The following is a 57,671-nucleotide window of genomic DNA, read 5'->3' on the forward strand; positions in this document are numbered from 1 at the left end:
GAAAATTAAGAAAACGAAAAATGACAAAAAATAGCACTTTGAAAGCTAGAAAAAAACAGTATCAAAATTTTTAACTAAATTAGCAGAAACCTCTCTTAAATTTTGAGCGAAAAAGTTCATTTTTATTTGACTACATACATACTATAATTTTAGTGTGCTTGTAAATTACTCTATTAAAATCTCTAAAATTTTAATGGCAGCGTCGCTAATTTTGGTTCCAGGACCAAATACAGCAACTGCGCCAGCATCGAACAAATATTGGTAATCTTGTTTTGGTATTACACCACCAACAATAATCATAATATCTTCGCGACCATAGGCTTTTAGCGCTTCTATAACTTGTGGTACTAAGGTTTTGTGTCCTGCTGCTAAACTAGAGACACCAAGAATGTGCACATCGTTCTCTACAGCTTGTTTGGCTGCTTCTTGTGGTGTTTGAAACAGTGGACCAATATCGACATCAAAACCAACATCTGCATAGCCTGTTGCGACTACTTTTGCACCACGATCATGACCATCTTGTCCCATTTTGGCAATCATAATACGTGGTCTTCTACCATCTTGCTCTGCAAAAGCATCTGCTAATTGTTGTGCTTTTTTAAAGCTCGAATCGTCTTTTATTTCTTTACTATACACACCAGAAAATGATTTTATTTGTGCTTTATATCTGCCATAAACAGCTTCTAAGGCATCACTAATTTCGCCTAAAGTGGCACGTTCTCGTGCTGCTATTACTGCTAAATGTAGTAAATTATTTTCTGCACTCACAGCAGAATCTTTAGTTTCGTGAGATAATCGTGCTGCTGCTGTTAAATTATATAATGCTTGTGTTACTTTTTTAGTATCACGATTGGCTTTTGTTTTTTCTAAACCTTCTATTTGTTGTAAACGTACTGTTTGGTTATCTACTTCTAGCGTTGCAATGGCATCTTCTTGGTCTAGCACATAGTTGTTAACACCTACTATAATATCTTGTCCAGAGTCTATGCGTGCTTGTTTTCTTGCTGCAGCTTCTTCAATTCTAAGTTTAGGTATTCCTGCTTCTATGGCTTTGGTCATGCCTCCTAATGCTTCAACTTCTTCTATTAAAGTCCAAGCTTTTTGTGCGATGTCATGGGTTAGTTTTTCAACATAATAACTGCCTGCCCAAGGATCTACTGTTTTAGTGATATGAGTTTCTTCTTGTAGAAAAATTTGTGTGTTTCTTGCTATTCTTGCAGAAAAATCTGTTGGTAAAGCAATGGCTTCGTCTAAGGCATTGGTATGCAAAGATTGTGTGCCACCAAAGGCAGCAGCAGCAGCTTCTATAGTGGTTCTGGCAACGTTATTAAAAGGATCTTGCTCTGTTAAACTCCAACCAGAGGTTTGACAATGTGTACGCAGTGCCAGCGATTTTTCATTTTTAGGATTAAACTGTTTTACCAATTTTGCCCAAAGCATTCTTGCTGCACGCATTTTAGCAATTTCCATAAAATGGTTCATGCCAATGGCCCAAAAGAAGGAGAGTCTTGGTGCAAAAGTATCTATATCCATTCCTGCGGCAAGTCCTTTTCTTATGTACTCTAAACCATCGGCAAGTGTGTATGCCAACTCAATATCGCAAGTGGCTCCAGCTTCTTTCATGTGGTATCCAGAAATACTAATGCTATTAAATTTTGGCATGTTTTTACTGGTGTACTCAAAAATATCTGAGATGATTTGCATGGATGGTGTAGGAGGATAGATGTACGTGTTACGTACCATAAACTCTTTTAAAATATCGTTTTGTATGGTTCCTGCTAATTGTTCTGGTTGCACGCCTTGTTCTTCTGCTGCAACAATATAAAAGGCTAAGATTGGTAGTACTGCACCATTCATGGTCATAGACACACTCATTTTATCTAGCGGAATCTGGTCGAACAACACTTTCATGTCTTCTACAGTATCTATGGCAACACCAGCTTTACCTACATCGCCAACAACGCGTTCATGGTCTGAATCATAACCACGATGTGTTGCTAGATCGAAGGCAACAGATAAGCCTTTTTGTCCTGCAGCTAAATTACGTCTGTAAAAAGCGTTGCTTTCTTCGGCAGTAGAAAAACCTGCGTATTGCCTAATAGTCCATGGTCTACGAACATACATGGTAGCGTATGGTCCACGAAGGTTTGGTGCAATACCAGCTACAAAGTCTAGATGTTCTAAATCTTGTAAATCGGCTTTAGAATATTTAGATTTAAAAGCAATGTCTTCTGCAGTTAAAAAGGTGCTATCAGCTTTTTGTTGGCTGTTGGCTTGGGTTACTAAGTAAATATGTTGAAGGTTTTTTCTGCTCATTACATTACTAGTTTATTCAAATAATCGTCTACGCCATTTTCGTAAGGAGATTGTAATTGTATCCAAACTGTTTTTTTGTTTGCAGATATAACGTATGTAAAAATATAGCTAGATATGGCTGTACTACTATCTTCCATTTTAAATACGGCTTTAAATATTTGCGGACCTCTATCTGCATTGTATTTTGCAGTTACTTTAGTGTATGTTATGTCTGGATTAACATTATTGTTTTCGTAATTTAACCTAATCTGTCCTAACAAAAACTGTGCGTCTCTTTTGTAAATAGGTTGATATGGTAACGTATTTAGTGTAAATGTTGAACGGGTTTCTTCGTCAAAAAATATACTAAAATTACCATCTAACTCCTTAAGCTTTTCTAGTCTTCTGTCTTCTATTTTAAAGGCATTAGGTGTTATTATGGCTTTAATAATTGCCTTGTATTCTTCTGTTGTTTGTTTTTTAAACGGACTAGGTAAATATACTTTTATACCATCGTCTGCAAGAATATGGTATGCTCCTTGTACTTGTTCTATGCTTGTGGCTTCAATCCAGCTTTGCATGCCTTTTACACTTTCAATACAGGATTGAAACGCTAATACAATAGTTAATAATAGGATGTGTTTAAAGTAATTCATTACGTGTAATTGGGTCCTAGATAGGTGTATTAACTTTTTGCAGGAACTTCTACTTTGGGTGTGCTATTTGGGTTAAAACCATTAACAGAAGGTTTTGCTGGCTCAGGTTCTGGTTTTGGGTTAGGATTTTTTAAATCTTTTAATTCTAAATCTAATAATTGAGAATAGAAGAACTCGAAAGCCACATAAGATTTTAAACTACCATCTGCTTGAATGTATCTTGCGCTATTGCTTAAAAGAGGTAGAATGAGTTTAGGGTTTAAACTGTTTGTTGCTAAAAGTGCGTTGTAGGTTGTTTTAATATCTTTATCTTTTATGTTATTGGCAATACAATCTACCAATGGATGCGCTTTGTTTATAAGCATGAGTCCGTTATCGTTGGTCCATAAACTAGTTTCTTCTTTAAGTGCTTTTGCTATTTTTAAACTGTGTTCGCTGGCAACATCTTTTACTTTCATACTGCCTCTTAATCTAAAATTAATAAAACTAGAGTAGGCCTTTGATACATTTTTAAATTTGGGATCGTAGGTGTTTATAATATCATTTTCGAAGGCAAAAACGGCTTCTTTGTATAAATCACCACTAGAAAAATCGCAGGCTAAAGGATTTGGATTTTCTGCGTATTTATAATCTATTTTTTTTGAGTTGTCACAGCTTGAAAATGTAACTATAATTAATAAAGCTAAAAGGTTGAAAGTTGTTTTTTTCATGATTTTTAAATTTTTATTATTTGTATTTACGATTTTTTATTTATTCTGTTTTTAATCTGTTTTGTTCTAAGGTTTCGGCTAAACGTTGTTCTAAAATAGGTTGTAGCAATGTTTTTCTGCTATTCATTTTTAAAAAAGGATAGAGTTCTAAATCGTCTTTCATTCTATCGTTTACATTGGGATGCTTATTGGTGCCAAGTAAAGTAATACTGCCAGAATTGAAGGCTTCTTGCTCTTTAGTAGCACTTTCCTTTATTTTTTTCTGAATAAGTCCTTCTTTTAGTTGTTTAGCAAAGCCACCATTGTTTTCGATGTCTTTAAATAATACCAGAGCTTTTTCTGAAAGTTGTTGTGTTAAACTTTCTATGTAATAAGCACCATCTGAAGCATTTTCTACTGCATTAAAATAGCTTTCGTGTTTTAAAACCAAGAGCTGATTTCTAGAAATGCGTTCGCCAAATTCGTTGTCTTTATGGTAAATAGCATCGTAAGCAAGATTGCATATTGTATTTGCGCCACCAAGAATAGCACTCATACATTCTGTTGTAGTGCGTAACATATTAGTGTTGTAATCGTATAGTGTTTTGTTTCTTTTTGTTGGCATTGCAATAATGTGGCAAGTATCTGTAACACCATATTCTGCAGCTAAGGTTTTCCAGAGTATTCTTAAGGCACGAAGTTTTGCAATTTCGAAAAAATAATTTGTACCAACAGAGACTTTAAAAGTGATTTCTGATGTTAAATTTTGATTTAAATGATTTAAGTATTCATTAGCATGTGCTAATGCATAAGCTAGTTGCTGTACAATGGTAGCTCCAGCATTTTGATATAAACTTAAATCGACACTAAGCGTTTTGTTTTTTGCTGAAACAATACAATCTAATTGCTCATGATCACTTTGTAAAGTATTAAACCAGTTTCCAGAGCGTGCTAGATTGCCAATAATATCTGTTAAAATGGTAACACCAGAAATAGCAGATAATTGTTTAGTATAATCTGCATCTAAAAACTGTAACTCCACATATAATGGAGTTGAGGTGGCATCTATATTTTTAATTAATGTTGATATAGAAACCTCGTTGTTAGGTATAATAAAGATAATACTTTCTGCACCTCTTTTTATTGCATTTACTGCTTTTGAATTCGATTTTTCAACATCAAAAACAAATATAGACTGGCAAATAGACCAAGTGTTAGATGGTACTTCTGTATATTGTTTGCCTTCAAAATCATCTTTATGATAAAACGGTTTTACGTTGATACCTTCTGGAGAATTCCAGATTAATGTCTCGTTATAGTCTGCACCTTTTAAATCGACTTGAATTTTTTGTTTCCATGCTTTTGCAGAAACACTATCAAAATCTGTAAATAGTTTTTTACTCATTTTTGTTAACTTTTAAACTGTCTTGATATTCTATAATATAAATGTCTTCGTTATCACGTTTCATATAATACTCTTCTCGAGCAAATTTTTCGAGACCTTCTTCTTTTTTTAACTCCTTTATGGCTTTGTTGTCTTTAATAATTTCTTTTCTGTAGTATTCTTTTTCGTTCTCAAGTTTTTCGATATCGTTATTTAGCTCGTTATGAATTAACAAGGAGTTGCTATCCCAAAAAATCATAAATAAAGCAAATAGGATTAAGATAATAACATATATATTTTTAAAATACTTGAGCATTAGGTTAGTTTTTCGTTAATTATTGTGCGTACAATATCAACTGCAACAGTATTGTATTTATTGTTAGGTATAATTAAATCGGCATACTCTTTCATAGGCTCAATAAATTGTTGATGCATTGGTTTTAACGTGTTTTGGTAGCGCGTTAAGACTTCGTTTATATCTCTACCACGTTCTGCAATATCGCGTTTTACACGTCTTACCAAACGCTCGTCGCTATCTGCATGAACAAATATTTTAATATCGAACATGTCTCTAATTTTTGGCTTACTTAAAATAAGAATGCCCTCTACAATCATAACATGTTTAGGGTGTGTTGTTACAGTTTCTTTTGTTCTGTTATGCTCTACAAAAGAGTACACAGGCTGTTCTATGCTTTTTCCAGCTTTTAAAGCGGTTAAATGTTGCCTTAATAATTTGAAATCTATGGATTTTGGATGATCAAAATTAATTTTCACACGCTCGTCGTAAGTCATATCTGATGTATCCTTGTAGTAAGAATCTTGAGAAATTACACCAACTTCACCTTCTGGTAATTCATTCATTATTTGTTCTACTACAGTTGTTTTACCACAACCAGTACCACCAGCAATTCCTATTATAAGCATGTTTTAAAATTTAAAATAACTAAACAAATTTAGGAATTTGAAATAAAATATTAGCGTTCAACCTTCGAAACTTCTTCTTCAGTTATTAACGATGTGTTTTTGTTTCCCCAACTATTTGTAATGTAGTTCATTACCGCTGCAATTTCCTTGTTTGTTAAGCCTTGAGATGCCATTGCAGTATTGTATTTTTCGCCATTAACAGTAATTTCTCCAGAGAGGCCATATTTAATAGCTTTAATGCTTTCTATTCTATAGTTTTTAAGATAATCAGATTTCGCCAAAGGCGGAAACACTTTTGGTACACCTTTGCCATTTGCCATATGACATTGGATGCAAAAATCATTATAAATATCTTTTCCTTCTGAAAAGTCCTGACTTTTGGTATTAAAATTTTGAACTATTTTTCTGTCTGAAGAATTACAGGCAGAGACTAACAATACCAAAGTTAAAATGAAGCTTAAGTTTTTCATTTCTAAAGTCTTAACAATTTAACAATTCCTATGTTTTCTACACCTACATATATGTAACCGTAAGGTCCTTGCTCTATAGCGCGCACTCTGCCAATACCATCAAGAAGTCTTTCTTCTTTAACTACTTTTCCGTTTTTTATTTCACATCGATCTAAATAACTAAATTTTAGAGAACCAACAAGTAAGCTGCCTTTCCAATCTCCATATTTATCGCTAGAAATAAAAGCCATACCACTTGGTGCAATAGAGGGATCCCAATAGTGTAGTGGTTGCTCCATGCCTTTTTTTTCGGTCTGGTTTGTAATAGTAGTACCAGAATAATTTTTACCATAAGTAATTATTGGCCAACCGTAGTTTTTTCCTTTTCTAATAATATTTATTTCATCTCCACCTTTTGGACCATGCTCATGTGTCCAGATGTCTTTAGTTTCAGGATGTATTTCCATGCCTTGCGGATTGCGATGTCCATAAGACCAAATGGCTTTTTTTGCATCTTTAGAATCTACAAAAGGATTATCTTTAGGTATTGTACCATCATCATTTAATCTGTAAATTTTCCCACAATCTCGAGTAATATCTTGAGGGTTGATATCGCGTTCGCCACGTTCTCCTATACTAAAATAAAGGTAGCCTTCTCTATCAAAGACTATTCTTGATCCAAAGTGTTGTCCTTTAGTAGTATTAGGTTCTGCTTTGTATAATAATTCTTTTTCTATAAGTGTGTTGTTTTTTATTTTGGCTCTCATAATAGCCGTATTTCCACCTTTACCTTCTCCTTTTGGTGAAGCATAAGAAAAATAAATCCAGCCATTATTTTTGTAATTCGGATGGATACTAATATCTAAAAGGCCTCCTTGGCCACGAACATAAATTTCTGGTAAACCTTCTATTTCTGTTTTAGTATCATTTTTAAAATGAATTATTTTACCTTCTTTTTCTGTAATTAGTAAAGAGTTATCTGGCAGAAATACAAATCCCCAAGGATTAGTTAAATCAGACACTACAACTTCATGAGTATTCTTATTGTTTACAGAATTTTTGTCTTGTGCACAAGCAGTTAACGTTATCAAAAAAAGTAAAAAGTAAGTAAGTTTTTTAAGTCTCATTATAAAATATCTATCTTTTGTACAATTTACAATAAAAATAGTTTGTTATTTAAATAAGTAAAGTATATTTGCACTTCTAAAATTAATAGTTTTGGAATTCAGATAATCATTTTCGGGGTGTAGCGTAGCCCGGTTATCGCGCCACGTTTGGGACGTGGAGGCCGCAGGTTCGAATCCTGCCACCCCGACTTTTAAGCTTCAGCATTTGCTGAAGCTTTTTTTATGAAATAACATGAGATAAAGCTTCATTTTTTGTGCTTAACTCCTTGGTATAGAATTTGTTTGTAACATAATGGGTTTTATTTAGACCAATTAGTTAAAGATTAATAAACAAAAGAAAATTATGATTGTAAACAAAGGAACTGTAGCTTTAGGATTAATATTAGGATCTGCTGTAGGTGCTGCATTAGGCGTTTTATTTGCGCCAGATAAAGGCAGCAAAACCAGAGAATATATAAAAGATGAAAGTTTAAATATTGTAGATGTACTAAAAAAGGATACATCAGTTTTAAAAGAAGATCTTGCAAAATCAGCAAAAGCAGGCAAAGAAAAATTTAATGAAGAATTGAGTTTAGTGACTAAAAAGGCAAGTCATAAAGCAGATGATTTAATTGAATTGCTTGAAAAAGGACTTCGTGTTTTAAAGGAAAAGAATAAAAACTTTCAGAATTCTTAATTATTTTTTGTTAGTTAGAATTGTAAGCTTCAATTGTACTCTTTCTATGGTATAATTGAAGCTTATGCATTTATAATATCTGTTGATAACTTAACTGTAAGTTTTCTGCTAAAAAAACTACTTTTGTAGTATAAAATTAATGAAATGTCTGATACAATAGAGAAAGTAAAGTGCCTAATAATAGGATCTGGTCCAGCAGGATATACTGCTGCCATTTATGCTGCCAGAGCTAACATGAAACCTGTTTTATATCAAGGAAGTCAACCAGGTGGACAGTTAACAACAACAAACGAAGTTGAAAACTTCCCAGGTTATCCAGATGGAATTACAGGACCAGCAATGATGATGGAGCTTCAAGCGCAAGCAGAGCGTTTTGAAACAGATGTTAGATTTGGTTGGATTACTAAAGTTGATTTTTCTGGAGACGTCCATAAAGTTTGGGTAAACGATGAAAAAGAGATTCACTGTGATACTATTATTATTTCTACAGGAGCAAGTGCTAAATACTTAGGTTTAGAGTCTGAACAAAAATATTTAAAATTAGGTGGAGGTGTTTCTGCCTGTGCTGTATGTGATGGTTTCTTTTATAAAAATCAAGAAGTAGTTATTGTTGGAGCAGGAGATAGTGCTTGTGAAGAAGCACATTACTTATCTAAACTGTGTACAAAAGTGACCATGCTAGTAAGACGTGATGAGTTTAGAGCGTCTAAAATAATGGCTGAAAGAGTTAAAAATACTAAAAATATTGACATACTTTTTAACACAGAGACCGATGCTGTTTTAGGTGATGGACAGGTAGTTACTGGAGTTAGAGTTGTTAATAACCAAACTAACGAAAAACACGAAATTCCTGCTACTGGATTTTTTGTTGCTATTGGGCATAAACCTAATACAGATATTTTTAAAGATTATTTAGATTTAGATGAAACAGGTTATATTATTAATGCAAAACCAGGAACTTCTAAAACTAATGTAGATGGTGTTTTTGTTAGTGGTGATGCTGCAGATCATGTTTACAGACAAGCTATAACAGCTGCTGGAACAGGTTGTATGGCAGCTTTAGATGCAGAACGTTATTTAGCAGCTAAAGACTCTACGTTCGAAGTGAGTACTTCTACTTACAACTAGATCTTGATGTTTTATATTATAAACAAAAAGCCGAAGCAATGCTTCGGCTTTTTTTGTTACATTTTTTCTAGTCTACTTTTTTCTCAAAATAGCGTCGTCATCAAATTTGTTTATTTCTATTTTTGGGCTTCCATAAATATACGTTTCTGTCGTTCCAGAAGCTTCAATTACTATGTCTTTAGAGGCTTCAATATGAACGTCTGCTCGGCCTTCTGTAATTAAATTACATGTTTTGGTTATTAGCTTTTCAGCTTTTAAAATAGCGGAGTTGTCTACTTTAATTGTTAATTCGTTTGAGTCTCCTTCAAGTATTGCATTGGCACGTTGAAGCATATCTATTGTAATAGTTTCAGAATTAATTAAAGCTTCAATTTTAGAGTTATCACTTAAATCTAGAACCACTGTTTTGGCCGTAATATTAAGTTCGGCTTTGGTTTTTCCAGCAGCTATATAGTTAAAATTCTCTGCTTCTATAGTTAAATAGATTTTAGAAGATTCTTTTGTTCTAAGGACTAAGTCTTTTACTTTAATGGTACTTGTTGATGTTAACTGCGCATCTTCTTTTAATTCAATAATATTTAAAGAGTCTTTATAGACTACTGTAATTTCCATTGCTTTACTTGATGTAATTCGCTTATTGGTTTTAAAGCTTAAACTTCCTTCTTGTACATTAAATGTAATAACATCGTGTAAATTATCGTCTGTGTTAATTTCTACAGAAGGTAATTCTCCTTGTTTTATATTAATTTTAAAATTGTCGCTAATTACTAAGCGATTAAAAGCATCGATTTCTGTAATTTGAGTGGTCACGTTTCTGCTGCCTTTAATTTTTTATGTACTTTGGGAAAAGCTTAAAAATGTTACTAGATAGGTTAAAATAAGGAGATGTAATTTTGTTTTCATTAGTTATATTAATTGTTTAGCAAAGATATAACAAAAACCATCCCAAACTTTTAAAAAAAATGGGATGGTTTAAGGTTGGTTAAAAATGTGTTTGGTTTTACATTACTATACTTAGTATTAATGCGATTATAAATTTAGCGATGGTTATCATACTGTTCGTTTTTTGATTGATTGTTATTCCTTTTTATTGTCTGAAGTTATTTTAATACCATCCTCATCTATTTTTACTTCCACATTATCGGTTTTACTTTGTACACCATCCTCGTTAATTTGTATTGAATTAACATTAGTGGCTGCTTCAATACCTTCAGAGTTTATTTTAAGCTTTGCACCATCTTTATTAATGTTTACATCTATTTCAAAATCATTATCATCTTCATCAGGACAATCTATACATATTAACTTCCCATTTTCAACTTTTTGATAATATCCTTCTTTTGTTTTTGAGAGTAAATCTCTGCTAGTATGATACCTGTGAGTGTTCTCTTCTGGTAACAAAACACTTCCTATAGGTAAATAAAGCGTTATATTAATTTCTTGATCTCTTCTAGAATCATCGTTTGGAATGACAAAATGATTATCTAAGTATAAGGTGTTTCCAGATAATTCATAATTGTAAGTTATACGTTGTGCTCGCTCTTTTACATCTTCAAAAGAGCGTCCTCTCGCACTTTTAATGACTTTAATTTTAGCTACACTATCTCTAGTAGACTTAACGGTAAGGTTTACGTCTTGAGAATAAATTAGTCTTTCGCCATTTTCATTATGGCCTACTTTAAAACTATTAGATTTATTAAAATACTCTGCATAGTTATCATTATTTTTCATTGTTAATATTAGTGTGTCTTGCGCTGTAATGTTTGCAAATGTTTCATTTTGAATAATTGGCGCTTCTTCACTGTAAGATAAGCCTTGTTTTGCTCCAACAATGCAAATGCCAATTAGTGATAATAACCAGAGACCCAATAGTGTGAACTTTGCTGCACTACCAATAGATTTTAAATTATTAACTAAAATTTTAAGACCTAAATAGAATAACAATAAAAGCGGAATGCCAATTAAAAAATAGAGCATTAAACCCACTAGCCAAAACTGAGTGTTTGAGGCCTCTGCTAAAAATAATATGTCCGAATTTCCTAAATCTAAACGGTCTATAAAGTTTGCAGAAATAAAAGCAACTGTAGTTGCAATAAATCCAGCAGCTCCTGCCAGCATTAACATAATACCTATAATTTTTGCAAAGATTTTTATGAAGAACATAAAAATGTCTGCAATGGTATCAAAAAAAGTTTGTGAGCTAGATTTTATTCTATTGGTTTGCTTATTAACATCTATGTTTTTTACAGAGTTAGAAATGTTATCGCTAGCAGATTCAAAACCTTCCTTTAGTTTATCGCCTGCAGTTTGCAAATTTTGACCAACACTTTCTGAAACGGTACCAAAACCATCACGAATTTTTTTTTCGATGTTAGAAATGGTTACATTCTCTCCAGTCATTAGAATTTTTTCAGAAGTTGTTTTTGCTTCCGGAACCAAGATCCAAAGTAAAATGTAAATTAATATTCCTGTTCCAAAACCTAAGACTAGAATAATCCATAATATTCTTACCCAAATAGCATCTATTCCAAAATAATGTGCTAATCCAGACGATACGCCTCCTACATAAGAGGTTTCTGTGTCTCTGTATAGTTTTTTAGATCTTGCATTGGTATATGTTCTTTGTTGAGGTTCGTCTTCAAAAATCTCATCGTCTACAAGGTAATCTTCAGGTTGTCCCATAATAGAAATAATGGCTTCAACTTGCTTGTTTCCAATGACTTGTTTTTCATTTTGTATGCGTTCTGAAAATAACTCTGCAATACGTGCTTCTATATCTGAGATAATTTCAGAACGTCCTTGAGAATCTGTAAATGAACGTTTTATAGCCTCAAGATAGCGCTGTAATTTTAAGTATGCATCTTCATCTATATGAAAAAATATACCTGCTAAATTTATGTTGACTGTTTTATTCATTTTCTTTGGTTTTTGAAGGTGTTACAATGTTAACTGCTGTTTGTAATTCGTCCCAAGTAGTAGTTAGTTCTTTTAGAAAAAGTTGTCCTGTTTCTGTTAATCCATAATATTTTCTTGGTGGTCCAGATGTGCTTTCTTCCCAGCGGTAATTAAGAAGTCCTGCGTTTTTAAGTCGTGTTAGTAAAGGGTAAATTGTGCCTTCTACAACAAGTAACTTAGCGTCTTTTAGTGTACCTAAAATCTCGGCTACATACGCATCCTCGTCTTTTAAAACAGATAAGATGCAATATTCTAAAACACCTTTACGCATTTGTGCTTTTGTGTTTTCTATTTTCATGTGTTCGCTTTTATTTTATTAGAGTTCAAATGCAGTTCGCAATTGAAGATTCTAGATTGATTGATATTTTTCTCTAATGCTCGAGTCATAGTGTCCTGCGATTTAATGTTGTGAAACTGTTCATTTTTTGATTTATTAATTGATTATTGATGAAACTGAAATGTTTTCAGTATGGTTATTTTAAAAATTTAATACTAAGTGGATAATTGTATACCTCACCATCTCTTGCTCTTAAACTTGCTTTTATTATAAATACAATTTCTAGAATAAAGCCTATAACTGCTAAAAAACCTAAAGAACCACCTATATAGAATAGAGGCGATGGTTTACTAATATTAAGATGAATGCCATCGAAAAGATTAAAATCCATAAAATCGAATCCATTTAATATACTGAAGGCAAAAAACGGAATCGTGATTAAACCAATAACTAAAGAATAGATTAAAATGCTTATTTGGAAATTAAGTGCTTGTTTTCCATGCTCATCTATAAACTGAGATTTATCTTTATTAATTATCCATAAGACTAAAGGCCCTAAAAAATTTCCAAATGGTATTAGAAATCTGGAGAATATAGATAAATGAATAAAGGTTGCAATGTTGGTGTGGTTTTTCTCGCTCATTTTAAAAGTATATAATAGTTGCTTATACAAATATATGTCTAAAAAAAGGTATTATGTTACGCATAGTACTAAAAATTAACATAACTTTAACATATTGTAGTGTGGAATATTTTCAATAATTTTGAAGAAACAAATAATAGATGAAGCTCACACCAAGTAAAATAAATACTTTTAACTTATTTAAGCTACCCTCAGTTTTCTTTGCTGGCGTGCGTGTTAAATCTATAGATAATAACTCCTGTACTGTAACAGTTAAACACCGTTGGATTAATCAGAATCCGTTTAAATCTATGTTTTGGGCAGTACAAGGTATGGCAGCAGAACTTTCTACAGGAGCTTTAGTTCTCATGAAAATTAAACAAAGTGGTAAAAAAGTATCTATGTTGGTTACTAATAATAATGCTAGTTTTACAAAAAAAGCAACGGGTCGCATAACTTTTAGTTGTAGGGATGGCTATTTAATTGACGAGGCATTAAGCAAATCTATTAATACAGGAGAAGGCCAAGCTTTCTGGATGCAATCTATTGGTACAAATGAAGATGGAGTAGTGGTTTCTACTTTTAATTTTGAATGGTCTGTAAGAGTAAAAAGTAAATAGTGTAACATTTTAGAAATCTAATCTACATATAACTGTATAACCAAAAACACAAAAAATGACAGCACACGAAATAGATTACAGAATTTACGGAGAAGAAATGCAATATGTAGAGATAGAACTCGATCCTCAAGAAGGAGTAGTTGCAGAATCTGGAAGTTTTATGATGATGGACGATGGTATTAAAATGGAAACCATTTTTGGTGATGGTTCTAAAAAAGATGATAGTTTTCTGGGTAAAATTTTAGGAGCAGGTAAGCGTATTTTAACAGGAGAAAGTCTATTTATGACAGCTTTTTATAACAACTTAAACGGTAAACGAAACGTTTCTTTTGCCTCTCCTTATCCAGGGAAAATTATACCAATAGATTTAACAGCGTTTAATGGCAAGTTTATTTGCCAGAAAGATGCCTTTTTATGTGCAGCTAAAGGTGTTAGTGTAGGAATTGAGTTTAGTAAAAAATTAGGTAGAGGACTTTTTGGAGGCGAAGGTTTTATTATGCAAAAGCTTGAAGGTGATGGTATGGCATTTGTTCATGCAGGAGGTACAACAGCTAAAAAAATTCTTAAATCTGGTGAAACCTTAAGAGTAGATACTGGTTGTATTATTGGTTTTACTCAAACTATAAATTATGATATTGAGTTTGTAGGTGGTATTAAAAACACCATATTTGGTGGCGAAGGTTTATTTTTTGCAAAGTTAGAAGGTCCTGGAACAGTTTACATGCAGTCTTTACCATTTAGTAGATTAGCTGGACGTGTTCTAGCAAGTTTACCTAAAGGAGGAAAAAGTAAAGAAGAAGGTAGTGTTTTAGGGGGCTTAGGCGATTTGCTTGATGGTGACAATAGATTTTAGAATTGTTAATTGTGAATTTTTTAACTGTTAATTTATAGATTTAACAATTTTTGAATGGTTTTTTTTACTAAATTTAAATGAATTTAAAAACAAAAGCCTATAACTGAAAACTACTTTTTTATTTAACTAAATCTAGTAATTATTATGGCAAGAGCAATGTTCGAGTACACCAAAACGATACTCAATAAGGTTAGTTTTGATGCTAATTTGTTTTGTAAGGAGGTACAAAAAGCACTTCAAAGATTATTACCTTATGAAATTGAAGAGCTCAAGATTTTTATAGAATCTATAGTCAATAAAAATCCAGACTTAAACCAATGTTTAATCTATTTAAATGAATAAAAAAAAGCGACTTACGAGTCGCTTTTTTTTATTTTTACAATTTATTTATTTCGGTAACGGACTAACAATTTGTACATTTTGAAACGCTATAGCTCCTCTTGTTACACCAGATATAACTTCCTGTAAGGCCTCTATAATTTGCATTTTTAATTCACTTTTATGATAAATAATACTCACTTCTCGTGCAGGAGAAGGCGCGTCAAATTTTTTTAAATTTATTTTGGTTTTCTCGTTAATGTCTAACGTGTGTAAATAAGGTAATAAGGTCATGCCTAGACCTTCGTTAGATAGTTTTACTAAGGTTTCTATACTCCCACTTTCTAACTGAAAATGCTCGTCGTTTTGGTCCTTAAAAGCACGACACAAATTAATTACTCCATCTCTAAAACAATGGCCATCCTCAAGTAAAAGCATGTCTTCAATATCTAAATCATCTGTAGAGATTGTTTTTTTACTATTTAAACGATGGTTTTGTGGGATGTAAGCCATAAAGGGCTCGAAGTAAAGCACACGTTCTTTTATAGAATCGTTTTCCAGCGGTGTTGCAGCAATTGCAGCATCTAAATGTCCATCGTTTATTCTGGTTATTATTTCTTCGGTAGTGAGCTCTTCAATTTTAAGTTTTACTTTTGGATATTTCTTTATAAAATTTTTAAGAAACATAGGTAACAGTGTAGGCATAACCGTTGGAATAATACCTAATTTAAATTCACCTCCTATAAAACCTTTTTGTTGGTCTACAATATCTTGTATTCTATGAGATTCGTTAACAATGTTTCTGGCTTGATTTACTATTTTCTTACCAACCTCTGTTAACTCTATTGGTTTTTTACTTCTATCGAATATTAAAATATCTAATTGGTCTTCTAACTTTTGTATTTGCATGCTTAAAGTAGGCTGTGTTACAAAACACTTTTCTGCTGCTTTTGTAAAGTTTTGGTGTTCTGCTACGGCTAGTACGTAAGATAATTGTGTGATTGTCATTTATATAGTTTTAAACTATAAAAATATAAAATCTATCAATAAAACTTATAGTAATTACTGTTTTTTTTAATGTTAAATTTGAATATTAATAAATAAGTACAAAAACACAAGATTATGACATTAAATAGTTTAGGATTAAATGCAAAGGAAACAAAAGAAATAGCTGAAGATTTAAACCTTTTATTGGCGAGTTTTCAAACCTATTATCAAAATTTAAGAGGTATCCATTGGAACATAAAAGGGAACAATTTTTTTGGCTTACATGTTAAGTTCGAGGAACTGTATACAGATGCAAATATAAAAGTAGATGAAATTGCAGAGCGTATTTTAACGTTAGGTGAAACTCCATTACATACGTTTAGCGATTATGTTAAAACAACAAAAGTACCAGTTGGTAAAAACGTTTCTAAAGATGTTGACGCTGTAAAATTGATAGTAAATTCTATAACCCAATTATTAATTTTAGAAAGACAAATACTTGATAAAGCTGGAGAAGCAAACGATGAAGGCACAAATTCTATGATGAGTGATTTTATTACTGAACAAGAAAAAACCGTGTGGATGATGAATGCTTGGTTAGGAGAAATCATCTAGTAAATTAATTTTATTAAACATTAAAGGCGACCATTTGGTCGCCTTTTGTATTGGTATTAACTAGTGACTAAAATCTAATATTTAATTCTAAATCTTCATTTTTTAATTCAAATTTAGCATCGTTATATTGTGGTGGACCATAACTTAATGGATTGTTAGACATGCCATAACTTTCAAGAGGCATTCTGTTAGTATCAAAATCCATTGCTTTGTTTTCATTTTCATCATGCAGTACTAAAACAGCATAAGTGCCAGGAGCAATGTCTTTAAATATCGCTTTAATTTTTCCGTTTTCAATAGTTGTTTCAATACTATTTAAACCATCTGGTTTTACAAGAAAAGTGTTTTTGTTGTGTAGCGTTAATATTACTTTTCCAGTGTCGTTTTTTACGTTATCTATTGTAACAGTAATATTGTGGGTGCTTTCTTCTTGTGCAAAAGATAATAGTGTAGTAAAAATAATAACGAAGGTAAGTGCAATTGTTTTCATGATATAAGAGATTTAATGTTAATGATACATCAAATGTCTAATATTAATAGACTACTTTCTAAAGGTAATGACTCAACTGTAGATTTTTAGAGACCAGTTGTAATAATTGCTATAAAGTGTTAATGGTTTATAGTAAAAGTAAGAAGTATTATTATTGTTAAGTTTTTTTGCGATTTGGGAGTTTCGTTTACGTTCAAGATATAGTTCCGTTTCAATGCACTATATCGTTTGTAAACGAAGTTAGCGTTTATTTTTTACAAAGTCAAGTACAGCACCTCTTAAACAACTTGTTTTAAGACCAAAAACACCATAAGAAAACTACAATAATCCGCGAGCTTTAATTTCTAAGTATTTATTAATGGTGTTTATGGTAAGTTTCTCTGGAGCTGTTAAAATACTTTGGATGCCATATTTTTGAAGTTCTTTAACCATTAAGCGTTTCTCGAAAGCAAATTTTTCGGCAATGGTTTTATGGTAAATAGCTTGTAAATCTTCGGCATCTTCTGCTATTAAAGCATCTAACTCTGTGTTTTCAAAAATTACAACAACTAGTAAATGCTTTTTTGAGATGGCTTGTAAGTATGGTAATTGTCTTTTTAAAGCACTTATATGCTCGAAATTTGTGTAGAGTAGTAGTAAACTTCTGTGCGTTACTTTTCGTTTTAATTGTGCATACAAAATACCATAATCGCTATCTGTAAATTGAGTGTCTATATTATACAAACGTTCTAGAATTGTATTTAAATACGTAAGTTTTTGTATGGCTGGTAAAAAAGAATCTACCGTTTTAGAAAACGTAAGCATACCAACCTTATCATGCTTTTTTAAGGCAACATTACTAAAGGCTAATGTAGAATTTATAGCATAGTCTAATAGTTTTAAGCCATTAAAAGGCATTTTCATTACACGACCAGTGTCTATAATAGAGTAGATGGGTTGCGATTTTTCGTCTTGAAACTGGTTTACCATTAAGTGTCCTGTTTTAGCAGTTGCTTTCCAGTTTACAGTTCTAAAATCGTCGCCTTGAACATAATTTTTTATTTGTTCGAATTCTGAAGTATTACCAATTTTTCTAATTTTCTTTAAACCAAATTCGGTTAAATTATTACTCATGGCCAGAAAATCGTATTTCTGCATTTGAATAAATGATGGATACACAGCCACCATTTGTTCATTTTGAAACTTAAATTTTCGTTTTACAATGTTTAAAGCCGAAGAGCAAAAAACATTTAAAAACCCAAACCTGTATTCTCCACGTTCTACTGGTCTTACCTTATAACTAAACTCATGAATTTCGTTGGGCTGAAGTTTAGCAATATAATTAAAATCTCTTTTTTGAAACTGTACAGGCAGCTCGTCTATAACAGATATTTCTGTTTTAAAAGGATAGTGGTTTGTAATGCTTATTGGTACAGGATTGTCATCACTATTCGAAAATTTATCAGGCAATAAACGTCTTGCTTTTATAGGGTTTTTTATGCGATAGAGCAGTAGTACATCCATAAAAAATAGCACCAAGATTACAACAGTTATAATGCATGCTATTGGAAACAGTAAAGGTATCCAATACGATAATAAAAAGCATACTGAAGCACTTGCCAAATAGACATAGAAACCTTTGTGTAAGTATAGCGATTTTATAAATTTCATTTTTAAAGTTAAGGGTTAAATGCTAAAAGTGAATAGGTATTAGCGTGGTACTTCTACACTTTGTACAATCATATCTATAACATTCTCTGTTGTCATGCCTTCCATCTCGCGTTCTGGTGTTAAAATAATTCTATGATTTAGAATAGGTTTAAGCGCTTTTTTAATATCTTCTGGTGTTACAAAATCTCTTCCGTTTATGGCAGCAAATGCTTTTGAGGTGTTTAAAATTGAAATGGATGCTCTTGGAGAACCTCCTAAATATAAATGTGGGTGATTTCTTGTTTTAGAAACCAACTCTGCTATGTATTTTATTATTTTTTCTTCAACTAAAACCGATTGTATTTTTGTTTTATAATCTGCTAAATCTTTAGCGTCTAGAATAGGCTCAATTAAGGTCTGTGGTTTCTCGCCTCTACGTTCGTGATGCGTTTGTATAATTTTAACCTCGTCTTCTACGCTTGGATAATCTACTTTTATTTTAAAGATAAAACGGTCTAATTGTGCCTCTGGTAAGGCGTAAGTTCCTTCTTGCTCAATTGGGTTTTGTGTTGCTAAAACCATAAATGGAGATTCAAAAGGGTAGGTTTTGCCATCTATTGTAGCTTGGCGCTCTTCCATTGTTTCAAATAAAGCAGCTTGGGTTTTTGCAGGTGCACGATTTATTTCATCTATTAAAACAATATTAGAAAAAATAGGTCCTTTTTTAAATTCAAATTCGGAGGTTTTCATATTTAAAACCGAAGTTCCCAAAACATCACTTGGCATTAAATCTGGTGTAAATTGAATACGACTAAAATCGGTTTTTAAAACCTTTGCAAACAACTTAGCTGTAACGGTTTTAGCAATACCAGGCACACCTTCTATAAGTACGTGACCATCTGCTAAAAGTGCAACAATTAAGAGCTCTATAAATTCTTGTTGACCAACAATAACTTTGCCTAATTCTGCTTTTATTTGTGTAACAGCATGTTTTAAATCTTCTAAAGGGATTCTGTTATTAAATTCTAAATCTTGGTTTTCCATGTGTTGTTGGATTTATATGTTTCTATGTCAGCATTTAGTTTTTCTAAAGCTTCTTTGGTTATTTGAGTACTGTTAGAAAGCATTTCTATGGCTTTAAACAGCGCTTTGGTTGCTTCTATTGTGTTATTACTTCTCAATGCTAAATTTGTAATAAAGGTATCGTCTATGGTGTTTGTATTTAAATGCAAATGGGTTCTAATGTACTCTAAAAAATGTTGAATTTTATGATGGGTAATGTCTGTATGGTTACCACTTTCATAATACATATTAGCAATAGTACGCGTAAATTCTAAAGTTTGATTTTTTAAAGGTTTTACAATAGGAATAGCACGTTGCTTACGTTTACCATCGAAAATAACATAAAATAAAGCACCAATTAGCATAAGGTAATAAGCCCAACGTAACTCTTTAGCTTTTAAAAAGACATAGAGTGGCGACGTTGCCGATTTTTTACCAGACTTGTAATAATTATCGAAATAAATGGGTTGTTTTGTATTTAAATACGAAAGTAATCCTGCGGTGTAATCTTTATTATCATCTTTTAAAATGAAATAATTGGTATAAGCCTTTGGAAACAAATTTAAAATAATTTCACCTTCGCCAAAAGCTTGTTTTATAACGTTTGCATGATGCTTTTCTCTAATAGAATCGCTTTTTGAAGCATTTGCTATTGTTGCTATTATTTTAGTGCTTGTTGTGTCTATACTTTTAAAATAACTCACAAAATTAGATTTTTTAAAAGCGTATTTTTTAATATGATCTAAATCTTTATTTTGAAGTTTTAAATTGAAAATATTATCAAAATTATTAAAGTTACTTACAACTGAAGTTTCAAGATTTAATGTATCTAAAAGTGTTTTCGAAATTTCTTCTGATGCTATAACAAGCGTATTTCCTTTAGCAGTCCACTCTAACAATTTGTCGAGTTCAGCATCATCAAATAGTACTTTTCCATTTAAAAAAAAGTAAGTGCCATTTATTTCTGTATTATTACTTAAGGTTTCAAAAGGAGGACGTTTTAAGTCTTTTATGTTTTTTGTTGTAAATATGCGTTCTAACTGCTCGTAAAACACGTAAGAACCATAAGGTATTTTATGGTGTTTGGCATAACTAGGAAACCAGTTTATGTCTTGTGGCTTATTATATTCTAAAACAATAATAAACACAACAACTAAAGCTGTTAATGCAATGTATATTTTTCCTTTTTTATCCAAATTAGTTTTTTACTTGTTTGTTTAGATTTATAAAATCTAGTTTTAAGTTTTCAAATTTTATAGCATCTACTTCAAATTCACCATACCAAACATAATCATAAATTCTAGTGATTTTTTCAAACTGTGTCTGTAAAGTATTAGTTTGTATTTCTTTAATATAGTCTTCGTTTGTTTTTTGTTGTTGCCACTCAATAATATTATGTTGCGAGAGTTCCTTAATGGCAAGTAAATAATAATATCTTATGGCTAGTCTGTAATCTTGTTGTTTTACAGCTTCTGTAATTAATGCGTTAATGTCTTCGTTTTTAATGATTTGCTCTTCGTCTGTAAATAAAATTTCAGACTTTTTTTGTTTGCCATATAGTAGGTTTCTACTATTCATTTTTAAAAACACACGTAGTAACAGAAAAATTAATACCGCAAGAATTATGTATGGTACCACTCTAATAATAAACCAAAGAATACCGCTTGCAGCATCCATTCCAAAGAAAAAAGAAAGCAAGCGCATGAGTAAACTTATTACCCAACGTTTAAATTTTACCCAAAGCGAGTCTTCGTCTGCTACTGTCTCTTCGTAATTAAAATCGTCATTATTAGTATATTGTTTAAGGTCTTCTTTAGTAATGTCTTGTTTCTGGTAATATGGTGCAGTATTTTCATCAGAGATTGTGTTATCCTGAGCAAAGCCTATATTACAAACAAAGCAAAAAAGAAAAAGAAGCCTTAATATATGCATGTTACGACTCTGTGTTACCTAAAGCATCAATTTTCTCAAAAGTTCCTGTAAAGTTTTTCTTTTCGTTAATATTAAAATAAATGAAGATGGTAACTATAATGGTTACAAAGTTTAAAAAGAATTTAAAGGCATAGCTTATAAGGTTTAAAACAATATAAATGGGATCTTTAAAATAGCTTAACGGATTTTCTCCTGGATCTATTTCGCCAGAGAAAACTCCCATTTTAATATAGGTATATATGGTTGTTGGCAGACTTAAAACACCACCAATAACGCTAATAATTAGCCCAACAACAAAGAGTACTAAAAAGGTTATCCACCATTCTCCTTTTACAAAATTAAAACTGTCGCTAAAGGCATCCATAACGCTTTTCTTTTCAAAAATCATGATACAGAAAACAACAGACATTGGCACAATAAGATAAATTCCAGGAATAATACATAGCATAAGCCCAATCCCAATTGCAATACCTTTTAGTATACTAAGTCCTATAAAACTCCAAAACGTATCTTTAACTTCAGTTTTAACTTGTACTTCGTTTACTTCACCATTATTTTCTGTATAAGATTTAATATAATGTAAGGTCGCAGAGTAAGCTAAAGCGTAAACCATTATTCCTGTAAAAGACAATACCAAAATAGAAACAACAAGTAGTAAAATACTTAATTCTTCGCTATCAAAAGCAGAAGGTCCACTAGTTGCTAAAGCAGTAATGTCGCCAAAAGTGTAGAGTACAAAACCAAAAGAAACAAAGAAAAATATTAAGTATGGTAAAGTAATTTGTAATATTAGTGTAAAAAACGGTTTAAACTCATGGCGTAAAAATGTAAATACATCTGATAGCATTTCACCTAACTCACGTTGTTTTTTAAATTGTATAAATTGTTTCATTTTAATATTTATTAGTTAATTCTTGAGTTTTTTTAAGTTGTTCTTTCTTATTTAGTAGTATTGGGTAATAAACGTAGTAAAACAAAATTAATGCTAAAGAGCCAGAAATTATTAATATGGCCAACCAATCTGGCATTTCTGTATGTCTTGTTACAAAACCTTCTAAAAATCCAGCGATTATAAAAAATGGAATAGTACTAATTAATATTTTAAGTCCATTTTTTACACTTCTAATAAAGGATTCTAATCTTGTATATGTTCCAGGAAAAAGCATCCCATTTCCAACAACCAAACCAGAACAACCTGCAATAATAATAACAGATATTTCTATGGTTCCATGAATCCATATCGTTCTAACAGATTCCCATAGTAAGCCTTGTTCGTAAAAGAAATATTGGAAACTGCCAAGCATAATTCCGTTTTGCATCATAATAAAAAGAGCACCAATGCCAAGCATAAAGCCATAACCAAAAGCCATAAGTGCTACTTTAATGTTATTAAGTGTGATTCCTAAAAACATATTAAATTCACCTTGTTCCTTATAAACTCCCATTGGATCGCCTTTTTCTATGTTCTCTATAGTCATGTTTACATAGCCATCACCTAAAAAGCTGCGAACAAAATCACCTTCGTTAGCTGCAGAAAAAGCGCCAATAACTACAAATAATGTAAAGGAGAGAAAGGCAACTAATAATTCGCGATGGTGTTGGCGAAATAGTAAAGGAAACTCGTGTGTAAAAAAAGTAAGGAGTCTATTTTTTGATTCTTTTTTAGTTTTATAAATTTTTTGGTGAGCGCTAGAAGCTAATCCATTTAAATAGGCTTCTGTATTACTATTTGGATAAAAAGTTTTTGCGTAACTTAAATGATCTGTAATTTCAATATAGAGACTAGACAATTCGTCTGGTGTAATTGCCATATTATTTGACAGAACACTTTCAAATGTTAACCATTTATCTTTATTTTGCTTCACGAAAGCAGCTTCACGCATCTAGAATTGTATTAGGCTTTCAAAGAAAAGAAAATATGAAAGAATTTCAAATAGAAACCGCTCAAAATGTTGGCATTGTTCAGAATGCAGCAACTATTATGGACAGAATGTGGGCTTATGTTATAGATACCATAGTTATATACCTCTATTTGTTTGCAGTAATTATGCTTTTAGTATTTTTAGATTTAAATATGAGAGACACTTGGGCAATATATTTATTAGTGTCTTTACCTGCTTTTTTATATTATGTTTTGTTAGAAACATTTTGGAACGGACAAACCATTGGGAAGTACATTCTTAAAACCAGAGTAGTACGTTTAGATGGTTCAAAGCCAAGTTTTGCTAACTATTTTGTAAGATGGATTTTACGTATTATAGATGTTGTTATAACCTCTGGTGGTTTAGCAGCACTTGTTATTTTAATAAGAGGAAATGGTCAGCGAATAGGTGATATTGCTGCTCAAACCACAGTAATATCAGAAAAACGTAAAATTTCAATTCAAGATACTATTATCAGAGATATAGCTTCAGATTATATACCAACTTATAGCCAAGTCACCTTATTTAGCGATCCAGAAATGCAAACTATTAAGAATTTGTATGATGATGCTAAGCGTAAAGGAAACCACAATGTTATACTAAAATTATTTTATAAGGTTAAAGATGTTATGGCTGTTGAGCCTAAAGAGCAGCCTATTGTGTTTTTAGACACTGTAATTAAAGATTACAATTACTATACTCAGAATATGTAAGTAGCTTGTATTAAATTTATTTATAATCTTTTAAACCAATGTTTATGAAAAACCTTTTCAAAAATGAAATCACTAATGAGCTAATTAGTAGAATAGATAATTTAACAGCTACAACACAACCTAATTGGGGAAAAATGTCTGTTTCACAAATGTTAGCACATTGTTGCGTTGCTTATGAGATGGTTTATACAGATAAGCATCCTAGACCAAATGCATTGGTAAGAACCTTGTTAAAATGGTTTGTAAAAAAACCAGTTGTAAATGAAAAGCCTTATCCAAAAAATGGAAAGACAGCTCCTCAGTTTATTATTTCAGATGCTCGAGAGTTTGAAACTGAAAAAGAACGTTTAATAGGTTTTATATTAAAAACACAAGAATTAGGAGCGGATTATTTTAATGGAAAAGAATCTCACTCTTTTGGTATACTAACGGTTACGGAGTGGAATAACTCATTTTATAAGCATTTAGATCATCATTTAAATCAATTTGGAGTTTAGATATTGAAGTAATAACAATCCAATTAATTTAACAATTCAATGTTTTATATTATAGATATTTTAGGAACCATAGCCTTTTCTATTTCAGGAGTTTTGGTAGCATTAAATAAAAAAATGGATCCTTTCGGCATTTTAATTATTGCTTTTGTAACTGCAGTTGGTGGTGGAACATTACGCGATGTTTTAATTGGTGAAACACCTGTAAGTTGGATGACTAATATAACCTTTGTCTATGTGGTTTTAGCCTCGACAATTCTAGCTGTTATTTTTAAATCGAAAATAGATTATTTGCGTAAGTCCCTTTTTTTATTCGATACAATTGGAATAGGATTATACACTGTGGTAGGTGTAGAAAAAGGTATTAACGCAGGATTACATCCAATTATTTGTATTGCTTTAGGGACAATGTCTGCTTGTTTTGGAGGAGTAATTAGAGATATACTATGTAACGAAATTCCGGTAATTTTTAGAAAAGAAATTTATGCTACAGCATGCATTTTGGGTGGTATAACTTACTTTATTATAAAACGTTTACCAATAGAAGGCGATTTTGTTTTTATTATTGCTGGTTTGGTAGTTATTGTAACACGTATTCTAGCTGTAAAGTTTAAGTTAAGGCTACCAACGTTTTATACGTAGTTTTTAATACTATACTTATAATGAGTACGTTATTAAGTTACATTACATAACCTAGCTTAACATAAAATGAGATTTTCAAAAATTATATTAATTGTATTATGTTTTAGTGGATTACGTGCTACAGCTCAAAATATTAAAAATCCTACGGTACATTTACCTCACTTACAATTTGATACGCTCTACAATCAACAAAAAATTGAGAATCCTATATATCTAAATGGTAATGTAGCTTCAGTAAATAAAACATGTATTCAGCATATTTCTCTAAACAGCGATTTTGCTTATAATGAAAATTACAACTACAAATTAGACAAAAACAAACAAGTAATTTCTTACTCAAGCGACGTCGATTATTTTGAAGACGAAAGTATAACCTTTAACGAGAAACCAGATTTTAAAACCACTAAGGATACAATTATTCAAAAAGGTAATGAGAAATATGTATTTAAAAGCGGATTATTAACTTTAAAAGAAGTTAAAGATTACCAAATAGGAAATTTAGACAGTATTGTGTTTTCTTATAGTAAAGGAAAGCTGAAGAGTGAAACACACTATGTGTCTCAAGGTATGTATGAAATGGACGAAAATGGCGATATAGATGAAAATGTAATGCTTTACGAAGCTTATAATGTCAGGTATTATTCGGTTTTAAATTATAACAAAAATGGTCTAATTGTTAACTGTAAAAATTATGAAGTCATTCAAGATTTTATAACAACAAATGAAATAATCTATAACTACAATAATAACGGAAACTTAATAAAGTATAGCATTTTAAATGCTGTTTACGATGTTAATAGTGTTGACATTTATACGCATCCTAAAGAATGGGTTTTTAAAAAAGAATTTGAATTTGAGAGCGATTTAAAAAAAGTTAATGGAACATATACATATGATAATTTGGGTCGTATTGTTTCTCATCACTATAAAACGTCTAAACAAGAAAGCGATGTTTACAAAGTAGAATACTCTAAAAACGGTTATATAATTAAAGTTTCTAGCGATTACCTTAATAGGTCTAAGATATTACATCAAGATTTAGAATACGAGTTTACTTTAGATCATTTAAAAAATCCAATTCAAATAGATTCTTATATAATTAAAGATAAAAAAAGAGTAATAGATAAGTCAACAGTTTTAGAAATTACTTATTATTAAGTTTATTTTTTTAGTCTAAAACCTCTATTTTATTAATGTAGACATTATGTATAGGCCAATGTCCACCATCAACTTCCTGTTCAGCAATTTTATCTATTACCTCAAGGCCATTGGTAACACGACCAAAAGCAGTGTATTCTCCATCTAAATGAAACTGATTGCTTTGCGTGATAAAAAACTCGAAAGGCGAAGCTAGTTTGTAAGCGTTTCTAATCTCTCCGCTTGGTATAGAAATAGTGCCTCTTATGTGTTTGTAACCATATCTAACATCTGGAGGTAAAAGGTATCGACCAATATTTCGACGTTTCCTTAAAACCTCAATATTATCGCTATTTCCACCCTGAATAACAAAGTTTTTAACCACACGATGAAACTGTGTACCATCAAAAACTTTATTTTTTGTTAAAAAAATAAAGTTAGCGCGATGGTATTTTGTTTTATTAAAGAGTTCAAGATCTATGTTTCCAAATCTTGTGTAAATACGTACTTTGTTTTCTTTATGTATTTCGGCATATTCGCCAAAAAAATCCATAGCGTTGTCATCGTTTAATGGCAAATAGCGCTCCTCTAAAGTTAATTTAGAACTGTCTATAACTACTACTTTTTCTTCAGACTTTGGTGTAATCGTATCAATTTTAGTCACGACTTCTTCAGTCTTTTTAGCTTTAGATTGTTTATCTTCACAATTAAATAGTAGTAATACACACAATAAAAGTAGTCCTCTCATAAATGAAATTTGAATCGTTTTTAAAATCTATCGTAAAAATAGAAAATTTACCATTACCAGCCGAAACGTCTCAGTTTAAAATGTCTCCTCCTTACAGAGCAGATTTAATAAAGTTACAAGCAGAACGTATTAAAAAAGCGAGAAAAAGTGCTGTAATGGCATTGTTTTATCCTAATCAGGAAGGAGAAACTTACCTAATTCTTATTTTAAGAAAAACCTATAAAGGTGTACATTCTGCTCAAGTAGGATTTCCTGGAGGCAAGCTAGAGGCAAACGAAACGAACCAGCAAGCTGCTTTGCGTGAAACCGAAGAAGAAATAGGAGTAAAGCAACAGACAGTTACTGTTTTAAAAGCGTTAACAGAAATGTATATTCCATCAAGTAACTTTTACGTGAAACCTTTTATTGGGATTGTGAAAACAACACCAGAGTTTATTAAGCAAGACACAGAAGTTGATTCGCTTTTAGAAATAAATCTTGACCATTTTTTAAGCGATACTGTAATTACAACAAAAATAGTTACTCTGGCTAATGGTCTAGAAGTGAGTGTTCCAGCTTATAATTTAAACAGCCATTTGGTTTGGGGAGCAACAGCGATGATGCTTAGTGAAGTGAAAGACTTGTTAAAGGCTAGCTTTAAATAGTTGTATTTTGCTACATTTGTTATAGAAAAAGAATACTAAAAATTTATGGGTTTATTTAAACGAAATCCTTTCGGACATATATTATTTGTTAAAAAGTGGCTAATCAGAATTTTAGGTGTGCTTTCGCACAGACGTTTTCGTGGTTTTAACGAATTACAAATTGAAGGATCAGAAATTATTAAAAACTTACCAGAGACCAATGTTTTATTTATTTCTAATCATCAAACCTATTTTGCAGATGTTATCTCTATGTTTCATGTATTTAATGCAAGTTTAAGCAATAGAGAAGATTCTATAAAGAATGTTGGTTATTTATGGAATCCAAAGTTAAACATGTATTACGTTGCAGCTAAAGAAACGATGAAATCTGGATTACTACCTAAAATATTTGCATATACAGGTTCTATAAGTATAGAACGTACCTGGAGAAGTGAAGGTAAAGATGTAAACAGACAGGTTAAAATGAGTGATATCTCTATGATTAGTACTGCCTTAGATGATGGTTGGGTAGTAACATTTCCTCAAGGTACAACAACACCATTTAAGCCTATTCGTAAAGGAACAGCACACATTATTAAAAAGTATAAGCCTGTAGTTGTACCTATTGTAATAGATGGTTTTAGACGCTCTTTCGATAAAAAAGGATTGCGTATCAAAAAGAAAAACGTGTATCAGTCTTTCGAAATAAAAAAACCATTAGAGATAGATTACGAAAACGAATCGATAGCAAGTATTGTAGAAAAAATAGAATATGCTATAGAGCAACATCCTTCCTTTTTAAAAGTTATCCCACAAGATGAATTAGAAGCTAAAGAAGCGCTTAATAAGCAAAGAGAATGGTTAGATAGTTAAAAGCAAATTATGCTTTTGTACTGCTTAAAACCTTATCTTGTTTTTTTGCCTCATTATCTTTTAAAGTACCCAAGCCTATACCTATTGCCATACCTATAACCATGCCAATATTCATTCCAAAAACTATACCTTTTTCCTTGTTAAAAGCAATGCCAATACTCATACCTAATACTATTCCAATAGAAAGCCCAAAAGACATGCCTAGTGTCATGTAATGACCTTCAGAAATTAAATTCAATTGCTTTTTAGCAAAACAAATAAATGCATTAAGTTTCTTTTTTAAAGATTTAAAATCTTCAGTATTAGCTTCAATGTTTAATGCAGCTAATTCATTTTTAAGAGCTTTTATATCTTTATCTGTTAAATCTCTACGTTTGATATCGTATAATAAAGAAATAAAGTGCTTGTATGTTTTAATCTCTTTTTTATTATTGTTTTTAGTAATAGAGTTTTCTAAAAATGATATGGTTTTGTCTATCATGATTTTAAACGTCTAGTTTTTTTAATTCTTTATAGTTACGGTTTAAACGTTTCATTAAAATGCCATATAAAAGTTTATAAAATAACCATATAATACCAACAAAAACTAAGGTTAATACCAAAACAGCAACAGCAACACCTATTTTTCCGCCAGTATCTAGCTTGGTCATTAATTCTCCAAATTTAGGATCGGTTTTAGTTGCATAATAAGAACCAAGTAACATAGAAATAAAAGCCATAATTAAGTTGTATCCAACATAATATTTTATAACTTTTCTAGTATTTATAATGCTTTCCATGAGTTTTTTAGCATTATCTGTTACAGAAATGCTTTTATAAGCTTTGTATAATAAGTAAATAAATAATATAATTACAGCAAAACTTAAAACCGTTAAGCTGGTTAAAAGTATAGGATTTATAGTGCTATTTTCTACCTGAGCATTGTAAGCAGAGGATAGTTTTGGAAGAAAAGTAATAGCAATCCAAAATACTAATTCTGCAATACTTATATAAAAGAGCGTCTTAACAATAGAAGACGATTTTTTTAAAAGCATAGGATAAAGATCTTGAGACTTTAGCTGCTTTTCTTCTGGCATTTTTGCTTGCCAGTGTTTTTTTAATAATTCTAATTCATCCATAATTACGGATTTAAAATGGTTCTTAACTTAGTTTTCACTCTATTCATTTTCACTCTAGCATTAACCTCGCTAATACCCATTGTTTCACTAATCTCTTTATAGTTTTTGTCTTCTAAATACAAGAAAACAAGTGCTTTTTCAATATCATTTAATTCATGTACTGCACTATATAATAACTTTAATTGCTGTTCTTCAGTATCGTCATACTCATCTGCTTTAATTTTAAACTGTACAGTATCAAATTCTGTAGTGTTTATGGTACGTTTAGATTTTCGGTATAGTGTAATAGCAGTATTTAACCCAACACGATACATCCATGTACTAAATTTTGCGTCGCCACGAAATTTAGGATAGGCTTTCCATAATTGTATGGTAATTTCCTGGAACAAATCGTTATGTGCGTCGTAGTTATTGGTGTATAATCTACAGACTTTATGCACGATATTCTGGTGTGTTTCCAGCAATTCTACAAAGCTATGTTCTAGTTGTTTGTTCAATGTTTATGGTTAGGTTACTATGTAAGTAGTATAAATGTAAGATATGTTACACGATAATTAATAATATTTTTTTGGCGTTACCTTTTACTCATACCTACAAGGATAAAAAACCTTGTAGGATCGTAAAACGTCAGGCTCTCAAGGCTCGCTTTTTTTTAAGAAAATAAAAAAAGAGCTTAAACAAACCTTTCCATCCTTAACGCATAAACTATTTACATAGTTAAATGCTGTATTCATTTTCATAGAATTAATTTTAAGCTGTAAAAACAGTCCATCTTCATAAAACCACACTTCAGTACTATTCAATTTTAAAAGCGAATCTACTTACACACTTTTGTACTATCAATTCAATATACGAACCGTATGAAATTATTTTTCGCAATCTTTATCACATTAATAAGCTTACAACTTTCTGCACAAACTATAAGTGGTATTGTAACAGATTCTAACAACAATCCAATAGAATGCGTCAATGTTTATTTAGAAGGAACCTACGATGGTGCATCAACTATAGCAGATGGAACATTCTCTTTTAAAACTAATGCAATAAGAACGCAACTTCTAGTAGCATCTTTTATCTCTTTCGAAACATTTACACTATCAGCAGACGTTTCTACTTTAAACAATTTAAAAATAGTGCTTCGAGACGATGTAAACGCGTTAGATACTGTTGTACTATCCGCAGGTACATTCTCTGCAGGAGATAATAGTAAAATTTCAGCATTAACATCTTTAGATGTAGTTACTACTGCTAGTGCTATAGGCGATTTTGTTAGTGCTTTACAAACACTTCCTGGAACCACAACAGTATCAGAAGATGGTAGGTTATTTGTGCGTGGAGGAGAAGCTGAAGAAACTCAAATATTTATAGATGGTATTCGTGTATTTACACCTTACACACCAACAACAAATAATGCACCTACTCGTGGGCGTTATTCTCCTTTTTTATTCGATGGGATTACCTTTTCTACAGGTGGTTATAGTGCAGAATATGGTCAAGCCTTGTCTAGCGTATTGTTATTAAATACTATAAACGATCCAGACCAAGAAAAAACCGACATTAGTATCATGAGTGTTGGTGTTGCGATTGGTAATACTCAAAAGTGGGAGCGAAGCGCATTTAGTGTTAATACTTCTTATATTAATTTGGCGCCTTATTTAGCAATTTATAAAGATAGAAACGATTGGAAAAAACCTTTTGAAACTTTCTCTGGTGAAGCTGTTTACAGGTATAAAACCAAAAAAGGAAGATTAAAACTTTACTCTGCTTTCGATAATAGTAACTTTCAGCTTACTCAGGAAGATATAAACATTCCAGAAGGTGTAGGTTTTAAACTAAACAATTCTAATCTTTATTTTAATGGCTCTTACACTACAAAATTAGAGAACAGATGGAAATTGGCCTCAGGTTTTAGTTACACCTATGCTAAAAACAAAATAAACATAGACGCTAATGCTATAGATGATACCGAAAACTCAATCCATACTAAAATAAAGTTGCACAAAAGCTTTAGCAACCGTTTTAAATTAAACTTTGGAGCAGAATATTTTTCAACACATTTTAATGAAGCCTTCAATAACGAAAACATATCATCTTTAGACTACGGTTTTAAAAACAACATTACTGCTGCATTTACAGAAGCAGATGTTATTTTCTCAAGAAAACTAGCTTTAAAAGCAGGTTTTAGAGCAGAATACAGCGCTCTGTTTAAGGAAACCAATGTATCGCCAAGACTGTCTTTGGCTTATAAAACAGGCGATAAAAGCCAGATGTCTTTAGCTTATGGCGATTTTTACCAAAACCCAAACAGTAGTATTTTAAAATTTGAGCAAAACTTAAGAGCGCAACAGACACAACATTATATTTTAAATTACCAATACAACAACGATGGTAAAATTTTTAGAGCAGAAACATATTTAAAAAACTATTCTAATTTAATAAAATACGATACTGAGTTTACTAGTTTCGATACTAATTATAATAACACAGGAAGCGGTTATGCTAAAGGTCTAGACTTGTTTTATCGCGATAATAGTAGCATAAAAAATGTAGATTATTGGGTAAGCTATTCTTTTTTAGATACTGCACGAGATTATAGAAATTTTACCAATAAAGCACAACCTAGTTTTGCTAATAAACACAACCTATCGGTTGTAGGTAAATATTTTATAACAGACTGGAAAAGCCAAGTAGGTTTTAGTTACGCTCATGCTTCTGGTAGAACTTATACTAACCCAAACCAAAGTGGATTTTTAAATAGTAAAACCAAGAGTTTTAATAATTTAAGTTTGAATTGGGCTTATTTATTAAGTCCACAAAAAATTCTATATTTTTCTGTAAATAATGTCTTAGGCTTTAAAAATATTAATGGTTCCCAATATGCAAACACACCAGGTGCAAATAATAATTTTGCAAGACGTGCTTTAAAGCCAGCTGCAGACCAGTTTTTCTTTGTTGGTTTCTTTTGGACTATTAGCGAAAATGGAACAGATAACCAATTGGATAATTTGTAGGAATACAATAAAAAATAGATTTAATACAATTCAGCATAAAAAATGAACAGTTCAGTCATTCGCTTTTTATAAACCGTTGCTTCTGTTAGATATTTGCTTCAACTTTAAAACACACCATTATGTACAAATTAGCACTTATTATTATCATGTTTTTAACCTCTCAAGTAGAAGCGCAAACAGAAACACAATATGAAACTGGCATGCAAAAAGCATTTGCTTTATGGCAAGACAATAAGCCAGAAGAAGCTGCAAATCTTTTCGAGCGAATTGCCAATGCAGATAACCAAAACTGGTTACCATCGTATTACGCGGCACAAGTATTAATTTACGATGCATTTTCTAAGCTTCAAGAACCAAAAGCTATGGAGTTACAACTAAAACGCGCTCAAAATTTTATTAACGATGCCACAACTAATTCTAAAGATAATGCAGAGGTTTTAGTGCTTCAAGCCTTATTACATACTGCTTATGTAGCAAGTGATGGTGCAAAATATGGCATGACTTTAGCGCCAAAAGTGGCACGAATTTATGCGCAAGCTTATAAGCTAGATCCTAAAAATCCGCGTGTAGTTTTAAAACAAGCAGGATGGAATAAAGGTAGTGCCGAATATTTTGGACAGGACATTGCACCATTTTGTAAGGAATTTGATAAAGCCTTAGAACTTTTTGCTAACTTTAAACCAGAATCTAAGTTTCATCCTAATTGGGGAAAAGAAGAAGCAGAAGCAATGGTGAAATCTTGTAAACAATAAATATGGTTAAGTTTTTAAAAGCATTCGGTAAAGCGTTTAGCATTGGTATTGCAGTATTTTTAGTAATTGGTCTTATTAAATTTATTAATGGAGACACTATAAAATTCGATAAATACTTACTTGAATATTTTATATATAATCAAGTGTATTCTGTAATATTATATCTAGCTAATGCTTTTACTATTGATTACATGACTGATAAAATGGGCTATAAGCTCTTCGAAATTAAAAACTTAATTATGGCAGCTATACTGTCTGTTGGTATTTCGATAGTCTCTATATTTTGTATTCGTTACATTATTAGAGTTGTTATTTACGATAGTACATTCGATGCATTTTTAAAAACCGAAACTTTAAATAATTACCAGTTTGCTTTAGGAATTTCTGTACTCATTACAACTATTTTTTATGCTATTTCATATTATAAAAGCAAACAAGAACGCAAGGTTAAAGAACAAAAAGTAATAGCAGGAACTGCAAGCGCAAAATTCGATGCTTTAAAAAACCAATTAGACCCACATTTTCTATTTAATAGTTTAAATGTATTAACCAGTTTAATCGAAGAGAATCCAGAAAATGCTCAAAAGTTTACAACCAGCTTATCTAAAGTCTACCGTTACGTTTTAGAACAAAAAAATAAAGATTTAATAACACTTGACGAAGAGCTAAAGTTTGCAAAAACATACATGTTACTTTTAAAAATGCGGTTTGAGGATAGTATTATTTTCGATATTCCAGAGCAAGCAACAGACCCAGAAAGTAAGGTGGTGCCATTATCGTTACAACTGCTTTTAGAAAATGCTGTAAAACATAATATAGTAACAGCTAATAAGCCATTACATATTAAAATATACGAAAGCAATGGAAACCTTATTGTAGAAAACAATTTGCAAACAAAACAAGTAGTAAAAAAGAGTAGTGGAGTAGGTTTAAACAATATAAGACAGCGCTACCAATTATTAACAAACAAACAAGTAAGTATTACTGAGAATAAAACCAGTTTTAAAGTGTCTATTCCAATGCTTACCAAACAAATAACAATTATGCAACAATTACCACAAAAACAATTTGACGACAGCTATGTAAGAGCTCGTAAACATGTAGAAGAATTAAAAGGCTTTTACTATAACTTAATGGCTTACTGCCTGGTTATACCATTTTTAATATTTATCAATTATAAAACCTATTGGGAATTTCAATGGTTTTGGTTCTCTGCTGCTGGTTGGGGAATAGGCTTATCTATTCATGCTTATAAAGTTTTTGTAAGCGAAGGTGTTTTAGGACGCGATTGGGAACAACAAAAAATTGAAAAATTTATGGAACAAGAACGTAAAAGAAGAGATTCACTTTAAAATATATTGAAATGAAAGATTATAATATAGAACCATATATCGACAATAATTCGCAACGTAGTTTCGAAGAAGAAGAAGCATATATAAGAGCCAAGAAAAAGCTAGATAAGATTATTGGTTTTTATTGGCACTTAGCATCATATTTAGTTGTTAATATAGTATTGCTTTACATAATATATGTGAACACAGAATCTGGCTTTTGGTCTTTTGGTAGTTTCTCTACTGCAATTTTTTGGGGAATCGGCTTATTTTTTCACTTTTTAGGCGTTTTTGGACGTAACTACCTTTTTAGTAAAGCTTGGGAAGATAGAAAAATAGCAGAATACATGGAGGACGAAAAAAGGCGCTGGGAATAATAGATTTTAGTTAAAAGAGATAGAGTAAGTAATCGAAAAACCTAAACATGAACGTAATTATAATAGAAGACGAAAAACCATCTGCAAGACGTTTGCAGCGCATGTTAAAAACGCTAGATATAGAAGCCGAAACCATGTTACATTCTGTAGAAGAGTCTATAATTTGGTTTCAAAATAACGAGCATCCAGATCTTATTTTTTTAGACATACAACTAAGCGATGGATTATCTTTCGAGATTTTTGATGCTATAGAAATTACTTCTGCTATTATATTTACTACTGCTTACGATGAGTATGCACTACAAGCTTTTAAACTTAATAGTATAGATTACTTATTAAAACCTATAGATGACGAAGAGCTGGAAAAAGCTGTTTCTAAATTTAAAACTCGACTTCCAGAAAAGCAAAGCGTTACTTTAGATTTTAATGAGATTAAAAAACTACTAGTAAACCCTATAGAACGTGAGTACAAAAAACGGTTTTCGGTAAAAGTTGGACAGCATTTAAAGCTTGTTAATATAGATGAGATAGAATGTTTCTATAGCGAGAATAAAGGCACTTATTTACACACAACACTTGGTAGAAATTATTTGTTGGACACCACATTAGATGCTTTGGAGCAGGAATTGGCTCCGGAGCAATTCTTTAGAATAAACAGAAAATTCTTTGTTAATATTCATGCCATAAAAGATATGGTGAGCTATACTAATTCGCGATTACAAATAAAATTAAATAGCTATACAGAACAAGAAGTTATTGTAGCACGAGAACGTGTAAAAGACTTTAAAAAATGGTTAGAGTAGGTATGTCTTTTAGTCTTCAATTCTATTATCATCAAAAGCAGAAGGTAAAAGCTTGGGTATAAACTTTATTACTAAAGGTAATAATAAAGCACCACCTGGTAATAGAAAAATAGCAAGACTTGGTATCGCTTTAAAAATATCTAATAACTGATCTTGCACCTTCTTTTGTTCTTCTTTAGAAAGATCTCTTACTGTTGATTTTGATAGTAAAAGCATAAGTTCTTTACTTTGTGATAATTCTTTTTGTAACCTTTTACTATTTCTAGATATTAATTTCATAACCATAGTACTAGAATTATTATAAAAAGATTTTACAATATTTTTAGAGCCTAATAAAACAATATCTTGCTTGTGTAATATGTAGAAGTTAGAAATAGATTCCATGGCCTTTTTAACAGCTTCAGTTTCTAAATTTAAATCTTTTCCTAATTGAAATAAAAAGTAGCGCTCCTTATCGTCTATTTTTTTATCAGACCAAGTTGCCATACAAGCAAGATCTAAAATATATTGTTTCTCTAAAGGCGTTTTTAAAATTTTTATGGCATTATTATAATCAAGTTTATTTGTTTGTTGGTAGCGTAAAGATTGCTCGAACAAATTTATAAGACTATTATCGTACTTGGTTTTTTTTAACTTAGAGTTTAAAGTTGTTAAAACTATAGTTTCGATAGCGCTTTCTTCTTTAATAATTGAATCTTCTGTTATACTATCTGTGGTTAAATATTCCTTGTAAGCTAAAACATCAATAAATAACAAAGCATTAGTTATAAAGTAGTTGAAGCTTTTGTAGATGAGGTTATCATCTATTTGTATTCTTCTATGTATAATTTTTTCTAGAGTATCATGGTTATCATTTTTACTAATAATATCTAATAAAAAATTAGTCTTATGTGCATTGATTTTTTTGTAAAATGCAACTGTATTTTCTATAAAATCATCAGGATTTTTATAGCTATTGTGCGTTACAAATAATGCTATAAGATGATTTATTTTACAGATTTCTTCAAAAGATAAATCGTTTTTATCAATTAAATTTTTAACAATTTCTGTATTACTTCCATAAATATAACCACAAGGAATAAGAGCTTTATATAACTCGGCAAGCGATTCGAATTCTTTCGAGAACTCTTTGTTGTGCAGTGTTGTTAGCTTTTTAATCCAGCCAGAAGAAGATGGGTTCACTTGTTTATTTCTTTAGATTACAAAGTTAGTTTTTTCAAGCCAATTCATATGCGATTTAGTGGTAACATAATGCATTGTTAGAAAAAGTAATAAAAAAAGCCTCAGACTAATTTAAATCTAAGGCTTAAAATTTACACTAAATAATTATTACTTAATTATACCTCCACAACTTACTCTTGTACCTGCAGCTCCACTTGGTTGAGAAGTAAAATCGTCTACGCCTTCGTGAACAATAATGGCTTTTCCTAAAATATCTTTTGTCTCATCTCCACAACCAATACACCATTGGTCTGTAGTTATATTTACGATAGCAAATCCTTTTTCATCTGCTGTAAAGTTTCCTATATCACCTTTATGAAAACCTTCTGAGTTTCCCCATTTTCCATGTGGTTGTCCAGTAGGATTCCAGTGTCCACCAGAAGATTTCCCATCGTCTAATGAGCAATCTGCAGTTTCATGAATATGTATGGCATGCTCACCAGGTGTTAAACCTTCTAAGATGGCAGTCATTTCAACTTTGCCATCTTCTTGAGTAAACACGACATTTCCTTTTACAGTACTACCACTTTTTGGCGACAGTGCAAATTTTACTTTTACAGCTTTTTCTGCTTTTGTTACAGGTTCAACTTTATCTTTTGCGTCTTTTTTACAACTTGTTGTAAATGCTAAAACGGTTAATAATGATAATAATACTATTTTTTTCATGAGTTATTTTGTTTTGTTCTACCTAAGGCAGAAAGTTAAGTTTATAAATGGTTTTTTGCAAGAAACTTTAGTACTATTACTAAAAGGTCTTGGTTTCTTTAAATTCTGAAATATTTAGAGTTTCAATCTCAGCTCTGTAAGATTTCCAGTCTTTTTCGAAAAATGTATTTGTTTTTGTAAGTGCATCGTTTAAATAGGTTTTGGCATGGTTTAATAATGTAGTTTCAGTACTTGTAACTCCATGTTGTCTTGAACCAATATAACTACTTGCTTTACCAATTCTAGAATTAACAGTTGGTAAATTGCTACGAGTAATACCTTGTCTTTTGTCTACTTTTCCAAAATAAAGAACAAATAAATCGTCTATTTTTTTAATGAGGTCTTTAGACGCTTTTATTTCTTTTTTGTATTTCTTTTTATCTAAAGCGCTAAGGTCTTTTTTATATTTTTCAGCTATTTTTTTACTTTCAGCAAGTTGTTGTGTAGCATCTGCCATGGTTTGTCTTAGAGCTTCTACTTCCTTTAGTGCTGAATAAACCGCGTCTGTATTTGACTTAGATACTTCTATTCTTGGATCTTCATTTACATTTATAAATTCTTCCGAAGCTAAATTACCATAATGCATTACAGCTCTGTATGTTCCTGGTTTAACTGACACACCACTAGGTTCACTCTTTCTTTTTCGAAAAGATTTTGAAGGATAATCGACACCTTTTTCTCTCATATACCAAGTCCAATTATAAATACCAGTAGAGTCTGGTGTTTTACGTTTAACTGTTCTAATGAGTTTATCTTTATTGTAAATTTTCATGGTAATAGAATCCCACTTTATTTCATTTTTATTTTCTTCAGCTGTTTCTTGTTCTTTTTCATCTTCCTCGTTTTTCTCTTCCTCTTTTTTCTGTAGTTTTTCAACTTTCACATAATACTTAAATTGTGCACCAGAACCTCTATTGTCTCCAGAATACATAGCATCACCACCAAAACGACTTCCAGAGGCTTGCTGGTAAGCTGCTTGGTAAGCTGTTGGAGGTGTAAATAATTCTAATTTCTTATTTGCTATTTCATTTTTTGCAATCGCTCGCAACGGTCTTAAATCGTCTAAAACCCAAGCGGCACGTCCGAAAGTACCAATCACTAAATCGTGCTCTCTAGGATGAATGACTAAATCTTTTACAGGAACGGTAGGGAAGCCTTGTGTCCATTTTGTCCATTGCTCGCCAGCATTTGTAGAAATGTATAAACCATCGTCTGTTCCTAAAAACATGAGGTTTGGTTCTTCTAAATCTTCAATTATTGAGAGTGTATAACTTTTTACATAGTTAGCATCTACAATACGTTCCCAAGATTTCCCGTAATTTTTGGTTCTATAGGCATAAGGTTCATAATTAAAGCGTCTGTAGTCGTTAGCAACTAAAAGTGCTTCTCCTTCATTTTTATTACTTGCTTTTATTTGTACAATCCAACTACCAGTTGGTAAACCTTTTAAGTTTTTACTCACATCATTCCATGAATTACCACCATTTTGAGTTACATGCACACGACCATCATCTGTTCCAACCCATAGCATATCTTGTTCTAAAGGAGACGGTTCTATTACTAAAATTGTACAGTGGTTTTCTGCTCCTGTAGCATCAATTGTTATACCACCACTGTCGCGTTGTTTCTGTTTTTCAGGATCGTTGGTTGTTAAATCTGGCGAAATAATGCTCCAAGTATCACCTTTATCATTAGACTTATGTACAAACTGACTTCCAAAATAAACAGTGTTGTTATTAAAAGGATCGATGTTTATTGCCGAATTCCAATTAAAACGCAATAATACTTCTGCATCGGGATGTGTAGGTTGAACACCATAATTGTTTCCAGTTTGCCAATCGTATCTACTTACATAACCTTGTTGACTCATAGTCCAACCGTAACGGGAATCATCGCGATCTGGAATGACATCAAAACCATCACCAAAGCTTATTTCTTGCCAATAACTATTTCTTATCCCTTGTGCTTTCCAGACATAAGCTGGACCTCGCCAAGATCCATTGTCTTGCATACCTCCATAAACATTATATGGAAACTCGTTATCTACATTAATATGGTAGAATTGTGCTACAGGCATATTACCAATAAAACGCCAAGACTTACCACCATCTTTAGTAATGTTCATGCCACCATCGTTTCCATCTATCATGAAATTTCCATTTTCTGGATGAATCCACCAGGCATGATGATCTGGATGTACACCATTACTCACACCGTAAGCAGGCATTAGTTGTTTGAAGTTTTTTCCGCCATCTTCACTTACATTGATGTATGTAAAAACAGAATACACTCTGTTTTCATTTTGTGGGTCAACATAGATTTCAGAGTAATAGAAAGGTCTATTGCCAATATCGCTTTTGTCGTTTATTTTCTTCCAATTAAAACCACCATCTTCACTTTTATATAGTGCGTTTTTTTTTGCCTCCACTAAAGCATACACAATGTTTGGTTTGTTTCTAGCAATGGCAACTCCTATTCTTCCTAGATTTCCTTTTGGAAACCCTTCTTTCTCAGTCATTTTCTTCCACGTTTTTCCACCATCATGAGTGATGTGTAATCCAGAGCCTTCTCCACCAGAATTAAAAAACCATGGTTCGCGTTTATGTTCCCAAAGCGTTGCTATTAGTTTATTAGGATTTGTAGGATCCATAACTAAATCTGCAGCTCCAGTTTTATTATTTGCAAATAAGATTTTCTCCCAAGTTTCGCCTCCATTTGTAGTTTTATAAACACCACGTTCACTGTGTTCTCCCCAAGGACTACCAATGGCAGCTACGTAGACAATATTTGGATTTGTAGTATCTATAACAACTCGATGAATGTGGCGCGTTTTTTCTAAACCCATAGAAGTCCAACTTCTGCCAGCATCTAAAGATTTATAGATACCAAAACCTCCATTTAAACTGTTTCTTGGATTACCTTCACCTGTTCCAACCCAAATAACACTTGGATTAGATTGTTGTATAGCGACAGAACCAATAGAAGACGTTAGTTCTTTATCAAATATTGGTGTCCATTTAATACCACCAGAAGTCGATTTCCATAAACCACCAGAAGCAGTACCAACATACATAATATCTGGATTACTATGTACAGCATCTATGGCTGTTACTCGACCAGACATTCCACCTGGACCAATATTTCTAAGTTTCATATTTTTTACTAAATCCATGGAGATTTCTTGCGAAAACCCTGAAATTGAAATCATTAAAAAGAGTAATAGTTGTAGTTTTTTCATCTTAGGTCAATTAGTTTGCATAAAGTTAAGGAACAAAATCTTAAAAAGCTGTTAAGGCGTTTATTTAGAGTTGAAATTATTGTATTTTTATGCTGCAATGAAAAAAGAAAAACTATTTAAAAAGGGTTTCGTGTTTAAACAATACGAAGCTGCTTCTCAAACGCCATTCGAGATACTTTTCGATATTTTTAAAGAATTAATAACTCACACTTCTGGAGATTTTGATGAAGCTATTGATTGGCTTCGAGAACTTGATAAAGAATACAAACTCTCAACACCAGAATACACGATTGAAGATTTTATTGAAGATCTAAAAGCCAAAGGCTACATAAGAGAAGAAATAAAACCAGATGGAAAAAAGGGAACAGGAATTACTGCCAAAACAGAACGTGCTATTCGAAAATCTGCTCTAGACCAAATATTTGGTAATATAAAACGCAGTGGATCTGGAAACCACAAAAGTAAAGGTGTTGGAATAGGCGATGAGCATACAGGAGACTTTAGAAATTATCAATTTGGAGATAGTTTAGATAAAGTCTCTATGACCGAAAGCTTACGTAATGCGCAAATAAATAATGGGTTTGGTGATTTTAAGCTAACAGAAGACGATTTAGTCATTGAAGAGACCACCCATAAAGCGCAAATGAGTACTGTCTTAATGATTGATATAAGCCACAGTATGATTCTCTATGGTGAAGACCGAATAACACCAGCCAAAAAAGTAGCCATGGCTTTAGCAGAGTTAATTACCACACGCTACCCAAAAGATACTTTAGATATTTTGGTTTTTGGAAACGATGCATGGCCAATAAAAATAAAAGATTTACCATACTTAAATGTAGGGCCTTACCATACCAATACTGTTGCAGGTTTACAATTAGCTATGGATTTACTCCGAAGGAAACGTAATACCAATAAGCAGATTTTTATGATAACCGATGGTAAGCCAAGTTGTTTAAAACTGCCAGATGGCACATACTATAAAGACAGTAATGGTCTAAATCCATACATTACAAATAAGTGTTATGCTCAAGCACAGCAGGCCAGAAGACTACATATTTCTATCACTACATTTATGATTGCACAAGACAATTATCTTATGCAATTTGTAGAAGCGTTTACCAAAGCAAATCAAGGCAAAGCTTTTTATACAGGATTAAAAGGGTTAGGTGAAATGATTTTTGAAGATTACGAAACCAACAGAAAAAAAAGAATTAAAGGATAATCATTTAGTGAAAAAGTTTAGAGTGAAAAGTGAATAGTTTTCTTACTCAAATGAAAAAGATAAAAAACAAACTATGGAAATTAAAAATATAAAAACTTTAGGCGATTTAAAAAAAGCAGGTTACCAAAGTAAATCGATTAAAGATGAATTAAGAGATAATTTAATTGAAAAAATAAAAAACAAAACAACAGTTTTTGAAGGTATTCATGGATACGAAAACACAGTAATTCCAGAATTAGAACGCGCAATACTATCTAGACATAATATTAATTTATTAGGGCTTAGAGGTCAAGCAAAAACACGTTTAGCACGTTTAATGCTTAATTTGCTAGACGAATATATACCTTTAGTAGAAGGTAGCGAGATCAACGATGATCCATTTCAACCTATATCGCGTTATGCAATAGAATTGATAAAAGACAAAGGCGATAGTACACCAATTTCTTGGTTGCATAGAAGTGAGCGTTTTGCCGAGAAATTGGCAACTCCAGATGTTACTGTAGCAGATATTATTGGTGATGTAGACCCAATAAAAGCAGCGAATTTAAAATTGAGTTATGCAGATGATCGTGTGTTGCATTATGGCATGATACCAAGAGCAAACCGTTGCATTTTCGTAATTAATGAATTACCAGATTTACAAGCAAGAATACAAGTGGCTTTGTTTAATATTCTTCAAGAAGGCGATATCCAGATTCGTGGTTTTAAATTGAGATTGAATTTAGATATGCAGTTTGTTTTTACAGCAAATCCTGAAGATTATACCAATAGAGGAAGTATTGTAACGCCTTTAAAAGATAGAATTGGCTCGCAAATTTTAACGCATTACCCAACAGATATTGAAACGGCTAAAATAATTACAGCGCAAGAAGCAAAATCTGATCCACGTCAAAAAGAAAGTATTCATGTGCCAGAATTAGCAAAAGATCTTTTAGAACAAATTGTGTTTGAAGCACGAGAAAGTGATTTTATAGACGAAAAAAGTGGAGTAAGTGCACGTTTAAGTATTACAGCTTTCGAAAACCTATTAAGTACTGCCGAACTTAGAGCACTTAAAGCAGGCGAAGAGCATACAACTGTTAGATTGTCAGATTTTTTAGGCATTATTCCAGCTATCACTGGAAAGGTAGAATTGGTTTATGAAGGTGAGCAAGAAGGTGCAGCACAAGTAGCATATAACATAATTGGTGAAGCTGTAAAAAGTTTATTTCCAGAGTTTTTTCCAAAGATTGAAAAACTAAAAAAGGAATCTGAAGAAAGTCCATACGATGATATTGTATCTTGGTTTTTTAATAATCGTGATGGATTTGAGATGTTAGACGATTTAAGAGATAAAGAATACAAAGTTTTACTTGATGCTGTTTCTCCACTAGATGATTTGCTTGGAGCGCATCAGCCAAAACTATCGAAACAAGAAAGTTATTTTGTAAAAGAGTTCGTGCTTTGGGCTTTAGTAGAATACAAATTATTAAGTAAATATAGATTTACAGAAGGTATTCAATTTAAAGATCCTTATGGCAGTTTTATAAGTGGACTTTAATAGATCTAGTAAATTTTTGTAACTAAATTAAAATTTTCATCAATGCTTAGGTGTTATAGACTTTTGCTTTCTATATAGAAATCCCGTTTTATTGTTACTGGCATTTTACTAGATTTTGTTTCGTAAATTTGCCATTCTGTTTTTGGTGTTATCCAATGTAATTCATCTCCAATAAATACTTGAATTGGCATATCAAAATCATCAACAACATTAATCCATCTGTATTTTAATTCACGATTCTTATGAGTAAACTCTATAAGAGGAATTTTTGTAGTACGTAAATACTGATTAAAAAAACCTTCCAATTCTAAATCAGAAGCTTTAGCAATATAGTCTTCAATCTGTTTTGTAGTAACGGTTTGATGATAAAATTCTTTATTTAAACCTCTTAAAATTTCTCTCCATTTTTCATCATCTTCAATAAGCTGACGCAAAGTATGTAACATATTAGCACCTTTATAGTACATGTCTCCAGAACCTTCACTATTTACATTATAGTCTCCTATTAAAGGTTTATCGTTTTGAATGTTTGCACGCGTACCTATAACATAATCTGCAGAAGCTTCTTTTCCATAGTAATAATCTATAAAAATATTTTCAGAATAGGCTGTAAAGCCTTCATGAATCCACATATCTGCAATATCTACATTTGTGATATTGTTTGCAAACCATTCGTGTCCAGCTTCATGAATAATGATAAAATCGAATTTAAGTCCCCAACCAGTTCTAGATAAATCGTTACCTAAATAGCCTTTCATGTATTTGTTTCCGTAGGTCACCGAACTTTGGTGCTCCATTCCTAAATAGGGTACTTCTACTAACTTAAAACTATCTTCGTAAAAAGGATATGGTCCAAACCAGTGCTCGAAAGCTTTCATCATTTTTGGAGCATCTTTAAAATGTTCTTTAGCTTTGTCTAGATTATCTTTTAGTACATAATAATTCATATCTAAATCACCATTTTCACCTTTAAAAACTTCTGAAAAATTAACATAATCACCAATATTAATATTCACGCCATAATTATTTATTGGGTTATTTACAAACCAATTAAAGGTTGTAGAGTTTTCTTTTTCTTCAACGCTTCTTAATCTACCGTTAGAGACATTAGTTAATCCTTTTGGAACGTTAACACTAATGAGCATACTATCTACTTCGTCGTACATGTGGTCTTTGTTTGGCCACCAAACACTAGCTCCAAGACCTTGGCACGAAGACGCTACAAAATGATTTCCATTATTATCTTTTTTCCATGAGATTCCACCATCCCATGGCGCACGAACGGCTTCCCTTGGTTTGCCTTCATAAAACGCAATAACGCTATTGGTATCTCCAATGGTTTGATTATCAAGAAGTGTTACAAAATGTGCATTACCATCGTGTTTAATTGCTAATGTTTTACCGTTTTGAGTTACTTTAGTTAACATTAAAGGTTGTTGTAAATCAATTTGCATGACTTGATATGGCTTTAACACTTTATATTGAATGGTGTTTTTTCCAGAGATTGTTTTTTGTTCTGGATTAACTTTTATGTCTAAATGGTAATAGCTTAAATCCCACCATTCGCGTTCTGGAGTTATAGAACCACGAAGTGTATCTTGTCTTGTGAAGTTGCTTTTATCTTCTAACAGTCCTTGTGAAAACGATAAAGATGTAAAAAGTAAGGCGAAAATTAAAAACGCTATTTTGTTTGTAAACATGAATTATGATTTTGATTTAAAAGTACAAAAATAAAAAAGACTGCTTCATTTCTGATAACAGTCTTTTTAACTTCTTAACTAAAACGTATTTAAAAACAGTATTTGTTTTCTGTTTTAACTTTTTCAGCTATCTCGATACGTAAATCTACAATATCTGGATAGTTTGCGTATTTAGTAAAACGCTTAAGTCCCATTAACATCATACGTTGTTCGTCTCCTTCAGCAAAAGAAATAATACTTTCTTTTCCTTTTTCTTCAACAATATCCACAGCATGATATAGATATAATTTTGCCATAGCGATTTGTGCAGACTGTGCTTCTTCTCCAAAACGTTTTGCGTTTTTCTCTGTTCTTAAAATTGCAGATTCTGCCATATAGATTTCAATTAAAATATCTGCAGCTGCAATTAATAATTGTTGGTGATCTTCTAATTGCGGACCATATTTTTGAACTGCTCCACCTGCGACCATTAAGAAAGTCTTTTTTAGCTTCTTAATCATTTCTTTTTCTTCTGAAAACAACTCAGAATAATCAGGCGTTTCAAATGAAGGAATACCCATTAATTCTTCTTGAACTGCCTGTGCAGGTCCTAATAAATCTACATGACCTTTCATGGCTTTTTTAACTAGCATACCTACTGCTAACATACGGTTAATTTCGTTTGTGCCTTCGTAAATACGTGCAATACGTGCATCTCTCCAAGCCGCTTCCATAGGTGTTTCTTCTGAGAATCCCATGCCTCCAAAAATTTGGATACCTTCATCTGCACAATTTTGTACATCTTCTGATACTGCAACTTTTAGTATAGAACATTCAATTGCGTATTCTTCGACACCTTTAAGTTCAGCTTCCTGATGTGTGTTTCCAGCTTCAACTCTTAAAGAAATTCTATCTTCAATGTTTTTCGCAGCTCTGTAGGTTGCAGACTCACCTGCATAGGCACTAGCTGCCATTTCTGCTAATTTGGTTTTAATCGCTCCAAAATCTGCAATTGGTGTTTTAAATTGTTTACGCTCGTTAGCATAATTTACAGCAGTTGTTAAGATGCGTCTTTGCGAATCTAAGCAAGCAGCAGCTAATTTAATACGACCAACATTTAGCGCGTTCATGGCGATTTTAAATCCTTCACCACGACCAGCTAGCATATTTTCAACAGGAACAAGGGTGTCATTAAAGAATACTTGACGCGTAGAACTTGCACGAATACCTAATTTATGCTCTTCTTCACCTAAGGTTATTCCATTTGGATTTTTACCGTCATATTCTACTATGAAACCTGTAATATTTTTGTCATTTTCAATACGTGCAAAAACAATCATCAAACTACAGAATCCAGCATTTGAGATCCACATTTTTTGCCCATTAATTTTATAAGATTTACCATCTTCAGAGAGAACTGCAGTAGTTTTTCCAGAATTAGCATCAGATCCTGCTCCAGGTTCTGTTAAACAATAAGCGCCAAACCAATCACCAGTAGCTAATTTTGGCACATATTTTTGTTTTTGTTCTTCAGTACCATATAAAGTAATTGGCATGGTGCCAATTCCTGTATGTGCACCAAAAGCAGTACTAAAAGAGCCTGTTCCAGATGAAATATAATCGCATGTTAAACACGTAGAAACGAATCCCATTCCTAATCCATCATAAGCCTCAGGAACTGCTACACCTAAAAAGCCCATTTCTCCAGCTTTACGCATCACTTCTTCAGTTAAGGCATAATCTTTGGCTTCAAACCTAGGTTTGTGTGCAATAATTTCACGTTCATTAAATTCCATAACAGATTCCTTCATCATTGTTTGTTCTTCTGAAAAATCTTCAGGAGTAAAAACATCTTCGCAATTTGTTTCCTTTACTAAGAATTGACCTCCACGCAGGATGTCTTTTTCTGTATTTGCCATTTTATAGTATTGTATTAAGTTCTTTTATTAGTTTAAAAATTCAAAAATTCCGCAAGCACCTTGACCTGTTCCAACACACATGGTAACAGCTCCGTATTTACCTTTCATGTTGCGCTTACGCATTTCGTCAAAAAGTTGAACAGATAATTTTGCTCCTGTGCATCCTAATGGATGTCCTAATGCAATAGCACCACCATTAACGTTTATTAGCTTTGGATTTAAATCCAATTCTCTGATTACAGCTAAAGATTGAGAAGCAAAGGCTTCGTTTAATTCTATTAGCTCTAAATCGGCTTGTTTTAAACCTGCTTGTTTTAATGCTTTTGGAATAGCCTTTACTGGACCAATACCCATAATTCTTGGTTCAACACCAGCTGCAGCATAGTTTACCATGCGTGCTACTGGTTCAAGATTTAATTCTTTAACCATATCTTCACTCATAACCATTACAAAAGCTGCACCATCACTCATTTGTGATGAATTACCAGCAGTAACACTTCCGCCAGCTGCAAATACAGCTCTCAATTTTGCTAAAGCTTCTTTACTTGTTCCAGCACGAGGTCCTTCATCTTTAGTTACTGTGTATTTTTTTGTCGCTTTTTTTCCATTGGAATCTATATATGTTTGCTCAACTTCTATAGGAACGATTTGATCTTGAAAACGATTTTCAGCTTGGGCTTTTAACGCTTTCATGTGTGAGTTGTATGCAAATTCATCTTGATCTTCACGAGACACTTTAAATTGGTTCGCTACTGCTTCAGCAGTATTTCCCATTCCCCAATAATAGTCTTCATGTCCTGCTTTTACAATAGCATCATAATTTAACTCTGGCTTAAAACCTGTCATTGGGACACTACTCATGCTTTCTGCTCCACCTGCTATGATGCAATCTGCCATACCTGCTTGAATCTTGGCTGTAGCCATACCAATAGTTTCAACTCCTGAAGAACAAAAACGGTTTACTGTTACTCCAGGTACGTCTACAACATCTAATCCCATTAAAGAGATTAAACGCGCCATATTTAATCCTTGGGAACCTTCAGGCATTGCGTTTCCAACAATAACGTCGTCAATTCGTTTTGGGTCTAAACCTGGCAATTCTTTCATCATGTATTTGATGGTTTCTGCTGCCAATTCATCGGTTCTTTTAAAACGGAACACACCTTTTGGTGCTTTACCTACTGCTGTTCTGTATGCTTTTACTATATATGCTGTTTTCATTTTTTAGTTTCTTAAAGGTTTACCTTTGGTTAACATATGCTGAATTCTTTCTAAAGTTTTACGCTCTGTACATAAACTTAGAAATGCTTCACGTTCAAGGTCTAGTAAGTATTGTTCGCTTACTAAAGTAGGTTCAGATAAATCTCCACCAGCCATAACATAAGCTAACTTATTTGCAATTTTCTTGTCATGTTCACTAATGTAATGACTTGCTTCCATAGAGTCTGTACCTACTAAAAACATGCTTAATGCTTGTTTACCTAGGACTAGAACATCGTTGCGTTTTACAGGTTGCGTATATCCAGCATCTGCCATTAATTTGGCGTGTGCTTTTGCAGTAGCAATTTGTCTGTCTTTATTAACTACTACAATGTCTTTTCCTTTTTGAAGAATACCTAAATCGAATGCTTCGTAAGCAGATGTTGCAACTTTAGCCATACCAATAGTTAAAAAATACTCTTGAAGTGTATTTAATTGTACATCACCTTTCTTGAAAGTATCTGATGCTCTTAAAGCCATTTCTTTAGAACCACCACCACCAGGTATTACGCCAACACCAAACTCAACAAGTCCAATATAAGTTTCTGCTGCTGCAACTACTTTATCTGCGTGCATAGATAATTCGCATCCACCACCAAGCGACATTCCGTGAGGTGCTGCAACTGTAGGTATAGAAGAATAGCGCATACGCATCATAGTATCTTGGAAATATTTGATAGCCATATTAAGCTCATCGTACTCTTGTTCGGCAGCCATCATAAAAATCATGCCTATGTTTGCACCAACTGAGAAGTTTGCAGCTTGATTACCAACAACCAATCCTGCAAAATTTTTTTCTGCTAAATCTATTGCTTTATTTAATCCGGCAAGAACGTCACCTCCAATGGTGTTCATTTTAGATTGGAATTCTACATTAAGTATTCCATCACCTAAATCTTCAACAACAACTCCAGAGTTTTTAAAGACTTCAGATGTTTTTCTAATGTTATCTAGTATGATGAAACTGTCTTGACCAGGAATTTTTTCTTGAGATTTTTTAGGAATATCATACGCATAGGTTGCACCATCTTTAATAGTGTAGAAGCTATCGCTTCCTGTAGCAAGCATCTCGTTCACCCAAACATTAGGTTCTAAACCTTCTGCTTTCATCATTTCGATTCCTTTTTCTACACCAATAGCATCCCAAATTTGGAAAGGACCGTGTTCCCAACCGAAACCTGCTTTCATGGCATCATCAATCTTGTATAAATCATCAGTGATTTCTGGAATTCTGTTTGAAACGTAAGCGAATAATGCAGCGAAACTTTTTCTGTAGAATTCACCTGCTTTATCTTTTCCTTTAACTAATATTTTGAAACGATCTACAACTTTATCAACTGTTTTGGTTAATTCTAAGGTTGCAAATTTTGCACGTTTGTTTGGTCTATATTCTAATGTGTTTAAATCTAAAGATAAAATGTCCTTAGATCCATCTGCTTTTCTTTCTAATTTATAAAACCCTTGTCCAGTTTTGCTTCCTAGCCATTTGTTCTCCATCATGGTATTGATGAAATCTGGAAGTACAAACAATTCATTACGCTCGTCTTTTGGACAGTTTTCTTTAATTCCGTTGGCTACGTGAACTAAAGTATCTAATCCTACAACATCAACTGTTCTGAAGGTTGCCGATTTTGGACGACCTATTACAGGTCCTGATAATTTATCGACTTCTTCAATAGTTAGGTCTAAATCTTTTACAGCGTGGAATAAACTTTGAATACTAAAAATTCCAATACGATTACCAATAAATGCAGGAGTGTCTTTTGCAATTACAGAAGTTTTTCCTAAGAATTGTTCTCCATAGCCATTTAAAAACTCTAAAACAGAAGCGTCAGTTTTTGGTCCTGGAATAATTTCGAATAGTTTTAAGTAGCGAGCAGGATTAAAAAAGTGTGTTCCACAGAAATGCTTCTGGAAATCTTCACTTCGACCTTCGCTCATAAATTTAATAGGAATACCAGAGGTATTAGAAGTAATTAATGTTCCAGGTGTTCTATATTTTTCAAGTTTCTCGAAAACTTGTTGTTTGATGTCTAGTCTTTCAACTACAACCTCCATAATCCAGTCTACGTCTTTTACTTTTGCAATATCATCTTCTAGATTTCCAGTTGTGATACGGTTTGCAAATGAATGGTGATAGAGTGGTACAGGTTTAGATTTTATTGATGCTGTAAGTGCATCATTAACTAATCTGTTTCTAACAACTTTGTCTTCTATAGTTAAGCCTTTGGCTTTTTCTTTATCATTGAGTTCTCTTGGTACAATGTCTAATAACAAAACATCAACACCAATATTGGCGAAGTGGCAAGCGATACCACTTCCCATGATTCCAGAACCAATAATTGCTATTTTTTTAATTCTACGTTTGCTCATATTATTTTAAAATGTGTTCTTTTTGATTGTATATTTTTTTATTCGAAATCAACTCGTTTATTATATCTGTAACTTCTTGAAAATGTTTTAGTTTATCTTCAGAAACATGATTTTTTATGGTATTGTTAAACGTTAAAACGCGTTCTCTTGAATATTCTCTTTTTTCCTTTCCAAAATCAGTTAAATAAATAAGGACACCACGACCATCTTCTGGGTTAGGTTTTCGCTCTATTAGACCAAGTGCTTCCATTTTTTTTAATATTCTAGAAAGACTAGTCGCTTCCATTCCCATAATTGGACCAAGTGATGTGGAAGGAGTTCCATTTTCTGGATCTATACTTAATAATGTAAAGCCTGTAGCCATTGTAGTATCGAACTTTGCAGCTTCTTCATTATACATTTTATTTACTGCTAACCATGTGGTACGTAATAAATAGTCTATGGTTTTGTCTTTCATTAAATTGTTATTCGGTTAGTGCGAATTCAAAGATAATAAAAATTTGTTATGCATGCATAGTAAATTGAAAAATATATTTGAAGTTATTGTTTATTTTTAGTTATGTTTTGAATTACTTGAGCAATAAAATAAGAAACTAAGGCTGTAATCTATGTGTTTTCTTAAGATTTAGTAGTCAGGTAGTTGTATAAATATTGTCTAAAAATTACTTTATTTGAAATAATTGATAAAGATATTCGATTTCTTTAAAAACTATTTCATCGAAAAATGAATCTTCTTCATTTGAAATAATTTCATAGGCAAAAGTTTGGCCATTTTGAAACATTTCTTTGTTGAACGGATTGTTACTTTCTTGAAAAACTCATGTGGATTTACAATCTACTTTCCAAATAATATTTGAAATTGATTAGCTTATTCGATTTCTCTTTCTTTTCTATATACTTGTCTTTTGAAATGTTTATAAATGTAGTATATAGAGTATATGTAGATGGTTTTTGAGTTAAATAGTAAAATTCACCAGTTTTAAGTCATCACAAACAATGTTATTTTGCCTATCCTTTTATTTTTCTAATGCACCACTTTGAAAATTATCTATTGACAATTATTAAGTGTTCTAGTAGCAATTTTATTACAAAATTCATCAATTTGAGATTGAGAAAGACTTTTAGTATTGTAATAATTTCTTATTTCTTTTTTATAATTATTGAGTATTTTAGTATATCAAGACTTTAATTAATATGCACTCTTTAATTTTTTTACTCTCAATACATTTACACATTTTAAGTGACAAATCATTTAACAAATCTCATGCTTCTTTACTATTTATAAATGTATTTATAATTAAAACACTAATCAGTTTGTTATAACTTTTACCTTTTTTATGGAGCACATAGCATTATAATGGTCTGTTTTTTTTGTTATTGACGATAAATATTATCATAAAGCTCTTGATAAATCTCTTTAATAACTTTACGTTTCATTTTCATGGTAGGTGTAAGGTGTCCACCATCAATAGTCCAAACTTCTGGAGTGAGTTCGAAACGTTTTATTTGTTCCCACTTTCCAAATTTCTTGTTACAGGTATCTACTTCACGTTGAATGCGATCTATAACTTCCTGAGCGTTTGCGATTTCTTGACCAGATTTACCAATATTTTTTTTCTTTCTATCTATCCATTCTTGAATAAACTCGAAGTTGGGTTGAATAATTGCGGCTGGCATTTTTTCGCCTTCACCAACGACCATAACTTGTTCTATAAATCTGGATTGTTTTAATTCGTTTTCTAGAAGCGTTGGAATAACATATTTTCCGCCAGAGGTTTTAAACATTTCTTTTTTTCTTCCTGTAATTTTAAGAAATCCATCTTTATCTACTTCTCCTTTGTCTCCCGTGTGAAAATACTCTCCAGTCATAACAATTGCCGTTTTTTCTGGATCTTTATAATAACCCATCATAACGTTTCGTCCTTTTATTAGGATTTCGCCATCTTCTGCAATTTTTACTTCTACACCATTAATTGGTTTACCAACTGTTCCAATTTTAAAATGGTGGTCTTTGTACATTTCTACAGAGACTACTGGTGATGTTTCTGTTAAACCATAACCTTGCATGACTTGCATTCCAGCAGCACAAAAAATTCTTGATAATCTAGGTTGTAAAGGTGCAGATCCAGAAACCATCGTGGTAAGTTCTCCTCCTAATGCATCTCTCCATTTACTAAAAATTAATTTATTGGCTATTTTTAGTTTAAATTCATACCAAGCACCATTTTTACCATAAGGTTCCCAAGTTTCACCAAGAGCAATTGCCCAATGAAATAATTGACTTTTTATTCCTGATAATTCTGATCCTTTTGCATAAATTTTATCGTAAACTTTTTCTAAGAGTCTTGGCACAACACTCATTAAATTTGGTTTTATTTCTTTAGCATTTTCACCGATTTTGTCTATGCCTTCTGCATAATAAATAGAAACTCCAGCATGTTGGTATATATAAATGAGTACACGTTCGAAAATATGGCAAATAGGAAGAAAACTTAAAACTTTTGGATCTTTATTTCCCAGTGGTAAACGTGGAATACTATTTAAAACATTGCTAGTAATATTGTCATGAGATAACATAACACCTTTAGGTTTTCCTGTTGTTCCTGATGTATATATAATGGTTGCTAACTCCTCTGGTTTTACATTATCTTTTCTTGCTTCAACCTCTGTTTGTGTACTGGTATCTTTTCCGAGTTCAAATAATTCCGAATAGTTTTTACAGCCTGCAATAGAATCAAAACTGTATACTTCTTTAAGTTGCGTATTTGCTTTTATCTTATTGACTTTTTTTAGTACTTCTTCATCACTTACAAAACAATACGTAGAACCACTATGGTTTAAAACATACTCGTAATCTTCTGAACAAATTGTAGGATAAATAGGAACATTTTGAGCACCTACTTGAAGTATTCCTATATCTACTATATTCCATTCTGTTCTATTGGTCGAAGAAATAATAGCAATTTTATCGTTTTTTTGAACACCCATTTTTAACAATGCACGACTTACAGCATTGGCTTTATCTACATACTCTTGCGAAGACATTGGTGTCCATTCACCATTATATTTGGTAACTAGAGCAGCTTTTAAATTGTATTTTTCTAACTGATATTGAGGAAAATCGAAAAGGCGTGTAATTTCTGTCATGCTTTTATATAGTAGTTATAAGTATTGCAAAGTAAGGATTTTTAATTCTATTTCAAACACCAACAAAAAAAAGGAGCTGATAAGTTTAGCTCCTTTTTTAATTTCAAGTAGTAAGATTTTATATTTGCTATGTATACTTAATAATATTTAGCTATTTACTTTCTGTATTAAAAGTTTTCTATCCACAATCTTGCATTCACAAAAGCTTCTAACCAAGGTGACACCTCATCTTTTCTTCCATTTGGATAGTTTGCCCAATTCCATTGAAAGGTAGAACGTTCTATATGCGGCATAGTTACTAGATGTCTTCCAGTTTTATCGCACAACATAGCTGTATTAAAAACTGATCCATTTGGGTTATTTGGATACCCTTTATAACCATATTTTGCAACAATGTTATAATGGTCTTCTGTTTTTGGTAGGTTAAATTTACCTTCACCATGAGAAATCCAAACGCCTAAGGTCGTACCTTCTAAAGTTGATAACATTACTGAGTTATTTTTTTGAACAGCTACTGATGTAAATGAACTTTCGTGTTTTTTAGAGTCGTTATGAATCATTTTTCCATGCACATCATGTTCTGGGTTTATAAGGTCTAGTTCCATAAATAATTGACAACCATTACAAATACCAACAGATAAAGTGTCTTCACGATTAAAGAAGTCGTTAATAACCTTGTTAGCCTTTTCATTGTATTTTATTGCTCCTGCCCAACCTTTTGCAGATCCTAAAACATCAGAGTTTGAAAAACCACCTACAGCTCCTAAAAACTGAATATCTTTTAAATCTTCACGACCAGAAATTAAATCGGTCATGTGTACATCTTTAACATCAAAACCTGCTAAATACATAGCATTTGCCATTTCTCGTTCAGAATTAGATCCTTTTTCTCTTAAAATGGCAGCTTTTGGTCTAGGTTTACTAGCATCTAATACTGGCAGTTTTCCAGTAAAGTGCTTAGGGAATGTATATTTTAATGGTTGATTTTTATAATTATTGTAACGTGCTTCGGCTAGGTTATTCGCTGTTTGTTTTTGATCTAATAAAAAAGACGTTTTATACCACACATCACGTAAACGCGATATTGTCATGGTAAATACTTCAGTATAATTTATAATACTTAACGTATCACTCTCAGAAACTTTTCCTAAGTTAAAGAATTCAATGTTTGCTTCAGAGAGTATTGTTTCAATAGAAGCATCTTTAGCTTGAAAAACAATTCCTGTATTTTCAGAAAATAATACTTTAAATGAATCCTTTTCAGCTAAAGCAGTAATATCTAGCTCAGCACCAAGATTAGTATCTGCAAAGCAAAGTTCTAGTAAAGTAGTAATTAATCCACCAGAAGCTACATCATGTCCTGCAACTATTTGCTCCTCTTTTATTAATTGCTGAATAGTATTAAACACGTTTTTTACAAAAGCTGGATTTTTAACATTTGGCGCATCGTTTCCAATTGTATTTAATATTTGTGAGAATGAACTACCTCCTAATTTAAAATGGTCTTGAGAGATGTTTATATAATAAATATCGCCTCCATTTTTCTGTAAAACAGGTTCAATAACTTTAGAAATAGCATTACAATTTGCAGCTGCAGAAATAACAACAGTTCCTGGAGAAATAACCTCTTCGTTAGGATATTTTTGTTTCATAGACAACGAATCTTTTCCTGTTGGAACATTGATTCCTAAATCTATTGCATATTCTGAAATAGCTTGTACAGCCTCATATAATCTAGTATCTTCACCTTCATTTTTACAAGGCCACATCCAGTTTGCAGATAATGATACAGAATACAACCCATCTTTTAAAGGCGCCCAAATAATATTTGTTAATGCTTCGGTAATACTATTGCGACTTCCTGCAACAGGATTAATTAATCCAGAAATAGGAGAGTGGCCAATAGACGTTGCAATACCTTCTTTTCCTTTATAATCTAATGCCATTACACCAACATTATTAAGTGGTATCTGTAGTGGTCCAACGCATTGTTGCTTTGCTACTTTTCCACCTACACAACGGTCTACTTTATTAGTTAACCAATCTTTACAAGCAACAGCTTCTAGTTGTAATACTTGATCTAAATAGTTGTAAAATTTCTCTGGATTGTAGTCTATATTACCATAATTTCTAGCTACAGTAACATCATTCATAATTGTTTTTGGCGAACTCCCAAACATATCTTCTAAAGCTAAATCCATAGGTTTATCTCCTTTGGTTTTAGACTCGAAAGTAAAACGGTTGTTTCCTGTTACATCACCAACTGTATACATTGGCGAACGCTCGCGTTCTGCAATTTTACTTAAAGTATCTAAATGTTTTTCGGCAATAACTAATCCCATACGTTCTTGAGATTCGTTACCAATAATTTCTTTTGCAGAAAGCGTAGGATCTCCAACTGGAAGTTTATCTAAATCTATTATTCCACCAGTATCTTCTACCAACTCAGACAAGCAATTTAAATGTCCACCAGCACCATGATCGTGAATAGACACAATAAAATTCTCTTTGCTTTCCACCATGCCTCGAACAGCATTTGCAGCACGCTTTTGCATTTCTGGATTAGAACGCTGTACTGCATTAAGTTCTATTCCAGAGGCAAATTCACCTGTATCTGCACTTGAAACTGCTGCTCCACCCATTCCAATACGATAATTTTCTCCTCCAAGAATAACAATTTTATCGCCAACCTGAGGTGTGTCTTTTAGTGCTTGATCTGCTTTGCCATAACCAATACCTCCAGCTTGCATAATAACTTTGTCGAAACCTAGTTTTCTGGCATCGTGTTCGTGTTCAAACGTTAAAACCGAACCACAAATTAATGGCTGACCAAACTTGTTCCCAAAGTCTGATGCTCCATTACTGGCTTTAATTAATATATCTACAGGTGTTTGGTACAACCAGTCGCGCGCTTCCATTTTTTGTTCCCAAGGTCTATTCTCTTCTAAACGAGAATAAGAGGTCATGTAAACTGCTGTTCCTGCTAAAGGTAAAGAGCCTTTTCCTCCAGCTAATCTGTCTCTAATTTCTCCACCAGAACCAGTTGCTGCGCCATTAAATGGTTCTACTGTTGTTGGGAAATTGTGTGTTTCTGCTTTTAATGAGATAACAGATTGGTAATCTTCAGTTTGG

The 57,671-nt window shown here is 32.1% G+C and carries 53 protein-coding genes and 1 tRNA gene (1 of these 54 running past the window's edge); 20 read left to right on the plus strand and 34 right to left on the minus strand.

Annotation, left to right across the window (positions count from 1 at the left end; all coding sequences use genetic code 11):
• Positions 1-165: 165 nt before the first annotated feature.
• Genes scpA through P8H50_RS07240 form a run of 8 tightly spaced genes read right to left on the minus strand, consistent with a single transcriptional unit; the run spans position 166 to position 7,524 of the window.
• Complete coding sequence (gene scpA / locus P8H50_RS07205) at positions 166-2,316, minus strand: methylmalonyl-CoA mutase (protein WP_300207187.1); 2,151 nt, start codon at positions 2,314-2,316, stop codon at positions 166-168.
• Positions 2,316-2,951: a hypothetical protein gene (locus P8H50_RS07210; RefSeq protein ID WP_300207189.1), complete on the minus strand. Its 636-nt coding sequence runs from the start codon at positions 2,949-2,951 to the stop codon at positions 2,316-2,318. Before P8H50_RS07210 ends, scpA begins: the two co-directional genes overlap by 1 nt.
• A gap of 29 nt (positions 2,952-2,980) precedes the next feature.
• Positions 2,981-3,661: a hypothetical protein gene (locus tag P8H50_RS07215; RefSeq protein ID WP_300207191.1), complete on the minus strand. Its 681-nt coding sequence runs from the start codon at positions 3,659-3,661 to the stop codon at positions 2,981-2,983.
• A 40-nt stretch (positions 3,662-3,701) separates the two neighbouring features.
• On the minus strand, positions 3,702-5,045 hold the full coding sequence (locus P8H50_RS07220) for a methylmalonyl-CoA mutase subunit beta (protein ID WP_300207193.1): 1,344 nt from the start codon (positions 5,043-5,045) through the stop codon (positions 3,702-3,704).
• Entirely contained in the window at positions 5,038-5,340 is a 303-nt protein-coding gene (locus P8H50_RS07225; RefSeq protein WP_300207195.1) for a septum formation initiator family protein, read from the minus strand. The genes P8H50_RS07220 and P8H50_RS07225 overlap by 8 nt, the downstream gene beginning before the upstream one ends.
• Entirely contained in the window at positions 5,340-5,948 is a 609-nt protein-coding gene (udk, locus tag P8H50_RS07230) for a uridine kinase (protein ID WP_300207198.1), read from the minus strand. The genes P8H50_RS07225 and udk overlap by 1 nt, the downstream gene beginning before the upstream one ends.
• Positions 5,949-5,998: 50 nt before the next feature.
• The gene (locus P8H50_RS07235; protein WP_300207200.1) at positions 5,999-6,418 is read right to left on the minus strand and encodes a cytochrome c; all 420 of its coding nucleotides are present in this window, start codon (positions 6,416-6,418) and stop codon (positions 5,999-6,001) included.
• Between the two features lie 2 nt (positions 6,419-6,420).
• Positions 6,421-7,524: a PQQ-dependent sugar dehydrogenase gene (locus tag P8H50_RS07240; protein WP_300207202.1), complete on the minus strand. Its 1,104-nt coding sequence runs from the start codon at positions 7,522-7,524 to the stop codon at positions 6,421-6,423.
• 113 nt (positions 7,525-7,637) lie between these two features.
• Here P8H50_RS07240 and P8H50_RS07245 point away from each other — a divergent pair.
• The 3 genes from P8H50_RS07245 (at position 7,638) to trxB (ending at position 9,328) form a co-directional block, all read left to right on the plus strand.
• A tRNA-Pro gene (locus P8H50_RS07245) sits at positions 7,638-7,712 on the plus strand.
• A 155-nt stretch (positions 7,713-7,867) separates the two neighbouring features.
• Entirely contained in the window at positions 7,868-8,200 is a 333-nt protein-coding gene (locus tag P8H50_RS07250) for a YtxH domain-containing protein (RefSeq protein WP_300207205.1), read from the plus strand.
• A gap of 144 nt (positions 8,201-8,344) precedes the next feature.
• A complete protein-coding gene (gene trxB, locus P8H50_RS07255; protein ID WP_300207208.1) occupies positions 8,345-9,328 on the plus strand; it encodes a thioredoxin-disulfide reductase in 984 nt (327 codons plus the stop codon).
• 72 nt (positions 9,329-9,400) lie between these two features.
• Here the strand turns inward: trxB and P8H50_RS07260 are convergent, their stop codons facing one another.
• The 4 genes from P8H50_RS07260 to P8H50_RS07275 form a co-directional block, all read right to left on the minus strand.
• Positions 9,401-10,138 (minus strand): DUF2807 domain-containing protein, encoded by a 738-nt coding sequence (locus P8H50_RS07260; protein ID WP_300207210.1) that lies wholly within the window; start codon positions 10,136-10,138, stop codon positions 9,401-9,403.
• Positions 10,139-10,405: 267 nt separating this feature from the next.
• A complete protein-coding gene (locus P8H50_RS07265; protein WP_300207212.1) occupies positions 10,406-12,244 on the minus strand; it encodes a PspC domain-containing protein in 1,839 nt (612 codons plus the stop codon).
• Positions 12,237-12,581, minus strand: a complete 345-nt coding sequence (locus tag P8H50_RS07270) for a PadR family transcriptional regulator (RefSeq protein ID WP_300207215.1) — start codon at positions 12,579-12,581, stop codon at positions 12,237-12,239. The genes P8H50_RS07265 and P8H50_RS07270 overlap by 8 nt, the downstream gene beginning before the upstream one ends.
• A 175-nt stretch (positions 12,582-12,756) precedes the next feature.
• Complete coding sequence (locus tag P8H50_RS07275) at positions 12,757-13,203, minus strand: DUF4870 domain-containing protein (protein ID WP_300207218.1); 447 nt, start codon at positions 13,201-13,203, stop codon at positions 12,757-12,759.
• Positions 13,204-13,343: 140 nt separating this feature from the next.
• Between P8H50_RS07275 and P8H50_RS07280 the strand changes: the two genes are divergently transcribed.
• The 3 genes from P8H50_RS07280 (at position 13,344) to P8H50_RS07290 (ending at position 14,997) form a co-directional block, all read left to right on the plus strand.
• Positions 13,344-13,802, plus strand: a complete 459-nt coding sequence (locus P8H50_RS07280) for a DUF4442 domain-containing protein (RefSeq protein ID WP_300207221.1) — start codon at positions 13,344-13,346, stop codon at positions 13,800-13,802.
• A 55-nt stretch (positions 13,803-13,857) separates the two neighbouring features.
• Entirely contained in the window at positions 13,858-14,655 is a 798-nt protein-coding gene (locus tag P8H50_RS07285; protein ID WP_300207223.1) for a TIGR00266 family protein, read from the plus strand.
• Positions 14,656-14,799: 144 nt separating this feature from the next.
• Positions 14,800-14,997: a hypothetical protein gene (locus P8H50_RS07290; RefSeq protein ID WP_300207226.1), complete on the plus strand. Its 198-nt coding sequence runs from the start codon at positions 14,800-14,802 to the stop codon at positions 14,995-14,997.
• Between the two features lie 45 nt (positions 14,998-15,042).
• Here P8H50_RS07290 and P8H50_RS07295 read toward each other — a convergent pair whose 3' ends face one another.
• A complete protein-coding gene (locus P8H50_RS07295; RefSeq protein WP_300207229.1) occupies positions 15,043-15,981 on the minus strand; it encodes a hydrogen peroxide-inducible genes activator in 939 nt (312 codons plus the stop codon).
• A 114-nt stretch (positions 15,982-16,095) separates the two neighbouring features.
• On the opposite strand from P8H50_RS07295, the gene P8H50_RS07300 reads away from it, so the two are divergent.
• On the plus strand, positions 16,096-16,575 hold the full coding sequence (locus P8H50_RS07300) for a Dps family protein (RefSeq protein ID WP_300207231.1): 480 nt from the start codon (positions 16,096-16,098) through the stop codon (positions 16,573-16,575).
• Between the two features lie 67 nt (positions 16,576-16,642).
• Here P8H50_RS07300 and P8H50_RS07305 read toward each other — a convergent pair whose 3' ends face one another.
• The 7 genes from P8H50_RS07305 to P8H50_RS07335 all read right to left on the minus strand — a co-directional run bounded on the left by P8H50_RS07305 (position 16,643) and on the right by P8H50_RS07335 (position 23,571).
• Positions 16,643-17,065 (minus strand): DUF2141 domain-containing protein, encoded by a 423-nt coding sequence (locus P8H50_RS07305; protein WP_300207234.1) that lies wholly within the window; start codon positions 17,063-17,065, stop codon positions 16,643-16,645.
• Positions 17,066-17,383: 318 nt separating this feature from the next.
• Positions 17,384-18,715, minus strand: a complete 1,332-nt coding sequence (locus P8H50_RS07310) for a DUF58 domain-containing protein (RefSeq protein ID WP_300207237.1) — start codon at positions 18,713-18,715, stop codon at positions 17,384-17,386.
• 39 nt (positions 18,716-18,754) lie between these two features.
• Entirely contained in the window at positions 18,755-19,738 is a 984-nt protein-coding gene (locus tag P8H50_RS07315) for a MoxR family ATPase (RefSeq protein WP_300207240.1), read from the minus strand.
• Positions 19,720-20,952: a DUF4350 domain-containing protein gene (locus tag P8H50_RS07320; RefSeq protein WP_300207243.1), complete on the minus strand. Its 1,233-nt coding sequence runs from the start codon at positions 20,950-20,952 to the stop codon at positions 19,720-19,722. Before P8H50_RS07320 ends, P8H50_RS07315 begins: the two co-directional genes overlap by 19 nt.
• A 1-nt stretch (position 20,953) precedes the next feature.
• A complete protein-coding gene (locus tag P8H50_RS07325; protein WP_300207246.1) occupies positions 20,954-21,688 on the minus strand; it encodes a DUF4129 domain-containing protein in 735 nt (244 codons plus the stop codon).
• A 1-nt stretch (position 21,689) separates the two neighbouring features.
• Positions 21,690-22,580: a hypothetical protein gene (locus tag P8H50_RS07330; protein WP_300207249.1), complete on the minus strand. Its 891-nt coding sequence runs from the start codon at positions 22,578-22,580 to the stop codon at positions 21,690-21,692.
• Between the two features lies 1 nt (position 22,581).
• Entirely contained in the window at positions 22,582-23,571 is a 990-nt protein-coding gene (locus P8H50_RS07335; protein ID WP_300207251.1) for a stage II sporulation protein M, read from the minus strand.
• 35 nt (positions 23,572-23,606) lie between these two features.
• Here P8H50_RS07335 and P8H50_RS07340 point away from each other — a divergent pair, with 35 nt between their 5' ends.
• From P8H50_RS07340 to P8H50_RS07355, 4 genes are all read left to right on the plus strand, one after another.
• Positions 23,607-24,323, plus strand: coding sequence for an RDD family protein (locus P8H50_RS07340; protein ID WP_300207254.1), 717 nt, complete (start codon positions 23,607-23,609; stop codon positions 24,321-24,323).
• A gap of 44 nt (positions 24,324-24,367) precedes the next feature.
• Positions 24,368-24,820 carry a DUF1569 domain-containing protein gene (locus tag P8H50_RS07345; protein ID WP_300207257.1) on the plus strand — a complete coding sequence of 151 codons (453 nt, stop codon included), beginning with the start codon at positions 24,368-24,370 and terminating at the stop codon, positions 24,818-24,820.
• Between the two features lie 39 nt (positions 24,821-24,859).
• Complete coding sequence (locus tag P8H50_RS07350; RefSeq protein WP_300207260.1) at positions 24,860-25,459, plus strand: trimeric intracellular cation channel family protein; 600 nt, start codon at positions 24,860-24,862, stop codon at positions 25,457-25,459.
• Between the two features lie 66 nt (positions 25,460-25,525).
• A complete protein-coding gene (locus P8H50_RS07355) occupies positions 25,526-26,617 on the plus strand; it encodes a hypothetical protein (protein ID WP_300207262.1) in 1,092 nt (363 codons plus the stop codon).
• A gap of 10 nt (positions 26,618-26,627) precedes the next feature.
• Here the strand turns inward: P8H50_RS07355 and P8H50_RS07360 are convergent, their stop codons facing one another.
• A complete protein-coding gene (locus P8H50_RS07360; RefSeq protein ID WP_300207264.1) occupies positions 26,628-27,344 on the minus strand; it encodes a peptidylprolyl isomerase in 717 nt (238 codons plus the stop codon).
• A 2-nt stretch (positions 27,345-27,346) separates the two neighbouring features.
• On the opposite strand from P8H50_RS07360, the gene P8H50_RS07365 reads away from it, so the two are divergent.
• Positions 27,347-27,988 (plus strand): CoA pyrophosphatase, encoded by a 642-nt coding sequence (locus P8H50_RS07365; protein WP_300207267.1) that lies wholly within the window; start codon positions 27,347-27,349, stop codon positions 27,986-27,988.
• Positions 27,989-28,033: 45 nt separating this feature from the next.
• Positions 28,034-28,840 carry a lysophospholipid acyltransferase family protein gene (locus P8H50_RS07370; RefSeq protein WP_300207268.1) on the plus strand — a complete coding sequence of 269 codons (807 nt, stop codon included), beginning with the start codon at positions 28,034-28,036 and terminating at the stop codon, positions 28,838-28,840.
• Positions 28,841-28,847: 7 nt separating this feature from the next.
• Here the strand turns inward: P8H50_RS07370 and P8H50_RS07375 are convergent, their stop codons facing one another.
• Genes P8H50_RS07375 through P8H50_RS07385 form a run of 3 tightly spaced genes read right to left on the minus strand, consistent with a single transcriptional unit; the run spans position 28,848 to position 30,455 of the window.
• Positions 28,848-29,321 (minus strand): hypothetical protein, encoded by a 474-nt coding sequence (locus tag P8H50_RS07375; RefSeq protein ID WP_300207271.1) that lies wholly within the window; start codon positions 29,319-29,321, stop codon positions 28,848-28,850.
• Positions 29,322-29,325: 4 nt separating this feature from the next.
• A complete protein-coding gene (locus tag P8H50_RS07380) occupies positions 29,326-29,958 on the minus strand; it encodes a hypothetical protein (RefSeq protein WP_300207273.1) in 633 nt (210 codons plus the stop codon).
• A gap of 2 nt (positions 29,959-29,960) precedes the next feature.
• Positions 29,961-30,455, minus strand: a complete 495-nt coding sequence (locus tag P8H50_RS07385) for an RNA polymerase sigma factor (protein ID WP_300207276.1) — start codon at positions 30,453-30,455, stop codon at positions 29,961-29,963.
• Between the two features lie 363 nt (positions 30,456-30,818).
• On the opposite strand from P8H50_RS07385, the gene P8H50_RS07390 reads away from it, so the two are divergent.
• The 5 genes from P8H50_RS07390 to P8H50_RS07410 all read left to right on the plus strand — a co-directional run bounded on the left by P8H50_RS07390 (position 30,819) and on the right by P8H50_RS07410 (position 36,232).
• Entirely contained in the window at positions 30,819-32,969 is a 2,151-nt protein-coding gene (locus tag P8H50_RS07390; protein ID WP_300207279.1) for a TonB-dependent receptor, read from the plus strand.
• Positions 32,970-33,088: 119 nt separating this feature from the next.
• Positions 33,089-33,721 carry a hypothetical protein gene (locus tag P8H50_RS07395; RefSeq protein WP_300207281.1) on the plus strand — a complete coding sequence of 211 codons (633 nt, stop codon included), beginning with the start codon at positions 33,089-33,091 and terminating at the stop codon, positions 33,719-33,721.
• Between the two features lie 2 nt (positions 33,722-33,723).
• The gene (locus tag P8H50_RS07400) at positions 33,724-35,073 is read left to right on the plus strand and encodes a 2TM domain-containing protein (RefSeq protein WP_300207283.1); all 1,350 of its coding nucleotides are present in this window, start codon (positions 33,724-33,726) and stop codon (positions 35,071-35,073) included.
• 11 nt (positions 35,074-35,084) lie between these two features.
• Positions 35,085-35,429, plus strand: coding sequence for a 2TM domain-containing protein (locus tag P8H50_RS07405; RefSeq protein WP_300207286.1), 345 nt, complete (start codon positions 35,085-35,087; stop codon positions 35,427-35,429).
• 47 nt (positions 35,430-35,476) lie between these two features.
• Entirely contained in the window at positions 35,477-36,232 is a 756-nt protein-coding gene (locus P8H50_RS07410; RefSeq protein ID WP_300207288.1) for a LytTR family DNA-binding domain-containing protein, read from the plus strand.
• A gap of 9 nt (positions 36,233-36,241) precedes the next feature.
• Here the strand turns inward: P8H50_RS07410 and P8H50_RS07415 are convergent, their stop codons facing one another.
• The 3 genes from P8H50_RS07415 to P8H50_RS07425 all read right to left on the minus strand — a co-directional run bounded on the left by P8H50_RS07415 (position 36,242) and on the right by P8H50_RS07425 (position 41,396).
• Positions 36,242-37,414, minus strand: coding sequence for an LETM1-related biofilm-associated protein (locus P8H50_RS07415; RefSeq protein ID WP_300207292.1), 1,173 nt, complete (start codon positions 37,412-37,414; stop codon positions 36,242-36,244).
• A gap of 147 nt (positions 37,415-37,561) precedes the next feature.
• Complete coding sequence (locus tag P8H50_RS07420; protein WP_300207295.1) at positions 37,562-38,119, minus strand: superoxide dismutase family protein; 558 nt, start codon at positions 38,117-38,119, stop codon at positions 37,562-37,564.
• A 79-nt stretch (positions 38,120-38,198) separates the two neighbouring features.
• Entirely contained in the window at positions 38,199-41,396 is a 3,198-nt protein-coding gene (locus P8H50_RS07425) for a hypothetical protein (protein ID WP_300207297.1), read from the minus strand.
• 97 nt (positions 41,397-41,493) lie between these two features.
• Here P8H50_RS07425 and P8H50_RS07430 point away from each other — a divergent pair, with 97 nt between their 5' ends.
• Together P8H50_RS07430 and P8H50_RS07435 are read left to right on the plus strand one after the other, a co-directional pair.
• On the plus strand, positions 41,494-42,621 hold the full coding sequence (locus P8H50_RS07430) for a VWA domain-containing protein (protein ID WP_300207300.1): 1,128 nt from the start codon (positions 41,494-41,496) through the stop codon (positions 42,619-42,621).
• 73 nt (positions 42,622-42,694) lie between these two features.
• A complete protein-coding gene (locus tag P8H50_RS07435; protein WP_300207302.1) occupies positions 42,695-44,161 on the plus strand; it encodes a magnesium chelatase in 1,467 nt (488 codons plus the stop codon).
• 53 nt (positions 44,162-44,214) lie between these two features.
• Here the strand turns inward: P8H50_RS07435 and P8H50_RS07440 are convergent, their stop codons facing one another.
• From P8H50_RS07440 to purL, 7 genes are all read right to left on the minus strand, one after another.
• Positions 44,215-45,861, minus strand: a complete 1,647-nt coding sequence (locus P8H50_RS07440) for a M1 family metallopeptidase (RefSeq protein ID WP_300207304.1) — start codon at positions 45,859-45,861, stop codon at positions 44,215-44,217.
• A gap of 89 nt (positions 45,862-45,950) precedes the next feature.
• Positions 45,951-47,759 carry an acyl-CoA dehydrogenase family protein gene (locus P8H50_RS07445; RefSeq protein ID WP_300207307.1) on the minus strand — a complete coding sequence of 603 codons (1,809 nt, stop codon included), beginning with the start codon at positions 47,757-47,759 and terminating at the stop codon, positions 45,951-45,953.
• A gap of 27 nt (positions 47,760-47,786) precedes the next feature.
• A complete protein-coding gene (locus tag P8H50_RS07450; protein WP_300207309.1) occupies positions 47,787-48,980 on the minus strand; it encodes an acetyl-CoA C-acyltransferase in 1,194 nt (397 codons plus the stop codon).
• A 3-nt stretch (positions 48,981-48,983) separates the two neighbouring features.
• Entirely contained in the window at positions 48,984-51,392 is a 2,409-nt protein-coding gene (locus tag P8H50_RS07455) for a 3-hydroxyacyl-CoA dehydrogenase/enoyl-CoA hydratase family protein (RefSeq protein WP_300207312.1), read from the minus strand.
• 1 nt (position 51,393) lies between these two features.
• Positions 51,394-51,849 carry a MarR family transcriptional regulator gene (locus P8H50_RS07460; RefSeq protein ID WP_300207315.1) on the minus strand — a complete coding sequence of 152 codons (456 nt, stop codon included), beginning with the start codon at positions 51,847-51,849 and terminating at the stop codon, positions 51,394-51,396.
• A gap of 917 nt (positions 51,850-52,766) precedes the next feature.
• Positions 52,767-54,539: a long-chain fatty acid--CoA ligase gene (locus tag P8H50_RS07465; RefSeq protein WP_300207318.1), complete on the minus strand. Its 1,773-nt coding sequence runs from the start codon at positions 54,537-54,539 to the stop codon at positions 52,767-52,769.
• Positions 54,540-54,706: 167 nt separating this feature from the next.
• Positions 54,707-57,671, minus strand: partial view of a phosphoribosylformylglycinamidine synthase gene (gene purL / locus P8H50_RS07470; RefSeq protein WP_300207321.1) — the 3' portion only. The gene runs 698 nt beyond the window's last position; 2,965 of the gene's 3,663 nt are visible here — the last part of the coding sequence; its start codon lies beyond the right edge, outside the window — the gene reads right to left on this strand; it ends in the stop codon at positions 54,707-54,709.

Source organism: Lacinutrix sp., assembly GCF_029238095.1.
In the GTDB taxonomy this organism is placed as follows: Bacteria; Bacteroidota; Bacteroidia; order Flavobacteriales; family Flavobacteriaceae; genus Lacinutrix.

What these genes read in the sequence shown, in the direction of transcription:
- scpA (WP_300207187.1), bottom strand. Translation starts at nt 2,316, where the DNA reads ATGAGCAGAAAAAACCTTCAACATATTTACTTAGTAACCCAAGCCAAC.
- P8H50_RS07210 (WP_300207189.1), bottom strand. Translation starts at nt 2,951, where the DNA reads ATGAATTACTTTAAACACATCCTATTATTAACTATTGTATTAGCGTTT.
- P8H50_RS07215 (WP_300207191.1), bottom strand. Translation starts at nt 3,661, where the DNA reads ATGAAAAAAACAACTTTCAACCTTTTAGCTTTATTAATTATAGTTACA.
- P8H50_RS07220 (WP_300207193.1), bottom strand. Translation starts at nt 5,045, where the DNA reads ATGAGTAAAAAACTATTTACAGATTTTGATAGTGTTTCTGCAAAAGCA.
- P8H50_RS07225 (WP_300207195.1), bottom strand. Translation starts at nt 5,340, where the DNA reads ATGCTCAAGTATTTTAAAAATATATATGTTATTATCTTAATCCTATTT.
- udk (WP_300207198.1), bottom strand. Translation starts at nt 5,948, where the DNA reads ATGCTTATAATAGGAATTGCTGGTGGTACTGGTTGTGGTAAAACAACT.
- P8H50_RS07235 (WP_300207200.1), bottom strand. Translation starts at nt 6,418, where the DNA reads ATGAAAAACTTAAGCTTCATTTTAACTTTGGTATTGTTAGTCTCTGCC.
- P8H50_RS07240 (WP_300207202.1), bottom strand. Translation starts at nt 7,524, where the DNA reads ATGAGACTTAAAAAACTTACTTACTTTTTACTTTTTTTGATAACGTTA.
- P8H50_RS07250 (WP_300207205.1), top strand. Translation starts at nt 7,868, where the DNA reads ATGATTGTAAACAAAGGAACTGTAGCTTTAGGATTAATATTAGGATCT.
- trxB (WP_300207208.1), top strand. Translation starts at nt 8,345, where the DNA reads ATGTCTGATACAATAGAGAAAGTAAAGTGCCTAATAATAGGATCTGGT.
- P8H50_RS07265 (WP_300207212.1), bottom strand. Translation starts at nt 12,244, where the DNA reads ATGAATAAAACAGTCAACATAAATTTAGCAGGTATATTTTTTCATATA.
- P8H50_RS07270 (WP_300207215.1), bottom strand. Translation starts at nt 12,581, where the DNA reads ATGAAAATAGAAAACACAAAAGCACAAATGCGTAAAGGTGTTTTAGAA.
- P8H50_RS07275 (WP_300207218.1), bottom strand. Translation starts at nt 13,203, where the DNA reads ATGAGCGAGAAAAACCACACCAACATTGCAACCTTTATTCATTTATCT.
- P8H50_RS07280 (WP_300207221.1), top strand. Translation starts at nt 13,344, where the DNA reads ATGAAGCTCACACCAAGTAAAATAAATACTTTTAACTTATTTAAGCTA.
- P8H50_RS07285 (WP_300207223.1), top strand. Translation starts at nt 13,858, where the DNA reads ATGACAGCACACGAAATAGATTACAGAATTTACGGAGAAGAAATGCAA.
- P8H50_RS07290 (WP_300207226.1), top strand. Translation starts at nt 14,800, where the DNA reads ATGGCAAGAGCAATGTTCGAGTACACCAAAACGATACTCAATAAGGTT.
- P8H50_RS07295 (WP_300207229.1), bottom strand. Translation starts at nt 15,981, where the DNA reads ATGACAATCACACAATTATCTTACGTACTAGCCGTAGCAGAACACCAA.
- P8H50_RS07300 (WP_300207231.1), top strand. Translation starts at nt 16,096, where the DNA reads ATGACATTAAATAGTTTAGGATTAAATGCAAAGGAAACAAAAGAAATA.
- P8H50_RS07305 (WP_300207234.1), bottom strand. Translation starts at nt 17,065, where the DNA reads ATGAAAACAATTGCACTTACCTTCGTTATTATTTTTACTACACTATTA.
- P8H50_RS07310 (WP_300207237.1), bottom strand. Translation starts at nt 18,715, where the DNA reads ATGAAATTTATAAAATCGCTATACTTACACAAAGGTTTCTATGTCTAT.
- P8H50_RS07315 (WP_300207240.1), bottom strand. Translation starts at nt 19,738, where the DNA reads ATGGAAAACCAAGATTTAGAATTTAATAACAGAATCCCTTTAGAAGAT.
- P8H50_RS07325 (WP_300207246.1), bottom strand. Translation starts at nt 21,688, where the DNA reads ATGCATATATTAAGGCTTCTTTTTCTTTTTTGCTTTGTTTGTAATATA.
- P8H50_RS07330 (WP_300207249.1), bottom strand. Translation starts at nt 22,580, where the DNA reads ATGAAACAATTTATACAATTTAAAAAACAACGTGAGTTAGGTGAAATG.
- P8H50_RS07335 (WP_300207251.1), bottom strand. Translation starts at nt 23,571, where the DNA reads ATGCGTGAAGCTGCTTTCGTGAAGCAAAATAAAGATAAATGGTTAACA.
- P8H50_RS07340 (WP_300207254.1), top strand. Translation starts at nt 23,607, where the DNA reads ATGAAAGAATTTCAAATAGAAACCGCTCAAAATGTTGGCATTGTTCAG.
- P8H50_RS07345 (WP_300207257.1), top strand. Translation starts at nt 24,368, where the DNA reads ATGAAAAACCTTTTCAAAAATGAAATCACTAATGAGCTAATTAGTAGA.
- P8H50_RS07350 (WP_300207260.1), top strand. Translation starts at nt 24,860, where the DNA reads ATGTTTTATATTATAGATATTTTAGGAACCATAGCCTTTTCTATTTCA.
- P8H50_RS07355 (WP_300207262.1), top strand. Translation starts at nt 25,526, where the DNA reads ATGAGATTTTCAAAAATTATATTAATTGTATTATGTTTTAGTGGATTA.
- P8H50_RS07360 (WP_300207264.1), bottom strand. Translation starts at nt 27,344, where the DNA reads ATGAGAGGACTACTTTTATTGTGTGTATTACTACTATTTAATTGTGAA.
- P8H50_RS07365 (WP_300207267.1), top strand. Translation starts at nt 27,347, where the DNA reads ATGAAATTTGAATCGTTTTTAAAATCTATCGTAAAAATAGAAAATTTA.
- P8H50_RS07370 (WP_300207268.1), top strand. Translation starts at nt 28,034, where the DNA reads ATGGGTTTATTTAAACGAAATCCTTTCGGACATATATTATTTGTTAAA.
- P8H50_RS07375 (WP_300207271.1), bottom strand. Translation starts at nt 29,321, where the DNA reads ATGATAGACAAAACCATATCATTTTTAGAAAACTCTATTACTAAAAAC.
- P8H50_RS07380 (WP_300207273.1), bottom strand. Translation starts at nt 29,958, where the DNA reads ATGGATGAATTAGAATTATTAAAAAAACACTGGCAAGCAAAAATGCCA.
- P8H50_RS07390 (WP_300207279.1), top strand. Translation starts at nt 30,819, where the DNA reads ATGAAATTATTTTTCGCAATCTTTATCACATTAATAAGCTTACAACTT.
- P8H50_RS07395 (WP_300207281.1), top strand. Translation starts at nt 33,089, where the DNA reads ATGTACAAATTAGCACTTATTATTATCATGTTTTTAACCTCTCAAGTA.
- P8H50_RS07400 (WP_300207283.1), top strand. Translation starts at nt 33,724, where the DNA reads ATGGTTAAGTTTTTAAAAGCATTCGGTAAAGCGTTTAGCATTGGTATT.
- P8H50_RS07405 (WP_300207286.1), top strand. Translation starts at nt 35,085, where the DNA reads ATGAAAGATTATAATATAGAACCATATATCGACAATAATTCGCAACGT.
- P8H50_RS07410 (WP_300207288.1), top strand. Translation starts at nt 35,477, where the DNA reads ATGAACGTAATTATAATAGAAGACGAAAAACCATCTGCAAGACGTTTG.
- P8H50_RS07420 (WP_300207295.1), bottom strand. Translation starts at nt 38,119, where the DNA reads ATGAAAAAAATAGTATTATTATCATTATTAACCGTTTTAGCATTTACA.
- P8H50_RS07425 (WP_300207297.1), bottom strand. Translation starts at nt 41,396, where the DNA reads ATGAAAAAACTACAACTATTACTCTTTTTAATGATTTCAATTTCAGGG.
- P8H50_RS07430 (WP_300207300.1), top strand. Translation starts at nt 41,494, where the DNA reads ATGAAAAAAGAAAAACTATTTAAAAAGGGTTTCGTGTTTAAACAATAC.
- P8H50_RS07435 (WP_300207302.1), top strand. Translation starts at nt 42,695, where the DNA reads ATGGAAATTAAAAATATAAAAACTTTAGGCGATTTAAAAAAAGCAGGT.
- P8H50_RS07440 (WP_300207304.1), bottom strand. Translation starts at nt 45,861, where the DNA reads ATGTTTACAAACAAAATAGCGTTTTTAATTTTCGCCTTACTTTTTACA.
- P8H50_RS07445 (WP_300207307.1), bottom strand. Translation starts at nt 47,759, where the DNA reads ATGGCAAATACAGAAAAAGACATCCTGCGTGGAGGTCAATTCTTAGTA.
- P8H50_RS07450 (WP_300207309.1), bottom strand. Translation starts at nt 48,980, where the DNA reads ATGAAAACAGCATATATAGTAAAAGCATACAGAACAGCAGTAGGTAAA.
- P8H50_RS07455 (WP_300207312.1), bottom strand. Translation starts at nt 51,392, where the DNA reads ATGAGCAAACGTAGAATTAAAAAAATAGCAATTATTGGTTCTGGAATC.
- P8H50_RS07460 (WP_300207315.1), bottom strand. Translation starts at nt 51,849, where the DNA reads ATGAAAGACAAAACCATAGACTATTTATTACGTACCACATGGTTAGCA.
- P8H50_RS07465 (WP_300207318.1), bottom strand. Translation starts at nt 54,539, where the DNA reads ATGACAGAAATTACACGCCTTTTCGATTTTCCTCAATATCAGTTAGAA.